56 protein-coding genes (2 of these 56 cut by a window edge) are annotated in these 55011 nt (G+C 62.8%); 27 read left to right on the forward strand and 29 right to left on the reverse strand.

Annotated features, from left to right (window positions below; translation table 11 throughout):
• Together uvrB and ACWGTO_RS22025 are read right to left on the reverse strand one after the other, a co-directional pair.
• Positions 1-173, reverse strand: partial view of an excinuclease ABC subunit UvrB gene (gene uvrB, locus ACWGTO_RS22020; RefSeq protein ID WP_454576909.1) — the 5' portion only. It extends 3001 nt beyond the left edge of the window; the window shows 173 of its 3174 coding nt (coding positions 1-173); its start codon is at positions 171-173; its stop codon lies off the left edge, out of view.
• 111 nt (positions 174-284) lie between these two features.
• Entirely contained in the window at positions 285-1550 is a 1266-nt protein-coding gene (locus tag ACWGTO_RS22025) for a hypothetical protein (protein WP_454576910.1), read from the reverse strand.
• 139 nt (positions 1551-1689) lie between these two features.
• On the opposite strand from ACWGTO_RS22025, the gene ACWGTO_RS22030 reads away from it, so the two are divergent.
• Together ACWGTO_RS22030 and ACWGTO_RS22035 are read left to right on the forward strand one after the other, a co-directional pair.
• Positions 1690-2736, forward strand: a complete 1047-nt coding sequence (locus ACWGTO_RS22030) for a CapA family protein (RefSeq protein ID WP_454576911.1) — start codon at positions 1690-1692, stop codon at positions 2734-2736.
• 53 nt (positions 2737-2789) lie between these two features.
• On the forward strand, positions 2790-3767 hold the full coding sequence (locus ACWGTO_RS22035; RefSeq protein WP_454576912.1) for a hypothetical protein: 978 nt from the start codon (positions 2790-2792) through the stop codon (positions 3765-3767).
• A 161-nt stretch (positions 3768-3928) separates the two neighbouring features.
• Here ACWGTO_RS22035 and ACWGTO_RS22040 read toward each other — a convergent pair whose 3' ends face one another.
• The gene (locus tag ACWGTO_RS22040; protein ID WP_454576913.1) at positions 3929-4453 is read right to left on the reverse strand and encodes a hypothetical protein; all 525 of its coding nucleotides are present in this window, start codon (positions 4451-4453) and stop codon (positions 3929-3931) included.
• Positions 4454-5199: 746 nt separating this feature from the next.
• Between ACWGTO_RS22040 and ACWGTO_RS22045 the strand changes: the two genes are divergently transcribed.
• Complete coding sequence (locus tag ACWGTO_RS22045; RefSeq protein ID WP_454576914.1) at positions 5200-6138, forward strand: diacylglycerol/lipid kinase family protein; 939 nt, start codon at positions 5200-5202, stop codon at positions 6136-6138.
• A 71-nt stretch (positions 6139-6209) separates the two neighbouring features.
• Here ACWGTO_RS22045 and ACWGTO_RS22050 read toward each other — a convergent pair whose 3' ends face one another.
• The 3 genes from ACWGTO_RS22050 to ACWGTO_RS22060 are packed head-to-tail and all read right to left on the reverse strand — an operon-like array spanning position 6210 to position 9951.
• Positions 6210-7127 carry an NAD(P)-dependent oxidoreductase gene (locus tag ACWGTO_RS22050; RefSeq protein WP_454576915.1) on the reverse strand — a complete coding sequence of 306 codons (918 nt, stop codon included), beginning with the start codon at positions 7125-7127 and terminating at the stop codon, positions 6210-6212.
• Complete coding sequence (locus tag ACWGTO_RS22055; RefSeq protein WP_454576916.1) at positions 7124-8338, reverse strand: mandelate racemase/muconate lactonizing enzyme family protein; 1215 nt, start codon at positions 8336-8338, stop codon at positions 7124-7126. Before ACWGTO_RS22055 ends, ACWGTO_RS22050 begins: the two co-directional genes overlap by 4 nt.
• Positions 8335-9951: a GMC family oxidoreductase gene (locus ACWGTO_RS22060; protein WP_454576917.1), complete on the reverse strand. Its 1617-nt coding sequence runs from the start codon at positions 9949-9951 to the stop codon at positions 8335-8337. The genes ACWGTO_RS22055 and ACWGTO_RS22060 overlap by 4 nt, the downstream gene beginning before the upstream one ends.
• 221 nt (positions 9952-10172) lie before the next feature.
• On the opposite strand from ACWGTO_RS22060, the gene ACWGTO_RS22065 reads away from it, so the two are divergent.
• Positions 10173-10568 carry an acyl-CoA thioesterase gene (locus ACWGTO_RS22065; RefSeq protein ID WP_023671995.1) on the forward strand — a complete coding sequence of 132 codons (396 nt, stop codon included), beginning with the start codon at positions 10173-10175 and terminating at the stop codon, positions 10566-10568.
• A gap of 475 nt (positions 10569-11043) precedes the next feature.
• Here ACWGTO_RS22065 and ACWGTO_RS22070 read toward each other — a convergent pair whose 3' ends face one another.
• Entirely contained in the window at positions 11044-11412 is a 369-nt protein-coding gene (locus ACWGTO_RS22070; RefSeq protein ID WP_454576918.1) for a winged helix-turn-helix transcriptional regulator, read from the reverse strand.
• An 89-nt stretch (positions 11413-11501) separates the two neighbouring features.
• On the opposite strand from ACWGTO_RS22070, the gene ACWGTO_RS22075 reads away from it, so the two are divergent.
• Positions 11502-12107, forward strand: coding sequence for an NADPH-dependent FMN reductase (locus ACWGTO_RS22075; protein ID WP_454576919.1), 606 nt, complete (start codon positions 11502-11504; stop codon positions 12105-12107).
• 89 nt (positions 12108-12196) lie between these two features.
• On the opposite strand, the gene ACWGTO_RS22080 is transcribed toward ACWGTO_RS22075, so the two are convergent.
• Together ACWGTO_RS22080 and ACWGTO_RS22085 are read right to left on the reverse strand one after the other, a co-directional pair.
• Positions 12197-13498, reverse strand: a complete 1302-nt coding sequence (locus tag ACWGTO_RS22080; protein ID WP_454576920.1) for a glucoamylase family protein — start codon at positions 13496-13498, stop codon at positions 12197-12199.
• A gap of 137 nt (positions 13499-13635) precedes the next feature.
• Complete coding sequence (locus ACWGTO_RS22085) at positions 13636-16743, reverse strand: autotransporter outer membrane beta-barrel domain-containing protein (RefSeq protein WP_454576921.1); 3108 nt, start codon at positions 16741-16743, stop codon at positions 13636-13638.
• 208 nt (positions 16744-16951) lie between these two features.
• Here ACWGTO_RS22085 and ACWGTO_RS22090 point away from each other — a divergent pair, with 208 nt between their 5' ends.
• Together ACWGTO_RS22090 and ACWGTO_RS22095 are read left to right on the forward strand one after the other, a co-directional pair.
• Entirely contained in the window at positions 16952-17188 is a 237-nt protein-coding gene (locus ACWGTO_RS22090; RefSeq protein WP_454576922.1) for a hypothetical protein, read from the forward strand.
• A gap of 479 nt (positions 17189-17667) precedes the next feature.
• Complete coding sequence (locus ACWGTO_RS22095) at positions 17668-18546, forward strand: DMT family transporter (protein ID WP_454577016.1); 879 nt, start codon at positions 17668-17670, stop codon at positions 18544-18546.
• Positions 18547-18559: 13 nt separating this feature from the next.
• On the opposite strand, the gene ACWGTO_RS22100 is transcribed toward ACWGTO_RS22095, so the two are convergent.
• The 5 genes from ACWGTO_RS22100 to ACWGTO_RS22120 form a co-directional block, all read right to left on the reverse strand.
• Complete coding sequence (locus ACWGTO_RS22100; RefSeq protein ID WP_454576923.1) at positions 18560-19870, reverse strand: hemolysin family protein; 1311 nt, start codon at positions 19868-19870, stop codon at positions 18560-18562.
• A gap of 137 nt (positions 19871-20007) precedes the next feature.
• On the reverse strand, positions 20008-20715 hold the full coding sequence (locus ACWGTO_RS22105; RefSeq protein ID WP_454576924.1) for an LssY C-terminal domain-containing protein: 708 nt from the start codon (positions 20713-20715) through the stop codon (positions 20008-20010).
• Between the two features lie 74 nt (positions 20716-20789).
• Entirely contained in the window at positions 20790-21593 is an 804-nt protein-coding gene (locus ACWGTO_RS22110) for an extensin-like domain-containing protein (RefSeq protein WP_454576925.1), read from the reverse strand.
• A gap of 105 nt (positions 21594-21698) precedes the next feature.
• Positions 21699-22823, reverse strand: coding sequence for an extensin family protein (locus ACWGTO_RS22115; RefSeq protein ID WP_454576926.1), 1125 nt, complete (start codon positions 22821-22823; stop codon positions 21699-21701).
• A gap of 127 nt (positions 22824-22950) precedes the next feature.
• Positions 22951-23376, reverse strand: coding sequence for a DUF3775 domain-containing protein (locus ACWGTO_RS22120; protein WP_454576927.1), 426 nt, complete (start codon positions 23374-23376; stop codon positions 22951-22953).
• 223 nt (positions 23377-23599) lie between these two features.
• Here ACWGTO_RS22120 and ACWGTO_RS22125 point away from each other — a divergent pair, with 223 nt between their 5' ends.
• Both ACWGTO_RS22125 and greA read left to right on the forward strand, forming a co-directional pair.
• Positions 23600-24136, forward strand: a complete 537-nt coding sequence (locus tag ACWGTO_RS22125; RefSeq protein ID WP_454576928.1) for a tetratricopeptide repeat protein — start codon at positions 23600-23602, stop codon at positions 24134-24136.
• Positions 24137-24423: 287 nt separating this feature from the next.
• A complete protein-coding gene (gene greA / locus ACWGTO_RS22130) occupies positions 24424-24897 on the forward strand; it encodes a transcription elongation factor GreA (RefSeq protein WP_181058741.1) in 474 nt (157 codons plus the stop codon).
• Between the two features lie 23 nt (positions 24898-24920).
• Here greA and waaC read toward each other — a convergent pair whose 3' ends face one another.
• The 3 genes from waaC to rfaD are packed head-to-tail and all read right to left on the reverse strand — an operon-like array spanning position 24921 to position 27822.
• Positions 24921-25895 carry a lipopolysaccharide heptosyltransferase I gene (gene waaC / locus ACWGTO_RS22135; RefSeq protein WP_454576929.1) on the reverse strand — a complete coding sequence of 325 codons (975 nt, stop codon included), beginning with the start codon at positions 25893-25895 and terminating at the stop codon, positions 24921-24923.
• Positions 25892-26899 (reverse strand): lipopolysaccharide heptosyltransferase II, encoded by a 1008-nt coding sequence (gene waaF, locus ACWGTO_RS22140; RefSeq protein ID WP_454576930.1) that lies wholly within the window; start codon positions 26897-26899, stop codon positions 25892-25894. The genes waaC and waaF overlap by 4 nt, the downstream gene beginning before the upstream one ends.
• Complete coding sequence (gene rfaD / locus ACWGTO_RS22145) at positions 26872-27822, reverse strand: ADP-glyceromanno-heptose 6-epimerase (protein ID WP_454576931.1); 951 nt, start codon at positions 27820-27822, stop codon at positions 26872-26874. The genes waaF and rfaD overlap by 28 nt, the downstream gene beginning before the upstream one ends.
• A 143-nt stretch (positions 27823-27965) precedes the next feature.
• Here rfaD and ACWGTO_RS22150 point away from each other — a divergent pair, with 143 nt between their 5' ends.
• From ACWGTO_RS22150 to ACWGTO_RS22165, 4 genes are all read left to right on the forward strand, one after another.
• A complete protein-coding gene (locus ACWGTO_RS22150) occupies positions 27966-28598 on the forward strand; it encodes a LysE family translocator (RefSeq protein ID WP_454576932.1) in 633 nt (210 codons plus the stop codon).
• Between the two features lie 125 nt (positions 28599-28723).
• Complete coding sequence (gene rfaE1 / locus ACWGTO_RS22155) at positions 28724-30214, forward strand: D-glycero-beta-D-manno-heptose-7-phosphate kinase (RefSeq protein WP_454576933.1); 1491 nt, start codon at positions 28724-28726, stop codon at positions 30212-30214.
• 8 nt (positions 30215-30222) lie between these two features.
• Complete coding sequence (locus ACWGTO_RS22160) at positions 30223-30795, forward strand: D-sedoheptulose-7-phosphate isomerase (protein WP_454576934.1); 573 nt, start codon at positions 30223-30225, stop codon at positions 30793-30795.
• A complete protein-coding gene (locus ACWGTO_RS22165) occupies positions 30788-31444 on the forward strand; it encodes a D-glycero-alpha-D-manno-heptose-1,7-bisphosphate 7-phosphatase (RefSeq protein WP_454576935.1) in 657 nt (218 codons plus the stop codon). The genes ACWGTO_RS22160 and ACWGTO_RS22165 overlap by 8 nt, the downstream gene beginning before the upstream one ends.
• Here ACWGTO_RS22165 and ACWGTO_RS22170 read toward each other — a convergent pair.
• Positions 31441-31911: an Lrp/AsnC family transcriptional regulator gene (locus tag ACWGTO_RS22170; RefSeq protein ID WP_454576936.1), complete on the reverse strand. Its 471-nt coding sequence runs from the start codon at positions 31909-31911 to the stop codon at positions 31441-31443. The two genes, ACWGTO_RS22165 and ACWGTO_RS22170, sit on opposite strands and share 4 nt — an antisense overlap.
• A gap of 256 nt (positions 31912-32167) precedes the next feature.
• Between ACWGTO_RS22170 and trxB the strand changes: the two genes are divergently transcribed.
• Complete coding sequence (trxB, locus tag ACWGTO_RS22175; RefSeq protein ID WP_454576937.1) at positions 32168-33142, forward strand: thioredoxin-disulfide reductase; 975 nt, start codon at positions 32168-32170, stop codon at positions 33140-33142.
• A gap of 80 nt (positions 33143-33222) precedes the next feature.
• Entirely contained in the window at positions 33223-34119 is an 897-nt protein-coding gene (locus tag ACWGTO_RS22180; RefSeq protein WP_142869168.1) for a LysR family transcriptional regulator, read from the forward strand.
• A 130-nt stretch (positions 34120-34249) separates the two neighbouring features.
• Here ACWGTO_RS22180 and ACWGTO_RS22185 read toward each other — a convergent pair whose 3' ends face one another.
• The 3 genes from ACWGTO_RS22185 to ACWGTO_RS22195 form a co-directional block, all read right to left on the reverse strand.
• On the reverse strand, positions 34250-34768 hold the full coding sequence (locus ACWGTO_RS22185) for a methyltransferase family protein (RefSeq protein WP_454576938.1): 519 nt from the start codon (positions 34766-34768) through the stop codon (positions 34250-34252).
• Positions 34769-35549: 781 nt separating this feature from the next.
• Positions 35550-37601, reverse strand: a complete 2052-nt coding sequence (locus ACWGTO_RS22190) for an elongation factor G (protein ID WP_454576939.1) — start codon at positions 37599-37601, stop codon at positions 35550-35552.
• Positions 37602-37845: 244 nt separating this feature from the next.
• Entirely contained in the window at positions 37846-38703 is an 858-nt protein-coding gene (locus tag ACWGTO_RS22195; protein WP_454576940.1) for an alpha/beta fold hydrolase, read from the reverse strand.
• A 148-nt stretch (positions 38704-38851) separates the two neighbouring features.
• On the opposite strand from ACWGTO_RS22195, the gene ACWGTO_RS22200 reads away from it, so the two are divergent.
• Together ACWGTO_RS22200 and ACWGTO_RS22205 are read left to right on the forward strand one after the other, a co-directional pair.
• Positions 38852-39403, forward strand: a complete 552-nt coding sequence (locus ACWGTO_RS22200; protein WP_454576941.1) for a methyltransferase family protein — start codon at positions 38852-38854, stop codon at positions 39401-39403.
• A 38-nt stretch (positions 39404-39441) separates the two neighbouring features.
• Positions 39442-39837 carry a (R)-mandelonitrile lyase gene (locus tag ACWGTO_RS22205; RefSeq protein WP_454576942.1) on the forward strand — a complete coding sequence of 132 codons (396 nt, stop codon included), beginning with the start codon at positions 39442-39444 and terminating at the stop codon, positions 39835-39837.
• Between the two features lie 123 nt (positions 39838-39960).
• Here ACWGTO_RS22205 and ACWGTO_RS22210 read toward each other — a convergent pair whose 3' ends face one another.
• Complete coding sequence (locus ACWGTO_RS22210) at positions 39961-41163, reverse strand: pyridoxal phosphate-dependent aminotransferase (RefSeq protein ID WP_454576943.1); 1203 nt, start codon at positions 41161-41163, stop codon at positions 39961-39963.
• Between the two features lie 101 nt (positions 41164-41264).
• Positions 41265-41411 carry a hypothetical protein gene (locus ACWGTO_RS22215; protein WP_454576944.1) on the reverse strand — a complete coding sequence of 49 codons (147 nt, stop codon included), beginning with the start codon at positions 41409-41411 and terminating at the stop codon, positions 41265-41267.
• A gap of 29 nt (positions 41412-41440) precedes the next feature.
• On the opposite strand from ACWGTO_RS22215, the gene ACWGTO_RS22220 reads away from it, so the two are divergent.
• Entirely contained in the window at positions 41441-42334 is an 894-nt protein-coding gene (locus ACWGTO_RS22220) for an EAL domain-containing protein (RefSeq protein ID WP_454576945.1), read from the forward strand.
• On the forward strand, positions 42331-43191 hold the full coding sequence (locus tag ACWGTO_RS22225; RefSeq protein WP_454576946.1) for an EAL domain-containing protein: 861 nt from the start codon (positions 42331-42333) through the stop codon (positions 43189-43191). Before ACWGTO_RS22220 ends, ACWGTO_RS22225 begins: the two co-directional genes overlap by 4 nt.
• A gap of 243 nt (positions 43192-43434) precedes the next feature.
• Here the strand turns inward: ACWGTO_RS22225 and ACWGTO_RS22230 are convergent, their stop codons facing one another.
• Positions 43435-43647: a cold-shock protein gene (locus ACWGTO_RS22230; RefSeq protein WP_015316174.1), complete on the reverse strand. Its 213-nt coding sequence runs from the start codon at positions 43645-43647 to the stop codon at positions 43435-43437.
• 298 nt (positions 43648-43945) lie between these two features.
• Between ACWGTO_RS22230 and ACWGTO_RS22235 the strand changes: the two genes are divergently transcribed.
• Entirely contained in the window at positions 43946-44272 is a 327-nt protein-coding gene (locus ACWGTO_RS22235) for a hypothetical protein (protein ID WP_454577017.1), read from the forward strand.
• A 117-nt stretch (positions 44273-44389) separates the two neighbouring features.
• Here ACWGTO_RS22235 and ACWGTO_RS22240 read toward each other — a convergent pair whose 3' ends face one another.
• The gene (locus ACWGTO_RS22240) at positions 44390-44959 is read right to left on the reverse strand and encodes a methylated-DNA--[protein]-cysteine S-methyltransferase (protein ID WP_454576947.1); all 570 of its coding nucleotides are present in this window, start codon (positions 44957-44959) and stop codon (positions 44390-44392) included.
• Positions 44960-45137: 178 nt separating this feature from the next.
• On the opposite strand from ACWGTO_RS22240, the gene ACWGTO_RS22245 reads away from it, so the two are divergent.
• A complete protein-coding gene (locus tag ACWGTO_RS22245; protein ID WP_454576948.1) occupies positions 45138-46073 on the forward strand; it encodes a transglycosylase SLT domain-containing protein in 936 nt (311 codons plus the stop codon).
• A 5-nt stretch (positions 46074-46078) separates the two neighbouring features.
• Entirely contained in the window at positions 46079-46567 is a 489-nt protein-coding gene (locus tag ACWGTO_RS22250; RefSeq protein WP_454576949.1) for a GNAT family N-acetyltransferase, read from the forward strand.
• Between the two features lie 200 nt (positions 46568-46767).
• Here ACWGTO_RS22250 and ACWGTO_RS22255 read toward each other — a convergent pair whose 3' ends face one another.
• Positions 46768-47112: a hypothetical protein gene (locus tag ACWGTO_RS22255; protein ID WP_454576950.1), complete on the reverse strand. Its 345-nt coding sequence runs from the start codon at positions 47110-47112 to the stop codon at positions 46768-46770.
• Between the two features lie 161 nt (positions 47113-47273).
• Here ACWGTO_RS22255 and ACWGTO_RS22260 point away from each other — a divergent pair, with 161 nt between their 5' ends.
• From ACWGTO_RS22260 to ACWGTO_RS22280, 5 genes are all read left to right on the forward strand, one after another.
• The gene (locus tag ACWGTO_RS22260; RefSeq protein ID WP_454576951.1) at positions 47274-48017 is read left to right on the forward strand and encodes a DUF899 family protein; all 744 of its coding nucleotides are present in this window, start codon (positions 47274-47276) and stop codon (positions 48015-48017) included.
• 198 nt (positions 48018-48215) lie between these two features.
• A complete protein-coding gene (locus ACWGTO_RS22265) occupies positions 48216-49169 on the forward strand; it encodes a YihY/virulence factor BrkB family protein (protein ID WP_454576952.1) in 954 nt (317 codons plus the stop codon).
• 126 nt (positions 49170-49295) lie between these two features.
• Complete coding sequence (locus ACWGTO_RS22270; RefSeq protein WP_454576953.1) at positions 49296-49841, forward strand: DUF4142 domain-containing protein; 546 nt, start codon at positions 49296-49298, stop codon at positions 49839-49841.
• A 144-nt stretch (positions 49842-49985) separates the two neighbouring features.
• Positions 49986-50450 (forward strand): cupin domain-containing protein, encoded by a 465-nt coding sequence (locus tag ACWGTO_RS22275; protein WP_454576954.1) that lies wholly within the window; start codon positions 49986-49988, stop codon positions 50448-50450.
• A 320-nt stretch (positions 50451-50770) separates the two neighbouring features.
• The gene (locus ACWGTO_RS22280) at positions 50771-51163 is read left to right on the forward strand and encodes a RidA family protein (RefSeq protein WP_454576955.1); all 393 of its coding nucleotides are present in this window, start codon (positions 50771-50773) and stop codon (positions 51161-51163) included.
• 188 nt (positions 51164-51351) lie between these two features.
• Here ACWGTO_RS22280 and ACWGTO_RS22285 read toward each other — a convergent pair whose 3' ends face one another.
• From ACWGTO_RS22285 to carB, 3 genes are all read right to left on the reverse strand, one after another.
• Complete coding sequence (locus ACWGTO_RS22285; protein ID WP_454576956.1) at positions 51352-51867, reverse strand: hypothetical protein; 516 nt, start codon at positions 51865-51867, stop codon at positions 51352-51354.
• On the reverse strand, positions 51854-53251 hold the full coding sequence (locus ACWGTO_RS22290; protein ID WP_454576957.1) for an HD domain-containing protein: 1398 nt from the start codon (positions 53249-53251) through the stop codon (positions 51854-51856). The genes ACWGTO_RS22285 and ACWGTO_RS22290 overlap by 14 nt, the downstream gene beginning before the upstream one ends.
• 232 nt (positions 53252-53483) lie before the next feature.
• On the reverse strand, positions 53484-55011 hold the 3' end of the coding sequence (gene carB, locus ACWGTO_RS22295; protein ID WP_454576958.1) for a carbamoyl-phosphate synthase large subunit. The gene runs 1976 nt beyond the window's last position; the window shows 1528 of its 3504 coding nt (coding positions 1977-3504); its start codon lies off the right edge, out of view — the gene reads right to left on this strand; it ends in the stop codon at positions 53484-53486.

Raw genomic sequence — 55011 nt, forward strand, 5'->3', positions numbered from 1 at the left:
GAGCCGGTGAGCGGCGTACCGGTGAAATCGGCCTGCGGCGCCTCGGCGAAGCCACCCTTGTGCAGGGGCTCCGAGGCATCGAGGAAATCGGTCAGCGGGCTGCGCCGCTTGGCCGGCGAAGCGCTGTTATCACCCACCGTCGAGGGCGTCTTTTTATCAGGGAGTTTGGCCATGCCCCAAATATGGGCAGAGTCCGCCAAAATGGAAAGGGTGCAGTGGCGAGGCGCGGAATGCGAACCGAGGCTCCTGACACAAGGCTGTCAGGAGCGCTGGCACGACTGTCCTCAGTTGAACCACAGCGCAAAGGTCAAAAACCCGGCGCCGCCGAACTGACGCTGGATCTGGTCGAAATCGCTGCTGGTCACGATCTCGCCTTCTTCGAGGTAGGGCGCGATGGCCGGGCCGGTGATGGACAGCACGAGGTCGAAGGGCTTTGGCTCTTCGAAGAAGCGCTTCATGTTGATGCCCTTGCCGGTGCTGGCCGTGATGCGGAAATGCGGCAGCAGCTTGCGGCCTTCCAGCAGGTCCTCGGCCATCGTCAAGGTGGCGAGCCAGGCCTCGACCTGCTCCTCACCGACTTCGAGGCCGGTAAGCGGGTTCTCGCCCTTCTGCTGCGGTCCTGGCAACCATTCGCGATCATTGTCGGTCTCTGCGCGGATCGCCTTCCAGTCCTCGCGCGACAGCTGGATCATTTCCAGGAGATGGCGGCGCGCGGCCTGCCGGCGTTCCGGCTCGACCACCGGCCAGTTGACGAGATGCACCATCGAGATGAAATCCGCGATGCGCCATTCCGACGAGAAGATGCTGCTGCCCATGTCGCCGGCCGGCGGCACCAGGACATCCTGCAACGGCAGTTTGGCGTGCGGGAACAGCATGTGGAACGAGCCGTCGAACATGGTCCTGAAATCGTGCGCCAGCCAGAAATCGGCCTGCGCCATCAGGAACTCGGCATAGCCCTGCAGCCAGTAACCGTCGGCACGGTCGAAGCGGAAGGCGAGCGCCGGCGCGGTATCGTCGGGTGCGATGCCGCCGCGCGACAGCGAGGCCATGATGGCAGCCATGCTTTCGTCCGGCGCGATGGCGCCGTCTTCGTTGAGATCGATGCCGACGTGGGTGAGGTCAATGACCATGCCGATATCGGCATCCGCCGGTACAGAGCGCAGCGTGGCGGCGGATTTCTCCAGCCGGTCGCGGAAGGCGACCAGGATGGCGCGGAACTGCTCGTAGGTCAGCGGTTCGGGACTGGGATTGTCGGGGACCGGAAGCCGCATCAGCGGCAGCATAAAGGATTGCGGGCTTTCGAAATCGTGACGGTGCAGGCCGCCGCCAAGGATTTCCAGCGCGGTGAAGAATTCGCCAGCGCCGGCGGCATAGGCCGCTGCCGGATCGCCTGATGCCGCGGCTTCGAGCGCGGTCAGCGCGGCATTGCGGTCGGACACGGTTTTCGCCTCGAATAGCGCGGTTGCCGCTTCGGGCACCGCGGCGCGGGCGGAAGATATCGGCAGCAACAGAAGAAGGGCGGACGCCAGCAGGCCTGCAAAACGTGTCATCTCATTCCTCCACTATGTCATTGCGCAGACATTACACGCATTTGGCGTCGTGTCTGCCGGCGGCAAGGACTGACGGTCGACACTTCCCGGGCAGACCGTCTACACAAGCCAACCGACTGAGCAAACGATTGGGCGTCGCGTGTCGAACTATCCACTTTCCTACAAACTGTCATGGCTGCCGCGCTTCCTGAAGCCGTCGCTCGGCGGCGATGTCAGGGACTTTGCGCCGATCGCGGCCACAACCATCATCGATCCGCCGCCCGGACGGAAGGTGAGGTTGGCTTTCGTCGGCGACATTTCGGCGGTGGCAAACAGCAGCGCGCCGGAGTGCGATCCTGATATCGCAAAGCTGCTGGCGTCGGCCGATCTGGTGATCGGCAATTGCGAGAGTCCGGTTGTGGAGAGGCCGAGCGCAGCGCTTGGCACGCGGCTTGGCACGCACCATGCGATGAGCGAGCGGTTTCTCGCGGAGGCGCTGGCCGCCGTCGGCATCGCGCGCGAAAGACTGGTGTTGTCGCTGGCCAACAATCATGTGCTCGACCAGGGTATCGCCGGTTTCGACGAGACCGTTGCGGCGCTGAAACGGCTCGGCATCCGCACCATCGGCACCGCGAAAAAAGGACCTGTCGAGCAGGTCAAGGCCGGGCCGCTGACGATCGGCTTTACCGCCTTCACGCTGTGGCGCAATGCCAACGCTGTATCGTTCAACGAGCGTGTGTCGATGCAAAGCGATCCGGCGGCATGGGCAAAGGTTGCGGCGGGCAAGAGCATCGATCTACGCTGTGCCATTCCGCACTGGGACTGGGAGTTCCGGCATTTTCCGCGCCCGCAAACACGGGCGCTGGCCAGGCTGCTCGCCGCGCATGGCGTCGGACTGATTGCCGGACACCATGCCCATGTCGTGCAGCCGGTGCAGTGGGTCGGCAAGACGCTTGTCGCCTATGGGCTCGGCGACTTCCTCGGCACCGCCTTGGCGCGTCAGCCGTGGCCTGGCCGCATCGGCGGCATTTTCGTCGTCGATGTCAGCGCCGACCTCGGCAAGCGCGGCACCATCGCCGGCTACCGGATGCATCCCTTCATGCGGCTGCGCGCCGGCGGGCATGAGCGGTTGGTCCCGATCGAGGCGCTCACCGGCCCGATGAAGGGCAAGGTCGAGGCCCGGCTGAAGGCGATTTTCGGAGACTGACGACTTTCCGCAAAAGCGGCTATCATGGATGCAATCAAGCTTGCGAGGGGGCGATGGAAACAGCGGATTTCATGCCTGATGAAACGGTCGTCGCCGGCATCAGGAAGAACATCGAAACCTATGAGGCGGGACGCGCTTCGGCCTACCGGCAGGTGCGCTGGCGGGTGCCGATGTTTCTGGGGCTGCTGCTGGTCTTCGTCGCGCTGGTGGCCTGGCTGTTCAACAAGGTCGCCGACGCCAATGAGCAGTGGTTCTCGACACCGCATGTGTTTCTCTATATCGGCGGCTTCTTCGCGGCGTTGCTGCTCTATTTCCTGGCGATGAGACCGGCAACGCGGCTGCAGCAATCGTTCCGCGACACGCTGCTGCCGATCATCTTCGGCTTTATCAAGGATGTTCGCTACCAGCAGGGCGTGACGCCGAATTCCTTCGACCGGCTGCCGCGCTCCGTGGTCGGCGCCTTCAACCGGCAGAGCTTCGACGACATCGTATCCGGCCGCTACGAGGAGTTTCCGTTCGAGCTTTACGAGGCGGAGTTGCGCCAGGGCACGGGCAAAGGCTCGTCGACGGTCTTCAAGGGCGTCATCGTCGCCTTCGAGACGATCACGCCGTTCCCCGGCACATTGGTGGCGACGCGGCGCAGCAATGCGGTCGTTGGTTTCTTCCGCGGCATCTTCGCCGGCAAGATGCAGGAACTGTCGAGTGGTGATCCCCTGCTCGACGGCGACTATGAATTTCGCACCGACAATGTCGCCGCCGCCAAGCCGCTGGTGGCTGGACGGCTGGCGCAGGCGTTGAAATGGCTGCATGAAACATGGGGTGATGATCCGGCGCGGGTGGCGCTCAACGGCAGCGACGGTTTCCTGCTTTTGCCGCAGCCGAAGAATTTTTTCGAGCTGCCCGCCATTTCCGTGCCGCTCGATTACACCAGGCATATCGCACCGATGATCGCCGATATGGGCTCGATCCTGGCGACGGCTGCGCTGGTGCGCAAGATCGGCGCGACGGATGGCGAGGTGGTGGCAAGCTAGGCTGCCATCCTCTGCGACTAGATCGGCGTTCTATCCGAAACGACATTCCATTTTTCGCCGGGATATTCGGCCTCACCCACTCCTCGGCGTCAGCAGTCGAAACCGTCTGGAGTTTTCAACGGCAGTGCGGCACTGTGGTATGGTCCGAACGGCGCGGCCGCTCACAATCCGCTGGGCACCAGGCCTGACAGCCAGTCCGCCGATCGCTTGGCCATGCCGACCGTTGCCGACGCGGCGCGGTCGAGGTCGGTCTTGACCAACGCATAGCCGTTTTGGGTACGGTAGAGAACGCCGGTTCCGCCATCGACCACTTGCTCATAGGCGACAGGTCGGGCTGCCGCTGCTTCCATGGCCGTCGTCGGCGAGCCGACGGGAACGCTCGGCCGACGGCTCAATTCCGGCGGCAACGGGTTTTCTTCAGATTGAACGTTCCGGCTGGCCGGCTTCAGTTCCGGACGAGATGCGGTCGCTGCCAATTGTGAAGAGGATGCCGAGCCCTTGGTGCGGCAGATGCCGGAGACCAGCGGATAGTTGAAGTTCTTCTGGTGCAGCATCTGGCTTTTCATCGCCGCTTCGCAGTCGGCGATGGTCGCCCACTTCGCCGGCGTCTCGCCGATATATTCGCAAAGCTTGGCGTCGCAGTCGCAGCCGACGATGGTCATGGCGACAAGGGCGGTCTTGATCACGGTCTTGTCCTTCGGATTGCCCCCCGGCAGCCACCCCCTCCATCGCGCGCGAACAAGGCGGGATTTTGGCCACGGTCGCGGAATGAGCCAGCGATGCGGTTTCGAGGGGTGTGGGGCGCCCAAAAGACAGTCGGCGCCGGGATTTCTCCCAGCGCCTCCCTGTCAGATCAGGACACGGTCGCGGCAGCAACTTCCGTAAAGTCGTCGCGCCATGCCGGCCTTGATTTTGACGGCCCTGCCAGTCACCACCCGAAGGCGATGCCCGTTCCAGGCCACGCCGTTCTCCACCCTTGCGAGCTTCGCTCAGCGTGCCATCGAAGGTTTTGCCGTCCTTCATGGCAGCATCGGTCCGCCGTCGGCGTTCGCACGCTTTCCGCGGCCCCGTAGGTCTCGGCATCCGTCCCTCGAACAGGCAAGCCTGCTCTCGTTTCGGGCCGTACGGGCCTCAGGAAATCCGCCTTTTCGCTTTGCCTTTCGGCGTGGCGATCGGTAGCCGCCTGAGATGAGTTGAACTTACGCCGGGTAAGGGTTTTGGGGAATGGGGGCGAGCCTGTGGATAACGGGATTATCGGGGATGGTTTGCCACGAACCCCGGAATCTTTGTGGCTGCTGCTGTAGACAGCCTTCCCCGCCTTTTTGACGCTCCAAATCGGCTGCGCCCCTTGCTCCGGCGGTCGGCACGGGTTTCAATGCCGGCAAAGGACTTTGCGGCCACCGCGTCCCGCCGTCCTTTTGGGGAGGCGTCGTTGAAAGTCGGGGTGGTGCTCAATCCGATTGCCGGTGGCGGCCGGCTGAAACGGCATTGGCCGGAGGTCGCCGCTTCGTTGAAAAGCCATTTCGGCGATTTCGAGCTGCGCGAGACGCAGGCCGAGGGTGATGCCGAAAGGCTGGCGCTCGACCTCGCGGCCAGCGGTTTCGATCTGGTGATCGCGGCCGGTGGCGACGGCACCGCCAGCGAGGTGGCCGACGGATTGCTGCAGGTATTCGATGAGAGTGGCCGAACATCCGAGCTCGGCTTGCTGCCTTGTGGCACCGGCATCGACTTCGCACGCGGGCTCGGCCTGCCGAAAGAGGTGGACGCGGCGCTGAAACGGATCGCCGAGGCGAAGGCGCGCAAGGTCGATGCGGGGCGCATCTGCTACATCGATGATCATGGCGCGCTGGCCAGCCGTCACTTCATCAACATCGCCAGCCTCGGCCTGTCTGGCGCCACCGACCGCGCGGTGAATGCCGACAAACGCAAGGGCAAGATGTCGGCCAAGGCGCTGTTTTTCTGGCGCACCGTGGTCGAGTTCATCCGCTACCGCTTCCAGGACGTTAGGATCACCGTCGATGATGGCGCGCCTGTCGAGGCGCGCATGGCGCTGGTGGCAGTCGCCAATGGCAAATTCTTCGGCGGGGGCATGATGATCGCGCCGGACGCCGAGCTCGCTGACGGCCAGTTCGACATCGTCATCCTGCGCGCGGCCGGCAAGCTGAAGCTGATCTGGGACATTCGCCTGCTCTATGGCGGACGGCATCGCAACCATCCGGCCATCACCATATTGCGTGGCAGGAAAGTGGTGGTCGAACCGCTCGGCGACGCCGAGAGAAATGGCGCGCTTGTCGATATAGATGGCGAGTCACCGGGGCGGATACCGGCCACCTTCGAGATTTTGCCGGGAGCGCTGACGCTCAGATATTGAATCAAGTGCCTCAGGGGCTGATTCTGAAGGCCGGACTAAACCTCTGAAGGCGTTGGCTAAATATTTGCCGGCTAGGTTTCAAGTTTGACCGGGAAGCCGGGGGCGCGCAGGTCGGTGCCGACGGCGTCCTCGAGCAATTTGACGATCTGGGTCGACCAGGCGCTGCCGCCATAGGCCGCTTTACCCTGCTCGAAAATCGCGTTGACGCGTGCGGCAAGATCGAGCGGCACGCCGGATTGTTCGGCCATGCGAAGCGCAAAGCCGAGATCCTTCAGCGCGAGGTCCATCGTGAAGCCGATGTCGTAGGAGCCGTTGAGGATAAGCTGGCTTTCGGTCTCGTGCACGAAGCTGTTGCCGGAGGAAGCGACGATGGCGTGGTAGGATTGGGCAAGGTCGAGCCCGCCCTGCTTGGCCAGCATCAGCGCCTCGCCGGCGGCGACGAGATGGATGAAGGCGAGCATGTTGGTGATGACCTTGATCACCGCCGCCGAACCGATCGGCCCCATCAGAAACGACTTCGCGCACATCGCCTCGATGGCCGGTCGGTGCCGTTCGTAGAGGTCGGCGTCGCCACCGACCAGCGCAGTGATTTTGCCGACCGCCGCCAGATGCACGCCACCAGTGACCGGGCACTCCAGCGTCTCGACGCCCTTGTCCGAGGCGAGGGCGGCAAGTCGCAGAATCTCGTCGCGGCCGTTGGTCGACATCTCGATCCAAGTGCCGCCTTTGGGCAGACCTTCGAGCAGCCCGCCCGGCCCGGCCAGCACGGCTTCGCTGACCTTGGGCGAGGGCAGGCAAGAGATGGCATTGCCGGCCTGCGCTGCCGCTTCTGCAGGGCTGGCTGCCGCCGTCGCGTCGAGCGCCACCAGGCGCTCGACGGCGGCGGGGTCGCGGTCGAAGACGGTGACGGCAAAGCCGTTGCGAAGCAGGCTGGCGGCAAGGTTGCCGCCGAGATGGCCAAGGCCGATGAAGGCGTAGCGCTCGCTCACGGCATCAGCGGCGTCTGCATCATCTGAAGATGCAAATCCTTGCCGGTGTAAGGGTGTGCATCGCAGACCGCTTCGTTGAGCTCGACGCCGAGGCCCGGCTCTTTCGAGGGGATGACATTGCCGTCTTGCCACTCGATCTTCTTCTTCAACAGCGTGGCGTGGAAGCCATCCCACTGTTTCAGCGATTCCAGGATCAGGAAGTTGGGCAGCGTCACCGCCAGCTGGATGTTGGCCGCACCCACGATCGGTCCGCAATAGCAGTGCGGCGCCACCTGGATGTGGTAGGCCTCGGCCATCGCCGCGATCTTCTTGGTTTCCAGAATGCCGCCGGAGCGGCCAAGGTCCGGCTGCAGGATGGTCGCGGCGCGGTTCTCGATGACGCGGGCGAATTCGAACTTGGTCGTCAGCCGCTCGCCGGTGGCGATCGGGATGGAGGTGCCGCGGGCGACCTGCGCCATTACTTCGGGCATGTCAGGCGGCACCGGCTCCTCGAACCACAAGGGATCATAGGGCTCGATGGCGCGCGCCATGCGCAGCGCGCCGGACGCGGTGAACTGGCCGTGCGTGCCGAACAATATGTCGGCGCGGGTGCCGACCGCTTCGCGGATCGCCTTGATCATGCGGGTGGAGACATCGATGTCGATGAGGCGCGGCTGGTGGCCGTCAAAGGCGGTGTAGGGACCGGCCGGGTCGAGCTTGACGGCGTTGAACCCCTGCTCGACATATTCGAGCGCGCAAGCCGCCGCCATTTCGGGGTCGTTGTAGACGTTCCTGCCGTCCGGCGCGTCTTCCGAATGGACGCTGCCGGTGTGCGGATAGAGATAGGTGTAGGAGCGCAGCGTCTCGTGCACCTGGCCGCCGAGCAATTTGTAGACCGGCTTGTCGGCTTCCTTGCCGACAATGTCCCAGCAGGCCATTTCGAGTGCGGAAAAACAGCCCATGCCGGTAACGTCAGGGCGCTGGGTGAAACCGGACGAATAGGCGCGGCGGAAGAAGTTCTCGATGTCGTGCGGATCGTGGCCGATGAGGTAGCGCTCGGCCATGTCCTCGACGAGTTTGGCCGTGATGTGCGCCGAGAAGGTGGCGTTGTAGGCCTCGCCATAACCGACGACGCCACCATCGGTGGTGAGCTTGACGAAGATGAAATACTTGCCGCCGATGCCGGGCGGCGGATTGCCGACAACCCAGGTCTTGACGTCGGTGATCTTCATTTTTGGTCCTCCAGAACCAGTTCGGCGCCCTTCCATCCGGTCAGAACAGAGGCGGCGTTGGTGTTGCCGGTAATGTTGGCGGGAAAGATCGAGGCGTCGATGACGCGCAGGCCTTCTAGACCATGGACTATCAGGCGAGGGTCGACCACCGCCTGCCCGGCATCGGGACCCATGCGGCAGGTCGAGACCGGGTGGTAGACGGTGCCCGAGCGTTTCCTGAAATCCGCGATCAGGTCAGCGTCGGAGCTGATCGACGGCCCGGGCAAAACCTCTTCGGCGATGATTTCGGTCATGGCGGGCATCGAGGCGATCTTGCGCACGAATTTCACCGCCGCCAGCATCTCGTCGACATCGGCATTGGTGGAATAGGCATTGGCGACAATCCTGGGATAGTCGCGCGGACTGCTTGAGCGGATCATGATCTCGCCGCGGCTCGACGGGCGGCAGTTGGACAGGCCGATGGAAAAGCCCGGCCACGGATCCGGTGTCAGGATCGGCCGCTCGCCGCTCTTCGGAATGACGGTCGAGAAGGCTTGGAAATAAAGCTGCATGTTGGGCCGTGAGAACGTCGGGTCGGTGCGGAAGAAGCCGCCGCCATGGTTCATCGACAGCGACAGCGGGCCGGAACGGGTGAGGATGTATTGCATACCGACCAAGAGCTTGCCCCACCACGGCCGCAGGATCTGGTTGAGCGTCGGCACCTCGCCCTTGAACGTGTAGTTGATGCCGACATGGTCCTGCAGATGCGCACCGACATTTTCGTTGGCGTGAACGACCGGGATGCCGAGGCCTGCAAGCAGCGCCGAAGGGCCGACGCCGGAAAGTTGCAGCAGCTGCGGTGAGTTGATGGAGCCGGCGGACAGGATGACCTCGCGGCCGCACCGCGCCGTCTTGGTCTCACCGTTCTGCAGATACTCGATGCCGACGGCTCGCTTGCCCTCGAACAGAATTTTGCTCGCCAGCGCGTTGGTCTCGACGCGGACATTCGCGCGTTTCATCGCCGGACGCAGGAAGGCGCGCGCGGCCGACATGCGGCGACCACCCTTGGTCGAGATCTGGTAGATGCCGACGCCTTCCTGGACAGCGCCGTTGAAGTCCGGGTTGAGCGGCAGGCCTGCCTGCTGGCCGGCGGCGAGGTATCGCCTGGTCAGCGGATGGACGGTGTTTGTGCAATCGCTGATGTGCAACGGCCCGCCGGTGCCCCGCCATGCGTCGGCGCCGGCCTCATTGTCCTCGAGCGCCTTGAAGGAGGGCAACAGATCGTCATAACCCCAGCCGGGATTGCCGGCATCGCGCCAATCATCAAAGTCCTCGCGCGCGCCGCGAATCCAGACCATCGCGTTGATCGAGCTCGAGCCGCCAAGCAGCTTGCCGCGCGGCCAGTGGTCGACATTGCCGGCCAGGCCGGGATCCGGCTCGGGCTTGTAGTTCCAGTTGACCGCCGGGTCGAAGAAAGTCTTGCCGTAGCCGAGCGGCATTTGCACGTAAAAGCGGCGGTCGGTGCCGCCGGCTTCCAGCACCAGAACGGAAAAGCGGCCCGACGCCGACAGTTTGTCGGCGAGAACCGAGCCGGCCGAGCCGGAGCCGACGACGATGAAGTCATAAGTCTGCATGAACGTGGACGGCTCCGGAAAACTGGCCGCAGCCTAGACGCGGCAGGCTCGCCGCGTCGCCGCGCCTTCCGGCATGCGTTGTGAAAAATGCGACCGGGAGACGCCTGGCTCGGAAAAGCCATCACGGAACCGACATTGCGCCGCCGGCCGACACGTCGCGTTGACCTGTCGGCGCCGTGACGCTACGGGATCGAGGGCAATCGTTTCAGGGGATTTGGCGCATGGTGCACTACGCGGACGGCCGGCCGATCGGCGATCTGACCTTGCGCACGCTTGCCATGCCGGCGGATGCCAATGCGGCCGGCGATATCTTTGGCGGCTGGGTGATGGCGCAGATGGACCTGGCCTGCGGCATCCGCGCCGCCGAGCGCGCCAAGGGCCGCGTGGTGACGGCGGCGGTCAAGGAGATGTCCTTCGCCAAGGCGATGAAGATCGGCGACACGCTGTGCATCTACACCCACGTCGAGCGCGTCGGCCGCACCTCGATGACGCTCAAGGTGGAAGCCTGGGCGCAGCGCTATCTCTCCGACCTGATGGAGAAGGTCACGCACGCCGATTTCGTCATGGTGGCGCTGGATAGCGACGGCAAGCCGAAGCCGATTCCGACGGAAAGCTGACGTTCGATTCTGCCAACCCTGGGACCTTTGTAACATCCCCCGCGCGGGCGATGCGCTGCGCGACATCCAATGGTTGCCTTGGTCTCCGATTCTGCGGATGGCGGAGGGAAGACAATGCGTCAACATATGCTGAACGGCTGGCTCGTGGCGGCCCTTGTCGCAGTGATCTGTCTGCTTGGCACGACCGCCTATACCGAGATCAGGAACGAGCTTCCAAGCATCGCCTGCATGCATGACCGGACCGTCGGCGACCAGCGGACTGCCCGGCGGGCTGCAAACGTCCAGACGTGTAGCGCTGTGTGTTGCAGCACCCTCGCACCAAAGGCCTGAGGGCCCCTCAGCGCAAGACGCTTGTCAGCCTCAAACGATGATGCGCCGCGAACCAAACGCTGCCGTTGGTCGTGACGGCGTGCAAGGCGACTCGGTTGAACCCGAACCGTGTCTTCAAGAGCAAAACCCTTGCGCAGCAAGGCTTTCACCCGTTCAAACCGTCGAATTTCGCGCGTGCTTCCTGAACTCTGCTGGTGTTCTTGCGCGCCCAGAGACCGAGCGCGCCGACCGGCACCAGCAGCTCGTGGCCGAGCTCTGTCAGCTCATAATCGACGCGCGGCGGGATCGTCGGGAACACGGTTCGGGTGACGAAGCCATCGCGCTCCAGACCGCGCAAAGTGGTGGTCAGCATCTTCTGCGAAATGCCGCCGACAGCAGCGCGCAATTCATTGAAACGCAACGGCCCGGCGCCGAGCTTGCCGACGACCAGGACAGTCCATTTGTCGCCGATGCGCTGCAGGATTTCCGAGACGGCGCGACAGTCTTCGGTGTTGTGCGGGTGCCTCAGTAACAAAACGGTGCCTCCTTGCGCAGTGGTTTGACAGTATCTCATATAGCGCCGGTATCCAAACGATACCAGCTTTTACATATATGGAGAGCCCCATGTCCAAGCCCAAAATCGCCATCGTCGTCGGGTCGACCCGTGCCGCCCGCTTCGCCGACGTGCCCGCCCAGTGGATCGCCAAGATCGCCAAGGCGCATGCCGACATCGATGTCGAGATCGTAGACCTGCGCGACTGGCCGCTGCCCTTCTTCGACGAGGTCGCTTCGTCCGCCTGGGCGCCGTCGCAGAACGAAGTGGCGCAGCGCTGGCAGAAGAAGGTCGCCGAATTCGACGGCTTCATCTTCACCGCTGCCGAATACAATCACGGCCCGACGGCCGTGCTGAAGAACGCCATCGATTACGCCGCCAATGAATGGAACAAGAAGCCGGCCGGCTTCGTCGGCTACGGTAGCGTCGGCGGCTCGCGTGCTGTCGAACATCTGCGCCTTGCCGCCGTCGAGCTGCAGATGGCGCCGGTCAAGTCGGCCGTCCACATCGCCTGGGCCGATTTCCTGGCGGTGCGTCAGGGCGAGAAGAAGCTCGAGGAGATCGAGCATCTGAACCAGGCGGCTACTGCCCTGGTCAATGACGTTGCCTGGTGGGCCCGTGTGCTCAAGGCAGCGCGCCAGGCCGACGCGATTGCCGGCGAAGCCCAGGCAGCCTGAGTGTCTGGATCATCCTCCCAAGGATAACATCTCCCAGAAGGGCGGCGCTTGCGCCGCCTTTTTTCATTTGCAGGAAGCAGTGGCCGCCTTCACAGCCAGCCGCCGGAAAACCCGGCCCGGCGCAGTCCGGTGGCGATGGCAGGCACCCGGCGCATCAGATGCCAGAGGAAGTCCGACCGGTAATTCTCGATCATCAGGGCAATCGGCCCCTGATTGATGCCGACATGGTCTGGCGACACCCAGCCGCAGGCGCGGCCGTCGGCGGCGGCGATCGTCGGGTTGAAGCTTGCGGCGAAGCCGTAAGGATTGCCTACAAGCAAGTCCATCTCGTGAAAATGGCGCAGCGCCGGCAGCACGATCTCCGGCGCAAAGGGGAGGGAGGCGATCGCGGCCCAAGGCGACAGCGTGCCGTCGTCAGGACCGAAAGGCGCGCCGCGGGCGAGATAGCCGAAGAAGCGGCGGCCATCGAGCCTCATTTCACGCTTTGGCGGGCCGGGGCCGTCGCTGGCGGTGAGACCCCAGCAGTTCTCGCCATAGCCGCTCAATCCCTTCGGATTGCGAATGGCATAGTCACGCTGCAGGTAGGTCGCCTGGCGGCTGTTGTGGAAATAATCGCTGTCGTGGTCGCGCATGAAGGCATCGCGGATGCCGCGAAAATCGATCCAGATATGCGAGAACTGGTGGATGAAAAGCGGGCCGGCATAGACCAGCTCGCGGCCGTAGATTGTCTTCCACTTGTAGGTGGACAGCCATGCCGCATAGCTCTCGGGCGGCAGCGAGTGGGTCGGTGATCCCAATCCAAGCACGAACAGGATCAGCGCCTCATCAAATCCTTCCCAGCGATAGCGCAGGAAGCCCTTTTCGGGCCGCCAGCCATGAGTGACGGTGGCGCCGCCATTTTGTGCCCAGCGCCAGTCGGCGCGGCGGTAGAGCGCATCGGCCAGCCGGCGGATTTCCAGTTCGGATTCATCGTCTTCGCCGAAATAGACGCCGGCGGCCAGAACGCCGGCCAGCAGAAGTGCGGTATCGACCGTGGACAGCTCGCAATTCCAGACGCGGCGGCCGGTCTCCATGTCGAGGAAATGATAGTAAAAACCCTTGTAACCGGTGGCATCAGGCTCCGGTCCATGCGGGGCGTTCCAGAAGAAGCGGAGCGTGGCGAGCGTCCGCTCAATTGCGGCGGCGCGCGTCATGAAACCGCGCTCGACACCGACGGGATAGGACGACAGAGCGAGACCGACGGCGGCTATGCTGGCAGGCGACGCCGACGTGTTGCGGTCGGCGACCAGGCCGTTGGCAGGGTTGGCCTCGTTGAGAAAATACTCGAAGGACAGGCGCTGGATGTCTTGGAGCAACTCGTCATTCAGCGCGTGTTCGTTCGATGCATCCATGACTACCGATATAGAGGCTTTGGCGGCATTTCCCACATTTGCGTCGGATCAATCATAGGTGAGAAAGGCTGACAACGAAACCGACTGCCAGCACCATCTCACTGCAACTGCCGTTCACGATGCTGGCTGTTGCCTGCCTACCACTTCATCTTGAAACCCAACGAGCCGCCGACGGCGTAGCTGTCGCCGGAATCTTCCAGGCTCGAGCGCGCCAGCGCCTCGCCATGGACGGCGTAACGGTCATCGGCCCAGCTCAGCGAGCCACCGAGGCCGAGTCCGCCCCATAGCGGCTGCGCCTTGCTGACCAGCCTGGTGGAGGAGGCTACATCGGACACACCGACATCGGTGCCGTCGAGGAAGTCGTAATAGAGGTTGGCGATGCCATAGACGTGCGAGCGGCTCGACTGACCGGCCTTGTTCTTCCACTCGTTCTCATAGTCGGCCGACAGGCCGAGGCGGCCGGTCAGGCTGTCGCTGCTGCCGTTGGAAACGACGGCGCCGAAGGGATCGGTGAAGGTGTCGAAATCGACCGAGGCATAGCTGAGCTGCGCCTGCGGGGTCAGCGACCATCTGCCTTGAAGAGCGATCTTCTGTCCGGCCTCGATGCCGAGGCCATAGCCGAAGCCGTTGTTGCCGTCGGCGAGGCGTCTGCTCAGCGTCGCGGACTCGAGGTCGCTGTCGAACCAGGTGAGTTGCGCCTGCGTGTCGACATAAAAACCGTTCTTGCCATACCAGGTCAGCGTGCCGCCGACGCCATAGCCGGTCGTGTCGATCGAGCCGACGCCGAACCCCGAGGCGACATCCGACTTCACCGCGCCGTAGTGAACGGTGACGCCGCCGACCACGACGCCAGCTGCCGTTTCGGAGAGCAGGACATCGAGACCCGCCTGCAGCTTCCAGAGGTCGGCATCATAGTCGGTGCCGGTCGTACTCGTGCCGGGATCGAATTGGCTGTGCGCCGCTTCGATGCGGCCCCAGATCGGGTTGCCTGCCTCGGCGCCCGCCGATTGCGGCGCCCATGAGCGGTTGCCGACCCGCTGCTGCAGCGTGCCCGGCCGGTTGAAGCTCTGCAGCACGCCGGCGTAAGCCTCGTAGATCGGAACGGTGGGCGCGTAGAGCGGCGATGTCGGGTCGTCGATCAGCGCGGAGCGCAGATACCAGTCGCCATCGTCCGGCGTCGAGACGCCGTTCTGATAGAGACGGTAGGCATAGGCGCCGGCCACCACGGCCTGGTCGCCCTCGAAGACGTAGTCGCCCTGCAGGTTGAAAGTGCCGGCCGACGCGCCGCCGACATCGATGATCTTGATGCTGTTGACGGTCTGCCCGCCCAACCCGCCAATGCCGATCACCTTGACGTTGGCGGTGCCCGACGTGTCGCCGGTGATGACCAGCTTGTCGGTTGGGGAGGCATCACCGTCGAGTATGGCTTCGATCTCGACCGTGCCGCCGGCGCCGACGAAATTGCCCTGCACCGTCAGCAGGCCGATCGAATTGCCGGGCGCGATCACGCCGCCGGCCTGCAGCGTGGTGTTGCCCACGGTTCCGTTGCCGCCAAGCGCGCCGCCGCTGAGAATGGTGACGGCCGAATTGGCGAGCGAGCCGTTGACCGAGAGCTTGCCGGCCTCGATCGTGGCCGCGCCGCTCAGCGTGTTGATGCCGGTGAGGTTGAGATTGCCGGCACCCCTCTTGGTGAGTGTGCCGGTGCCGTCGATGATGGCGGCAAAGCTGGCATTGGCCGGCTGGTCGAAGACGAGCGCGGCGTCGTTCAGGATGTTGCCGGTGCCGAAGCTCGTTGCCTGGCCGATCAGCGTGCCGGCCGAGACCGTCGTGCCGCCGGCATAGGTGTTGTCGGCGGTCAGGATCGTGGTGCCGGACCCCAACTGGGTCACCGCACCGCTACCGGAGATGGTGCCGGCAAAGGTATAGGTATTCGTGCGGTAGAAGGCGAGGGTGCCATTGTTGGTGACGCCGCCTGTTATCGAGCCAGATGTGCCGCGATTGCCGAGTTGCAAGGTGCCGGCCGAGATCGTCGTGCCGCCGCTGTAGGTGTTGTCGCCGGTCAGGGCCGTGGTGCTGGAACCCTGTTGGACCACGCCGCCGCTGCCCGAGATGACGCCGGCAAGAATCAAGCCGTTGGAGCGGTCCAAGGCGAGGGTGCCGTTATTGGTGACGTTGCCTGTTATCGAACCCGACATACCGCCATTGCCGAGCTTCAGCGTGCCGGCGGAGATCGTCGTGCCGCCGGCGTAGCTGTTGTCGGCCGTCAGGATCGTTGTGCCTGAACCTTGCTGGACCACCGCGCCGCTGCCGGAAATCGTGCCGGCGAAAGTCGCCTCGTTGGAGCGATCGAAGGCTAGGCTGCCGTTGTTGGTCACGTTGCCTGTTATCGAGCCTGACGTCCCGCCATTGCCGAGCTGCAATGTGCCAGCCGAGATCGTGGTGCCGCCGGCATAGGTGCTGTCGCCGGTGAGCACTGTCGTACCGGTGCCGATCTGGTTTGCCACACCGCTGCCGGAGATGATGCCGGCAAAGGTGTAGGTATCGGAGCGGTCGAAGGCGAGGGTTCCGTTGTCGGTCACGTCACCGATGATCGATCCAGTCGTGCCGCCATTGCCGAGCTGCAGCGTGCCGGCGGAGATGGTCGTGCCGCCGTCATAGGTGTTGTCGCCGGTCAGCACCGTCGTGCCGGTGCCGATCTGGTTCACCGCGCCGATGCCGGAGATGGCGCCGGCATAAATGTAGGTGTCGGAGCGGTCGAAGGCCAAAGTGGCGTTGTTGGCGACGTTGCCGAGGATGCTCCCCGATGTGCCGCCATTGCCGATCTGCAACGTGCCCTGGCTGATCGTCCAGCTTTCGGTGGCGGTGTTGTCCGCGGTCAGCGCCCAAGTGCCGCTGCCGGTCTTCTCGAGGATATCGAAGTTCCGGTATTGCCCGGCAGCACCGATCGAACCATCCAGGATCGAGAAGCCCGTTCCGGTGAGCCGAAGGCTATCCGTGGCCGCCGTCGCGTTCGCCACCACATTGCCAAAGATTTGCGAGCCGTCCTGCAGCTCCAGGTGGATTACGCCCGTCGTCGGCGCGACACTCCACCCGATTGCGTCGGCGCCGGCGCCGGCCCGGATTATGCCGCTGTTGACGATATCGATCACGGCGCTGGCGGCGCCCACAATCGCGCTTCCACCGGCGCCGCCCCCTTCGATGGTGCCGGTGTTGATGATCTGGCCGGCGCCGCTTCGCACCAGCATGCCGACGCCTCCGATACCGCCTGCGGTTGGCCCGCCGCGGATGGTTCCGTGATTGGTCAAGGTAGTGGCGGCGCCAGGGCCCCCGAAATCGACGCCAGCACCTCCATTTCCTGTAGCGGCTGTTGCGCCCTGGACGAGGCCCATATTCGTAACCGATGCCCCGTTCCGGATTTGCAGCCCCGCCCCTGAACTCCCGCCGCTGGTGCCCATGAACGTGCCCACCAGTGTCCTGACGGCGCCGGTACTTGCGATCTGGACGCCGCTGCCCGCCGCGCCCGAAAGCGTGAAACCTTGCGTGTCGATCGTGATGGACTTGGTCGGCACCGGCAGTGAAGTGTTAGCCGTGGCAAAGCTGGCGGTCATCACAATCGTCGAGCTGGAATCGCCGTCTCCATTCGCCGCAGTGATGGCGGCGCGCAACTGGCTGTCAGTGCTGACCATATAGGTCGCGGCAGAGGCGGCGCCTGGAAGCACGCAGGCGATCGCCACGCCGCTCACACCCGCAAGGAGCGTCCTACCCCGAATGCGCCCAGACGCAACCGTGCCACAGCTTGCTCTCATTGAATGATGCCCTGACTGAATGCCGAATGCCTGCGGTGGCTCGCGCCGAACCAAACCGTCAATAGGTTAACTCCAGGTTTGATTCGTGTCTTGCAGTTGAACTGTTCGTTACTGAATATTTTCTGCCGTTACTTCCATGCAACATTAGATTCTCGAAATATAAGCAGTATAAATATAAGCTTTGAATCAAGTATCGCTGGTGGGTCGCCGTGCGAACATGGATCGATCCGCGAAGGCCGCACTGGCCCGCACGGGCCGGGGCTGCCATCTGGCCCTGCCGTTTGGGCCTGATATATCCGACTGGAATCCGTCACATGAGCGATATCAGTGAAGTCACCCAGCACGACAAACGCCGTTTCGCCGATGATCCCGGTGCTGGTCTGCGCGCTTGCCATTTTCCTGTTGTCGGCGATGGACGCGGCGATGAAGAGCCTGGTTATCGCCGTCGGCGTCTACAACACGGTGCTGTGGCGAAGCATGCTTGCGACCGTGGTTGCGGGCACGGCCTGGGCGGCGGGGCCGCGCACGCTTCCCACGCCTTCCGTGCTCAAGCTGCATGCGCTGCGTGCCATCGTGGTCGGTATCGTCCTGCTGTCGTTCTTCTGGGGGCTTGCCAGGCTGCCGCTTGCGGAGGCGATCGGGCTTAGTTTCGTAGCACCCTTGTTTGCGCTGCTGCTGGCCGCGCTGCTCCTGGGTGAAAAGATACAGCGCCAGGCGATCTGGGCGTCGCTGGCCGGCATTGCCGGCGTCGCCATCATCATGGCCGGACCATTCGGGCAAGGGAACTATACCGGGGATGCCCTGCTCGGTACGGTGGCGGTGCTAGTGGCGACGGTGTTCTACGCCTGCAATCTGATCCTCTCGCGACAGCAGGCGCAGGTGGCCAAGCCGGTCGAGATCGTGCTGTTTCAGAACCTGTGCGTTGCCGCTGTCCTTCTCCCCGCCGCGCCCTGGCTGGCGGTTTCCCTGCCGGGCAATCTCTGGCTTCCACTGGCCGCTGTGACGGCCCTGTCGCTCTCCGGCCAGTTCTTGATGAGCTGGTCCTATGCGCGGGCAGAAGCGCAATATCTGATTCCGACGGAATACTCGGCCTTCATCTGGGCGATCGTGTTTGGCTGGTTGTTCTTCGACGAGGCGGCGACCTGGACCACGCTGGCGGGTGCGGCCCTGATCGTCGCCAGTTGCCTGATCGCCTCGCGCTCAAATCCCAGACTTGCCGAACCGATCGAAGCCGCGGTGTGAAGGGGCGCTGTTGTCAGCGCACCACTTCGCGATGACCGCTGGGCAGGCGGGTGGCGATCAGCTTGTCGATGCGGCGGCCGTCGAGGTCGACGACCTCGAAGCGCCAGCCTTGCGCATCGACGCATTCACCCGTCGCCGGCAGATGGTGCATATGCGACAGGACATAGCCGGCGACGGTTTCGTAGTCGCGGTTTTCCGGTAGGTCGATGCCGAGAACTTCCGCCATCTCGTCGGCCTGCATGTAGCCGGCGAGCAGCCATGAGCCGTCCTCGCGCTTTACCGCGTTTTCCTCCTCGCCGGCGTCGAGGTCGGCACGGAACACGCCGGTGATGGCCTCCAGAATGTCGGCAGGGGTGACGATGCCTTCGAAATGGCCGTATTCATCATGCACCAGCGCCATCGGCACGTCGGATTCCTTCAGCTTCTGCAGCACGTCCAGCGCATCGGCCTGATCGTGGACGATGGGGGCGGCGCGCACATGTTTGCGCGGGTCGAGCGCCCGGCCGCCGAGGATGGCAGCCAGCACGTCGCGCGTCTGGACGACGCCGATCATGGCGTCGACGCTGCCATCGCCGGCCGGCAGGCGCGAATGCTGGGTTTCCATCAACAGCTTGCGGATGGTGGCGTCGTCGGATTGCAAATTGATCCAGTCGACCTCGGTGCGCGGCGACATCACCGCGCGCACGGCGCGGTCGCCGAGCCGCATGACGCCGGCGATCATGCGCCGTTCGTCGGATTCGATGGTGCCATGATGCTCGGCCTCGGCGACCAGCATCTTGATCTCCTCGTCGGTAACCTTATCCCCGCTCTCGCCGCGCTGGCCAAGCAGCCACAATATGGCGCGGCCGGAAATGTCGAGCAGGAAGACCAGCGGCGCCGAGACGGTGGCGAGGACGGTCATCGCAGGCGCCGCCCTCACGGCGACCCGCTCGGGATCGCGCAGCGCGATCTGCTTGGGCACCAGTTCGCCGACGATCAGCGAGAAATAGGTGATGATCGCGACGACGATGCCGACGCCGAGCGGATCGGCGATGGTCTCGCGCATGCCGTTGGCGGCCAGGAACTGTGCCAGCCGCTCGCCCAGCGTGGCGCCGGAAAAGGCGCCGGACAGGACGCCGACCAGCGTGATGCCGATCTGCACCGAGGACAGGAATTTGCCGGGATTGGAGCCAAGCGCCAGCGCGCGCCCAGCGCCCTTTATGTTGCGGTCGATCATCGCCTTGAGGCGGGCTGGCCGTGACGAAACGATGGCAAGCTCCGACATTGCCAGAAGGCCGTTCACGCAGATGAGGACGGCTACGGTCGCGATTTCAACGTATAGCATGAGGGGTCAATAGCATTGCCGCGGGCTGCTGGAAAATAGTCCGCGATGATTTTTGGAAAATGACAGTGGCAACTCGCAACGGTACGGCTCAAAAGCATCGGACAGCTTGCCGCCATTTTCAAATGTTTTTTCCGGCCTTACGGCAGTTGCCGCAGGACGCCAACGATGGCCCTGCCGTCGGTGAAATAGGGATCGCCGCCGCCATTGCGTCCGGCTTTGGTGGCGCCGATGCCAGGGATATCGCTCACCGAGATCACCATGCCGGCCGCAGTCAGGTCGTGGATCACGAGATCGCGCTCGGCGTCGATGTCGGGACCGATATGGTGAGTGATGGCGCCGGTGTCGTGGCTGAGACCAACGCCGCGATCGAAGCTCGCCGAGCCCAGCCAGAGCGGGCGGCCGTCGTCGCCGGTCGCATCGGTGCGCCAGAAGCGGACATGATGACGCCGGTCGGCGCTGCCGCCGACCGGCTTTTCAAAGGCGAGGTCCTGGGCGCGGCCTTCGAACAGCAGCCGGCTGACCGGGGCGTCGGGATAGGGATGATCGAACAGCACGCTTTCACCGATTTCGATCGCGGTTTTCAGCGTCACGCCATCGGCCGTGTCCCAGCCGGCCAAGGCGAAGGCATGCACAAGCTCCTTTTCGCTGCCGACAAGGCCGACATTGATCGGGTCGCCCGGAATGCCTTGCGGCGTATGCGTCACCATTTCGAAGGCCTGCTTGCGATAGCCGCGGTCGCGAAACGTCCAGAATTCCGGCGCGGCGACATAGGCAAGCGCCAGCCAGGCAGCCACGATAGCCGCCAGCCAGATCGTTGCGCGTCTTCGAAGGCTTTTTCGACCCACCTGCCGCCGCCTGCTTGTGAGGCGTCACCTTATGCGGTGCAACCGGGTTTTGGCAAAGAGAGAGCCGGCTACCGTCAGCGGCAGGCGCGGTAGCCGCTCTTGCGGTTCTTGATGTCGAAATGGAAATGGTTGCGGTGGTCGTAATTGTAGCCGGGACCGAGCACCGTGGTGAAATACTGGCAGCCGTCGGCGCGCACATTGTTGAGGAAGCCGCGGGTGCGGAAGGCGAACAGGCCCGGCTTGCGCACGTCGATGTCGTCGCCATTGTTGAGCGCGATGCTCATGACGTCGAGCGCGTTGCCCTTGCCGTGCTCGGACAGGACACCTTCACCGGCGATGTTGCGGCAGGAATAGCTCGAGCCCTGGTGGATGGTTTTCACGCCCGAGAAATAGCGCCAGCGGGCCGAGGGAACCAGTTCGTTCCTGGTCCAGGCGGCAAAGCTGGCCGCCATGTTGCAGGTCAGCGTCGCCGCCGGTTTCATCTCGATGCCGGCGATGGAAGAGACCTTGACCGGCCAGTCGATGCCGCACTGTCCTTCATGGATCGGCTGGACATCAGTGTAGGCGACGCGAAGGCTCTTCAACTCGCTACGGCAGTCGATTTCGCTGGCCGGCATCTGCTCAGGCTCCGACATCGGCTCGTCCATGCGCGGATAGGCGGCGGTCATGTAGGGGTTGGACGGGACGAGCTTCTGCATTCCCTCATATTGCGGGACGGCCGAAGTCTGCGAGCCGACGTCAACGGCCGGCTGCAAATTCAGCACGCTGCCGGTGTTGCAGGCCGAAACGGCGGCCAGCGCAAGGCCGGAGGCCGCCATCGCCGCGCGTTTCGACTGGCGCAAGGGGGCGAGAAAAACGGCGCGAAATCTGCCGGCCATTGACGGAATCCCGTTGACGGATATCCGGCATTTTAACGATCAAGGGTAAAGGAAAACTCAGCGCATGCGTTCACGCCTGCGGCCGAAATGCGGCAGCCTGCCAGCCTACTGGCAGAAGGTGCCGCCGTGCCGGCGCGGTTCGAGATCGAGGTGGAGATGCAGGGCGTGGTCGGCGTCGGCGCCGGGTCCAAGCACGGTCTTGAACGGTCCGCAGGCCGCCTTGCGCACGGCGTTGAGGAATTTGCCGTCCTTCTCGGGCGGCGTTGGACCAACTTCGATCTTCCTGCCGTCCGACAAGGTGAAGCTGGCGATGTCGAGGGCGTTGCCGAAGGCGTGTTCCGACAGTTTGCGCGTGCCGTGGCGCGGGCGGCAGACAAAGGCCGATGCCTGGTTGATTGATTTCAGGTTGGCGCCGAATTCGTCCTTTGCCGCCGGCTGGATGACATTGGCGGCAAAGCGGGCAGCCGCCTCGGCCATTGGGCAGTTGAGTTCGGTCGGGGGCCCGATGGCGATGGATTTGCCGAGTGATTTCAGCATGATCGGATAAGGGATCGAGCAGCCGATGTCGGGATTGCTTTCAGCCTGGCGTCCTTCGAATTCGACGCCCAGAGCCCTCAATCGTTCGCGGCAGGCAACTTCCTCCGCCGGCATTTTCGCGTCGGGCAGATCGGCCGAGCGGGGGTCGGGGAGCATCTTCTTGTCGTCGGCATCCGCCGGTTTTTCGGGCGGCTGCGGGGCGATGACCGGCGGCTCTGCCTCCGGCTTTGTGGCGTCGGGCCGTTCGGTCGGAACCGGCACCACTGCCGGTGGCTCAGGCTCGCTTTCCGTATCGTTTGACTGCTCTGGCGCTGACGGCTTCGGGGCTGACGGTCCGGGCCGCGCCTGTTTTTTAAATCGGGATTTTTCCTGATTGAACCGGTCGTCGTTGGCAGCGGTCTTCGGATCTTCGGTCTTCTGCTCTTCGGTCTTTGCGGCGTCGGTTTTCTGCTCCTCCGCTGGGCGCGTCTCGGGCACCGGAACATCGCCAGCTAAGGGCTGTGGCGCCGGCGTTTTCGGTTCTGCCTGGTTCGGCACGATATGCCGCTTGCCGCGCGGTTTCAGGCGGTGCTTGCTGCGCGGCTTTGGCGGCCGGTCGGCCCGTTGTGTCAGCGGCTGATCTACCCGCGGGGTCAGCGGCGTGTGATGCCGGCGATGCCTGGCGTCGGCAGGCGTCGTGAGCAAGCCCGCCACCACTATAGCCAGCGCCAACCCGCACATTCTGGAAAAGACAAGCGCCGCCATCGGTCCTAAACGGCGCGGGCCTGCGGAGGTTGCCCGGAAAAGCGCCAGCGCCCGATCACGATCGGTTACCCCGGCGTTACGCGCCGATAGCCTCCAGCCCTTCCTCCAGCCAATCGGCCAAGAGCGGCATGCCGAGCAGATATTTTGCCGTGCGCTTGTTGGCGCGCTCGCGCGCGGCGGCAAGCGCATCGGACCATTCCGCCGCGTCATAGTCGCCGCGGCCGACCCAGGCCAGCGCGATGAGTTCGGCCGCTTCGTCGACATTGAGGTCGTTGATCAGTTCGCGCAGCTCTTCCTCGCTGAGGTTTTCCGAGCTTTCCTCGGCAAGCCCGTCATGGTGGTGATTGTCGCGCGTGTCGCCGTCGAACTCGACCTCATGCTCGGCGCCGTCGGTATAGTCCTCATTGACGGCCGCGCTCAGACCCTTTGCCTTGAGAATGAACAGCCGCACGGTGTCCGGGCCGATCGATAGCTCCCATTCCCGTTCACGGCGCTGTTGCACTCTCGCGCACTCCGTTGGTCATTTCGTGGATGGATGATAGCGGATTTGCAGCGCGCGTCACGTCACCTTCGGCCGGCTGGCTTCATGGCTGGCGAAATTTTGACTCGCGCGGCTGTCTTTTGAAGCGGTTTTGGCAAATAGTTTTGCTGGCGGCGGCTTTTCCGGGATGAAATGATGTCGGCCTGGCGTTAGCGTTTCATCATTATCCCTCAAGGAGGCTTCGATGCGCAGACGATTGCTGATTCAAGTTCTAGCTGTTGCCGCCCTGCCGCTGTTTGCGGCGCCCGCATTCACCGCGGGTGAAGGCGGCGGAGGCGGCGACGGCGGGAGCACGAAATGCAAGAAGGGCGAGGTCTGGGACAAGAAGCTCAAGAAGTGCGTCGCGCCGAAGTACGGCATGCTCGACGACGACAACATCTACGAGGCCGGCCACGATCTGGCGATGGCCGGGCGCTATGATGAGGCGATCGCCGTGCTCAGCCTTGCCGAGAACAAGCAGGATCCTCGCATCCTCAACTATCTCGGCTATTCGCACCGTCATTCCGGCCGCATCACGGTCGGCCTCGGCTATTACGAGGAAGCGCTGCGCATCAATCCCGATTACACGCTGGTGCGCGAATATCTCGGTGAGGCGCATCTGCAGATCGGCGACCTGGCCGGCGCCCAGGAGCAGTTAGCCGAAATCGAGAAGCGCACAGGCAAAGGCTCGCGCGAATACGGCATGCTGGCCGAACAGATCTACCATTTCATGAGAAGTTGACCCCACCCCAACGGCTTCTCTGGGCCGGCTGCGAGCATTCGCAGTCGGCTTTTTGCTGTCGCGGCCGCAGCTCAGCGCACATGCCGTGGCGGCAACTGCACAATCGGCTCAAGATTTTTCAAAAGCCCGTTTTTTCAGCGTGAAAAGCGCGCGGAGATCGCTATATTAGGGGAAATTGCGGTGAAACGGTTCCGTTAGCCCGAGGCTGCCGGACCCGTTTTCTTTTTGTACCCATCGACAAGGCTTTCCCCGAAACGCGGGGGTGGCGGCAGGAAAGGTCAGGCAACATGAACAAGGTCCCGATGACAGGCGAGGGCTTCGCGTCATTGAAGGAAGAACTGCGTTGGCGCCAGCAGGAAGAGCGGCCGCGCATCATCGAGGCGATCTCCGAAGCGCGCTCGCATGGCGACCTGTCCGAAAATGCCGAATATCATGCCGCCAAAGAGTCGCAGAGCCTCAATGAGGGCCGCGTCAACGAGCTCGAAGATTATATCGCGCGCGCCGAGGTGATCGACGTCACCAAGCTCAGCGGCGACAAGGTCAAGTTCGGCGCCACGGTGGTGCTGGTCGACGAGGACACCGAGGAGAAGAAGACCTACCAGATCGTCGGCGACCAGGAAGCGGACGTGAAGTCGGGCCGTATCTCGATCTCGTCGCCGATCGCGCGCGCGCTCATCGGCAAGGAAGTCGGCGACGCCATCGAGGTCAATGCGCCGGGTGGTGCACGGGGCTACGAGATCGTCCAGGTGCAGTTCATCTAGAACGTCGGATAGTTCTGAAAGTTCTAAGCCGGCGCTTGTGATTTGAGCGCCAGCTGCTTTTCAGCTTCCGCCACCACCTCAACCGGCGTCAGGCGCTGCCCTGACGCGGCCAGCAGCGTTGAGGCATACGCTCCGCGCGGGCCGGTCAAACCGGGTTCCGTCGCCAGGAAAATCGCGATCGTCGGCAGGCCGAAGGCGCTGGCAAGGTGGGTCAGGCCGGTGTCGGCGCCGACGACCACGGTCGAGCGGCCAAGGATGGCGGCGATCTCAGCCAGCGGCGATTTTGGCACCACGATGGTTGACGGCACGGCTCTGGCGATCGCCTCGGCCACGGCCTTCTCGCGCTCGTTCGACCAGGTGGTGACCGGCGTGAACTGCCGTTCAGCCAGCAGCCGGGCGGTTTCGATCCAGTCTTCGGTCGGCCATTTCTTGTCCTCGCGACTTGTGCCGTGCAGCAGGAAGGCGGTTTTGCCATCGATGCCGGCCAGTTCGCCCGGAGGCGGCACAATCCCCGATGCCAGCGTCGATAGATCGGGCTTGTAGCCGAGCGCCAGCCCGAACAGCCGGCGCGTGCGTTCGATAGCGTGCAGGTCGCGCGGCACGGCGTATTTGCGCTGGTAGAACAACGTTGCCGAGGGTTCTCGCGCGCTTGCGCGGTCGAAACCGGCAACCGGCGCGCCGGCCTGGATGGCGACAAAGGCCGACTTCAACAACCCCTGCGCATCGATGACCAGGTCGTACTGGCCCGCCTGCAGTTTCCGGCGCAAGCCGGCCATCTCGCGCCATGTACCGCTGTCGAAAAGGTGCTTGCGCCAGCGCCGGATCGCCACCTTGTGGATGGTTCGGATCCCCGGATGCAGCGCGACGATGCCGGCGAAGGCCTCTTCGACGCACCAGTCGAAGGAGATATCGGGGCGCTTGCGGCGCGCATCCTCGAGCGCCGGAAACGTGTGGATGACGTCGCCCATCGACGATGTCTTGACGATCAGCACCTTCATGCGACGGCCGGCATTTCCAGCAAGCGGTCGACCGCCGCAGTTACGCGTTCGACATCGAGTGTTTTCAGGCAGTTGAGATGGCCGAGCGGGCAAACCTTCTGGTGGCAAGGCGAGCAGGACAAATGCAGCCAGATCAGCTCGCGCTGCTCGGCAAGCGGCGGCGTGTTTTCCGGCGAGGTCGAACCGTAGACGGCAACGATCGGCGTGCCGACGGCAGCCGCGACATGCATCAGGCCACTGTCGTTGGACACCGCCAGTCGTGCAGCCGCGATCAGGTCGATGGCGTCTTCCAGCCGCGTTTTCCCTGCGAGATCGACGACACCGGGAGCGAGCGCTGAAATCTCGGCGGTGACGTCGCGATCGTTCTTGGAGCCGAACAGCGCGACCTTGAATCCCTTTGCCATCATCTCGCGGGCGAGACCGGCATAGCTTTCGCTCGGCCAGCGCTTGGCCGGGCCGAATTCGGCGCCGGGCATCAGGGCCACGAATTTTCTCGGCTGCAGGTCGAAGCGGGCGAGAAGCTCTTTCTGGTTGGCGGCATCGACAGTGAGCCGCGGCGGCCGGAACTGTCCGCCTTGGGCGAGGGCGAAATAGGCTTGCGCGGTGCGCCGCTTCACAGCATCGGGCAGCGGCACGATGTCGGTCAGCAGGCCATAGCGCATTTCACGCAAATTGCCGAAACGGCGGGGAATGCGGGCAAAGAACGGGATCAGGGCCGACTTCCAGCTTCCCGGCAGGACGTATGCCATGTCGTAGCGGCCGCGCAGCAGGCGGCCAAAGCGGCGGCGGATGGTGAATTCGAGCGCGCCGGCTTTCAGTGGAAAATCGATCTGCTGGCGGATCTCGGGCATGCGCTTGACCAGCGGGGCGGCCCAGGCCGGGGCCAGCACGTCGATGGCGGCGTTGGGATGGAGTTCCTTCAGCGCCGAGAACAGGCACTGCGCCATGACCATATCGCCCACCCAGCGTGGGCCGATCACGAGGATCGTTGGGCTTTCAGCCATTCGACATAGTCTCTGACGCCGGTTTCCACGCTGCGGAATTGCCCGTTATAGCCGGCTGCGCGCAAGCGGGACATATCAGCCTGGGTAAAACTCTGGTAGCTGCCCTTGAGATGGTCGGGAAACTCAATGAACTCGATCTCGCCCTTGCCAAGCGTATCGATGACGGTCTCGGCGATGGCGCGAAACGGCTGGGCGCGGCCGGTGCCGCAGTTGAAGATGCCGCTCGAGCCGCGCTTCCACAGCCACAGATTGACGTCGGCGACGTCTCCGACATGGATGAAATCGCGGCTCTGTTCGCCCGGCCCGAAACCGTCATAGGCGCCGAACAGCTTGGGGTTCTCACCGCGCCGGACCTGATTGAACAGGTGGAAAGCGACCGAGGCCATGGCGCCCTTATGCGCCTCGCGCGGTCCGTAGACGTTGAAATAGCGCAGGCCGGCGACCTGCGAATGATCGGTGTCGAATACGGTGCGGCGGACATAGTCGTCGAACAGTTTCTTCGAATAGGCATAGACGTTGAGCGGCCGCTCCAGCGCCGGATCCTCGCGAAACTCCGAACCGCCGCCATAGACGGACGCCGAGGAGGCGTAGAGGAAGGGGACGCGCAGCACCTGGCAGGCATGCAGCAGCCGCTTCGAATAGGCGTAGTTCACCTCCATCATGAACTTGCCGTTCCATTCGGTGGTGGTCGAACAGGCGCCCTGATGGAAGACGGCCTCGATGCGGCCGAGGTCGCCGGCTTCCAGGCGCGACAGGAGTTCGTCCTTGTCGAGATAGTCCGCGATCTGCAAGTCGGCCAGATTGGCGATCTTGTGGCCGTCGGTGAGGTCGTCGACGACAAGGATGTCGTCATGGCCTTCGGCGTTGAGTGCGGCGACGATGTTGGAGCCGATCATGCCGGCGCCGCCCGTGACGATGATCATGAAGGCCTCTGGTTGCTTGCGATTCCGGTCCTTATAAGGGAGGCCAGCCGGGCTGTCGATGAAGCAGACAGTTGCGCCGCAGTCGCGCTGCAAAGCTTCCGCTTCACTCGATCCACGCCGCCCTGACATATTGAGGTGCAAAAATGCCGCCGACCGAACTGCTCATTGCGTTTTTCGCCACCACGGCGATCTTCGCCTACATCCCAGGCCCGGCCATGCTCTATGCGGCCGCGCAGACGATGGCGCGTGGGCGCTGGTCGGGGCTGACGGCTGCGCTTGGCATCCATCTCGGCGGTTATGTCCACGTCTTTGCGGCTGCGGGTGGCCTGTCGGTGCTGTTTCATGCCGTTCCGCCGCTCTATATGGCGGTCAAGCTCATCGGCGCGCTCTATCTGATCTGGCTCGGCGTCGCCCTGTTCCGCAAACGCGGGGAGGGGGATGCGGCATTGCCCGTTGTCGAGCGCAAATCGGCGCGCCGCGCGTTTTTCGAGAGCATCACGGTCGAAGTGCTCAATCCGAAGACGGCGATCTTCTTCATGGCGTTCCTGCCGCAGTTCATCGATGCCTCGGCTGGCTTCCCGGTCTGGCTGCAGTTCGTCGTTTTGGGCACCATCGTCAATCTGATGTTTTCTTCCGCCGACATCGTCTGCGTGTTGCTGGCCGGGCTGGTGATCGGCCGGCTCAAGCGCTCCAGCCGGGCGCAGCGCCTGATGCAGCGGGCAGGCGGGGCGGTGCTGGTTGGACTGGGCGTGCATGTCGCCCTGCAGAAGAGCTGACGGGCTGCGCTGACGTTGCGCTGCGTGGATTTGCGGTATATCGGCTTCGCCATGAACGATCCGGCCCGTAAATTGACAATTTTCAGCGTGATTGAGATCGGCCTTTCCCTCGCATTGCCAGTGACATGATCAAGCACAATCCGCCTTCTCCTGAGCCCCTGCACCGCGCCATTGCCCGCTTTGGCGATGTCGCCGTGCTGGTGGTCGGCGACTTCATCCTCGACCGTTTCGTCAACGGCGTCATCGAGCGGATCTCGCCAGAGGCGCCGATCCCGGTGCTGCACGGGCGCGGCGAGACATCGACGATGGGCGGCGCCGGCAATGTCGTCGCCAACATCGTCTCGCTGGGTGCCAATGCCATCCCGGTCTCGGTGATCGGTACCGATGTGGCCGGTGACAATCTGGTGCGCATGCTTGGCGAGCTCGGCGCCGACACGGCAGGCATGGCGCAGGAGCGCGGCCGCATGACGTCGTCGAAGAGCCGCTTCAGCGCGCTCAACCAGCAGGTGCTGCGCTTCGACGAGGAAGAGATCAAGCCGCTCGACGACAAGGAGCGGGCAGGCTTGGTCCGGCATTTTCGCGGCGCACTCTCTCGCGCCGATATCGTCATCCTGTCCGATTACGGCAAAGGCATCCTGCTCGATGGCGTCGCCGCCGAACTGATCGCCATCTGCCGCGAGGCGGGAAAACCGGTGCTGGTCGACCCCAAAGGACGCGACTATGCGCGCTATGCGGGGGCAACCGCCATCACCCCCAACCGCAAGGAGCTTGGCGAAGCCGTGGGTCATCCGGTTTTCGCCGATGACGAGATTGTCGAGGCAGCACGCGAATTGATTGCGGCGCATGGCTTCGACTTCGTCGTCGCCACCCGCAGCGAAAAGGGCATGAGCGTCGTCGGCCACGATGAGGCGCGCCACATTGCCACCCAGGCGCGCGAAGTGTTCGATGTGTCGGGCGCCGGCGACACCGTCATCGCGAGTTTCGCGCTGGCTCTGGCCGCGGGTGCTGATCGCGTCATGGCCGCCTCCATAGCCAATGCCGCCGGCGGCGTGGTGGTGGGCAAACGCGGCACGGCGCGGCTTACCGTCGAGGAACTCACCGGCGCGCTGTTCCGCTCGCACGGCCCGACCGCCCACAAGGATGCCATCCTCGATGCAGCATCGGCAGCACGCATGGTGGCGGCGTGGAAGGATGAGGGCCTCAGCGTCGGCTTCACCAATGGCTGTTTCGATATCCTGCATGCCGGCCATGTCAGCCTGCTGCACGCGGCGCGCAGCCAGTGCGACCGGCTGGTGCTCGGCCTCAACAGCGATGCCTCGGTGCGCAGGCTGAAAGGACCGGGCCGTCCGGTCAACGACCAGCATGACCGCGCCTGCGTGCTCGCTGCCCTGGCGTCGGTCGATGCCGTGGTCGTCTTCGAAGAGGACACGCCGCTGGCGCTGATCGAGGCGCTGCTGCCCGACATTCTGGTCAAGGGCGCCGACTACACCGTCGAAACCGTTGTCGGCGCCGATGTGGTGCAAAAGGCTGGTGGACGTGTCGTGCTGGTCGATCTCGTTGCCGGCAAGAGCACCACCGGCACGATCGGCAAACTGCGCGCCGGGACCACAAACTGAGGGATTTCATGTCCGGACTGAACGATTACCTGGTCCGCTCGGCGGCTGCCATCAACGCCATGGTAGAGCGCGATCTGACCGGCGAGATGGAGCGGGCGGCAGTCGCTATCGTCACCGCCCTTTCCTCTGGAAAGGCATTGCTGATCTGCGGCAATGGCGGTTCGGCAAGCGACGCCATCCACATTGCCGGCGAACTGGTCGGCCGCTTTCTCAAGGAGCGCAAGGCTTACAATGTCATCGCGTTGCCGGCCAATGCCGCCGTGCTGACCGCCTGGGGCAATGATTACGGTTTCGACACGGTGTTTTCGCGCCAGGTCGAGGCGCACGGCGCGCCCGGTGGCGTGCTGCTCGCCATTTCGACCAGCGGCAATTCGCCGAGCATCCTTGCCGCCGCCGAGCAGGCGCGGATGATGGGCATGACGGTGGTCAGCCTGACCGGTGACAGCGGCGGCAAGCTCAAGCCGCTCACCGACATCCTGCTCAACGTGCCCTCGACCTCGACGCCAATCATCCAGCAGGGGCATCTGTGCCTCTACCATTATCTCTGCGAGGTGGTGGAAGCGCGTCTCAGCGATGGCTGACAGCGGCGCCTCCGGTCCTTACCCGCTGGCTGAGCCCGGCCTGTGGGTCGAGCGAGTTGGTCGGCGGCTGTTTGTCGTCGACACTCCGGCGCTGTTTCTCGACCGCGACGGCACCATCAACGTGGACACCGGCTATCCCGACGATCCCGCCGACATCGTCTTACGGCCGGAAATGCTGCCGGTAATCCGAACCGCCAATACCGTCGGCCTTCCTGCGGTCATAGTGTCCAACCAGTCGGGCATAGCGCGCGGCTACTTTGGCTGGCCTGAATTCGCCGCCGTGAATGCCCGGCTGCTGGCACTTCTCGAAGCCGAGCAATGCCGTATCGATATGGTCCTTGCCTGTGCCTATCATTCGAGTGGCACGGGTGAACTGGCGATAGGCGATCATCCGATGCGGAAGCCCAATCCCGGCATGCTTTTGCGTGCTCGTGATTTGTTGGGTGTGGACATTGGTCGATCGATCATCGTTGGCGACAAGGCCGACGATATGGAAGCCGGTAGAAGGGCCGGGCTGGTGGAAGGTTGGCTGGTCGGCGGCAGGCTCAACAAAAGGGCGCCCGACGGTAGTTTCACGACGCGCAAGCTGATGACGGGCAATGATTACCGCAGACTGTGCGACGTAGTCGCAGGGTTGGGCGTGGCTTAGAACGCCACCAGCCCTTCGTCCTTGACGCGGCGGATGGTGAGTGCGGTGCGCACCGTGTCGACGTTGGGCGCCGAGGCCAGCTGTTCGATGACGAAGGTCTGGAATGTGCCGAGGTCGCTCGCCACGCAATGCAGCAGGAAGTCGGATTCGCCCGACACCATCCACGCGTCGCGCACGATCGGCCAACCGCGGGTGCGCTCGGCGAATGCTTTGAGCTCGGCATCGGCCTGGTGATGCAGGCCGATCAGGCAGAAGGCGACGACATCCATGCCGAGCGCCGGCGCGTTGAGCAGAGCGCGATAGCCTCTGATGATGCCGGTTTCCTCCAGCCGCCGGACGCGGCGCAGGCAGGGCGGCGCCGAAATGCCGACCCGGCTCGACAGTTCGACATTGGTCATGCGCCCGTCGGCCTGCAACTCGCGCAGGATCTTCCAGTCGATGGCGTCGAGGTTGGCTTTGAGCGGCATGGCTGTCTCAGCTTAAGCGCAAGAATCTTTCGCGATCTCGTCATTAAACGACTTTTGTGTCGATGCCAGCCCTCGGTCGGCGATTCTAAGGCGGCAACGAAAGCGGCGACCCACACGAATAAGCCTGTGGGCCGAAGCTTTCCGGGGACGACGGCCTGTTCGTCTTGCTGGCGTGATCCGCAACCCTTACATTACCGGCACCGTTTCACGTCTTTTTCCAAGGCACACTCGATTGTCTGCCCCGTAGAGGCTTTACATGACCACCAAGCACGCGCCTGTCCTCATCATCGGTTCCGGCCCGGCCGGCTATACGGCTGCGGTTTACGCCGCGCGCGCCATGCTGAAGCCGATGCTCGTCGCCGGCCTGCAGCAGGGCGGCCAGCTGATGATCACCACCGATGTCGAAAACTATCCCGGCTTCGCCGATCCGATCCAGGGTCCGTGGCTGATGGAGCAGATGCTGAAGCAGGCCGAGCATGTCGGTACCGACATCATCAACGACATCATCACGGAGGTCGATCTCAATGTGCGGCCGTTCCGCGCCAAGGGCGATTCCGGCACCACCTACACGGCGGACGCGCTGATCATCGCGACCGGCGCCCAGGCGAAATGGTTGGGCATTCCGACCGAACAGACCTTCATGGGCTTTGGTGTGTCGGCCTGCGCCACCTGCGACGGCTTCTTCTATCGCGGCAAGGAGGTCGCGGTGATTGGCGGCGGCAATTCGGCGGTGGAGGAGGCGCTCTACCTCTCCAATCTGGCAAAGAGCGTGACGGTCATCCATCGGCGCAACGATTTCCGCGCCGAGCGCATCCTCCGTGAGCGGCTGCTGAAGAAGGACAATGTCCGCGTCATCTGGGACACGATCGTAGACGAGATCACAGGCCGGCCCGGCAAGACGCCGCTGCCGCCTTCGGTCGAAGGGCTGAAGCTCAAAAATGCAGTGACCGGCGAGATCAGCCATCTCAAGGTCGACGGCGTGTTCGTGGCGATAGGCCATGCGCCGGCGGTCGAGTTGTTTGCCGGCAAGCTGAAGCAGAAGCCGAACGGCTATCTATGGACGGCGCCGAATTCGACCCGCACCGATGTGCCCGGTGTGTTCGCCGCCGGCGATGTGACCGACGACATCTACCGCCAGGCGGTGACCGCCGCCGGGCTCGGCTGCATGGCCGCGCTCGAGGCGGAAAAGTACCTGGCCGGCATCGAGGTGCACCGCGAAGCGGCGGAATAAAATCTATCAAGACGGCAGAGCAAGCCGTTCAAAAGCCTGATTTTTCATTCAGACGCCAAAAACAGAACGAGGGGAACTCAATGGCGTTGGACTGGGACAAGCTTCGCGTGTTTCACGCTGCGGCGGAGGCTGGGTCGTTCACCCATGCCGCCGAGACATTGCATCTGTCGCAATCGGCGATTTCACGCCAGGTCAGTGCGCTCGAACATGATGTCGGCGTGCCGCTGTTCAACCGCCATGCCCGCGGCCTGGTGCTGACCGAGCAGGGCGAGATGCTGTTCCGCACTGCGCATGACGTGCTGATGAAGCTTGAGACCATCAAGTCGCGGCTGACCGAGGCCAAGGACCGGCCGTCCGGCGTGCTCAGGGTGACGACCACTGTCGGGCTTGGCGCCGGCTGGCTGACGGAGCGGGTGCAGGAGTTCATCGAGCTCTATCCGGAAATCAGCCTGCAGTTGATCCTCGCCAATGAGGAACTCGACCTTACGATGCGCCAGGCCGATTGCGCGATCCGGTTGCGCCAGCCGCAGCAGCCCGATCTGATCCAGCGCCGCCTGTTCACCGTGCATTTCCACCTCTATGCCTCGCCGGCCTATGTCGGCAAACACGGCAAGCCGACCTCGGTCGCCGATCTGAAGAACCATCGCATCGTCACCTTCGGCGTGCCGGTGCCGTCACATCTGTCGGAGCTGAACTGGCTCGAGACAATCGGCGATTTCGAGGGCGGGCAAAGGGTGCCGACGCTGCAGATCAACGACATCCTGTCGATCAAGCGCGCCGTGCAGGGCGGCGCCGGCATCGCCATGCTGCCCGATTATGTGATCTCCAAGGACTCCGATCTGGTGCAGCTGCTGCCGGAGACCGAGGTGCCGTCCTTCGACACCTATTTCGCCTATCCCGACGCGATGAAGAACCAGGCCAAGCTGCACGTGTTCCGCGATTTCATCATCGCGAAAGCACGCAGCTGGTCGTTCTAGGGGCACGTCGATATTCAGGTGAGGCCGGCCTGCGAATGATGGCTTCCTGCGCTTCCGGTGCTCACGTACTTGAGTATGCTCCGCTCCGGTTCTCGGATGCCACCATTCTCGGCTCATTCTGACCTGAATCTCAACATGCCCTGGCGCTCAATTGTCCCCGCCACGGCGTCAGCCGCGGCAGCCAGCCGGGGACGTTGCGGCGGTAGGTCTCGTATTCGGCGCCGTAGCGGCTGGCGAGCGTCGGCTCTTCGTAGAACTTGACGAAGGAGCTCATGACGACCGCGCCGATAGCGGCATAGGCAACGACGGGCCAGCTCGAAAACATTAGCGCCTGGCCGACGATGATCGACAGCACGGCGACATACATCGGGTTGCGAACATGGCGGTAGGCGCCGCCGATCACCAGCTTTTCCGTGGGCGCGACAGGTGCCGGCGTGCCAAGCCCTTCGAGCGCGAAGCGGGCGAAGGAATGGATGAGCAGGGCGATGGCCGCGACGATCAGGATTCCGCCAACAGGGACGAAGCCGGGTACCGTCGACAGCGGCAGACGGTAGTGGTCCGCCAGCAGCCAGGGCACCACACCGGCGACGACGCAAGGCGCTGCGATGAAGAAGACCGCGCTGCCGGCGATCGCCTGCGGTGTCCGCATTTCAGGTCTCCTTGCCGACGGCCGGGCGTTCTGATTCTGGCCGGTGCCGCAAAAATAAACGCGCTCTGCCTGATTCCGTGTCACTTGGCATTTTCGCATTTCGGCGCGAAAATCAGGGCCATGATGGTTTTGTGACGGCCATAGGCCGGTCGCACAGGCCATTTGAAGTCTTTTTCTGGTCCTATCGGCCTCTGAAATGGGTTAGACCACAGCCTGCGCCTTTTTGCATGCGTGTGTTGCAAAATAGATGCTTGTTTCTTGGGCATGATCAGCACATATATAGATCATCTCCTGGGCGCGTTCTCCTCCCATTAGCGCCCTCGAGTGTTCCCCTCTGGAGGTTAGCCTTAACAGGCACTTCCAATCAAACTCAGCCGGATCTTCGTTGATCCGGCTTTTTTGTTTTAAGGGCCTGCCTCAGCAGGCGAAAAAACCGATCAGAATTGCCGCGTAACAGTGACATGTAACCTCGGGTAACCTGTCGCAGGCGCGATTCATCGTTTAAGTAGATCATAGGACGCGGTGTGGTTCGTCCGGGAGATGGGGGCATCACTCGGAAGATCCGGGCTCAGGCGGCTACCGCGTCCGAACCTATTCTTCTGCCAGTGCCGTATGGCGCGGCGGATACATGCGGCGGACCTGCCGTTTTCCTCCCAAGAAGACGGTCCGCACAAAAAACGGCGTCGGGATCATCCGGACGCCGTTTTTTGTGCGGATCAGATGCGGCCTTCAGAGCAGTTCACCGTTTCACTGAAACGCTGAACCGCTCTAGCTCATTGTTCTACGCGGCCTTGCCGTTGGCGTTCATCGCCTCGTCGGCCAACCGTCCGGTAAGCTCCGCCATATGATCGAAGGCACAGCGATAGCTGGCGACGCCGGCGGTTGCCGAGCGCAGTTCGATGATCAGATCGCCGATCTCGGCCTGCGGCATGGTCGCCTCGACGACATCCCATCCCGGCCAGTCGGGCCGCGCGTCGTAGCCGAGGATCTGGCCGCGCCTTTGCGGGATCAGCGCAATGATCTTCGACGTGGCTTCGGACGGGGTGACAATCTCGACCTTCATTACCGGCTCGAGCAGCACAGGCGAACAGGCCGCCATGCCTTCCTTCATCGCCAGCTTGGCCGCCATCTGGAAGGCCATGTCGGAGGAATCGACGGCATGGTAGGAGCCGTCGGAGAGGTTGACGGCGACATCGACGACAGGGAAGCCGAGCGGGCCGGATTTGAGATAATCGCGCACGCCGGTCTCGACCGACTGGATATAGGTCTTGGGCACGACGCCGCCGGTGATGGTGTCCGAGAACTGGAAGCCGGAACCACGCGGCAGCGGCTTTATCTCGATCACCACATCGCCGAACTGGCCATGGCCGCCGGACTGCTTCTTGTGACGGCCGCGCTGCTGCACCGTCTTGCGGATGGTCTCGCGGTAGGGGACGGCAGGGGCATGGCCTTCGACCGGGATCTGGTTCTTGCCTTCCAGCCGCTCGCGCACGACCCGCAGATGCATCTCGCCGTGGCCTGACAGCACGGTCTCTGCCGAGTCCTGGTTGTGGCGCAGGCTGAGCGAGGGATCTTCCTCGGCCAGACGCTGGATGGCCGCCGACATCTTGACCTCGTCCTTGCGCTCCTTCGGCCGCAGGGCGAAAGCAAAGACGGGTTGCGGCGCCGCCAGCGTGACCAGCGGCTTGATGCCCCCCTTGGTGGAGCTCAACGTCTGGCCGGTCTTGACCTCGTCCAGCTTGCCCAGGGCCACCGTGTCGCCGGCCTTGGCCGACGTGAGCTTGGACTGGTCCTTGCCGAGCATCTTGTAGATGCCGGAGACCTTCGCCGTCTCGCCGTTCGACAAATAAAGCTCAGCGGCATCGGCGATCTGGCCGGAGAGCACGCGCGACACCGACAGCTTGCCGCCATGCGCGGTGTGGATGGTCTTCATCACCTGGACGACGGTCTGATTGCCTTCGGGGACACCGAGCCGTTGTCGGGTGGCCTCGACATCCGGTGCGTCATGGCGGATCGCCTTCAACAGGCGCAGCACGCCATTGCCCTTTTCAGCGGTGCCGATCAGCACCGGGGTTATGGCGCCGGCGCGCAGGTCGGCGGAGAGATCGTCGAACACCGCGTCTTTCGGCGGCTCGATCTCCTCCAGCAGCTGCTCCATCAACTGATCGTCATGATCGGCAAGGGTCTCAAGCATGGAGAAGCGGGCTTCCAGTTCGCGCGCCTTTTCGTCGCCCGGTATTTCGGCGACCTGGCTTTCGGCATATTCGCGGTAGATGTAGGCGCGCTCCAGCGCCAGGTCGATCGAACCGATGACCACGTTGTCCTTGCGCAGCGGAATCTGGCGCAGCAGCAGTGGCGCCGCGCTCGTCGGCTGCAGCATCTTCAGCGTGTCGCGCACACCGGCGATCGCCTTGTCGACCTTGTTGAGGAACAGGATGCGCGGCACGCCGAGATCGTCGAGCTTGCGCATGATGAGCTGCAAGGCGGGGATCTTCTTCTCATCGGCCTCGGCGACGACCACGGCGATGTCGCAGGCGGCCAGCACCGGTTCGGCCTCGAAGGAAAATTCGATCGATCCGGGACAGTCGACGAAGGTGAGTTGCTCGCCCATGAATTCGGTGGTGGCAAAGGTAGCCTCGACGCTCATGGCGTGCGCCCGAGCCTCGGGCGAATGATCGGAAACGGTGCTTCCCGATGAAACGGGATTTTGGCGGGGTATGGCGCCTGTACGGGCGAGGATGGCTTCGAGAAGTGTCGTCTTACCGCTTGCAAAGGGACCGACTATGGCAATGCATTTCGGTCCCGTGCGTCGTCCTCCGGCGCGAGTACTCATGGCTGACCTCCACTCAGGCGTTTGCCCTTGGGTTGCGATCAGCAAAAGTGGAAACGGTTTTGCGCCGATCGCACCCTGTCGTGAGCGGCGGCCGGCCTGTTCGACCGTCGCGGGCGGGTTATTTTCGTTTAGCCTCCTGCCCAAACCCATCGTCCCACGGGTTAGCCGGCAGGGCAAGGAAAATAGAAATGCGCGGTAGTCAGGCGGACCAGCGAGAGCCGGGATCAGAACCGTCGGGAGATTTTCAGCGGGCTTGGGTGCGGCTAGCCGGCCTGGCCGCGCTCTGCTTCACCACTGTCTCGGCAAAGCGCGACAGCAGCGGGTTGAACAGCTCCGGCTGTTCCCAGAAAGGTGCATGGCCGGCGTCCGGGATGACATGGCACTGCTCCCATAGCGAGGCGTAGGCCACCGTCTCGAAGTAGCTCAGCCGCACCAGCGGGTCATGCTCGCCATTGATCACCGCGACGGGAAATGAGGCGTGTTCGACCACCTGTTTCTGGTCGGCGCCCTTGCCGGCAAACATGCTGCGCGCCACGCCTGCGCGAAGCCTGCCGTCGGTGCGCCTTATGGCTTCGCGGAAAGACGGACTTGCGGTGTCGCCGAAGCAAAGCGCCTCAAAGCGCTCGATGTCGCGTTCCGAGTAGACCTTCTTGGAGGTGAGCAGCATGTCCCAGTTTGCGTGAAAGCCGCGCAGCATGCCGAGCGGTCCTCTCGACACCGGCGGTGCTCCGGTCAGCACCAGGCCGCCGACAGCATGATGGAAGCTGGCAAGCTCGATCGCCACATGGCCGCCGAGCGACCAGCCGAAGATGATGGCACGGTCAATGCCCAGCAAATCGAGAAGGCGGGCCGTCGTCTGCGCGAGACCGGTAACCGTATAAGCGGTTGCCGGGTCGCGGGCATCGGAGGACTCGCCATGGCCGGGAAGGTCGAAGGCGATAAGCCGGTGGGCATCGGCGAGCGGACTGTCGAACTGACGGGCAAACACGGCGCGCGAACTGCCTGAGCCATGGATCATGACGATGGGCATGCCGGATCCCGACGACTGGCTGAGGCGCAAATCGGCCTGCGGCGTGCGGATGGTGCGGTCAGTGACGCTCATGCTGGATTAGACCTTCAGATTTGCCTGAAGGCCAACATCGCATGGGGGGATCTATATGTTCTTTAAACATGTGGTTAAGAAAGGATTGCTAGAAATCGACCGCCGGCTTGACTGCCGGGTCCAGGGCAACCACCGCGGAATCTCGACAATGGAACCAGTCCTCGATCTTCTTGTCTCGATCTGCAGCATCGCGACGCTTGGCCAGTACGTCTGGTCGATGCGGGCGCATTTCCATTTGCCGGCCATGTCCACAGGGGCGATGGTGATATCGGCGGCTGTGATCGCCACGGCGCTGTTCTTTCTGGCCATACTGTGGATCCAATCGCAGCCGGTTTCGGCAAAGCTCACCGGGCTCGCCGTCGAACTGGCAAGCTCTGCCCTGTTCTGGTGGGCGATTGCCACGTCGCGCAAGGCGCGGCTGCGCTTCGCCTTCGCGCCCAACGATCCGCACAGCCTGCTGACCGACGGCCCCTACGGCTATGTCCGCCACCCGTTCTATACGTCCTACATCATCTTCTGGATCGGATGGGGGATCGCGACCTGGTCGATCTGGGCGGTGGTGCCGGTCGCCGGAATTGTCATCATCTATGTGTTTGCGGCGCTCGGCGAAGAGAAGAAGTTTTCGCGCACGCCGCTGGCCGGCGACTATCAGGCCTATCGCGGTCGCGCAGGTCTGTTCTGGCCGCGGCTGGGGTGGTAGGCAGCAGGGGCAAGGTTTGCCGGATTGAGGATCGCCAGATGAAGATCATTGCCTGCGGCAGCGTGCCGACCATCATCGCCCCCGACAAATATTTCACCGGCCGCGTGTTGCAGACGCCGATCATCGAGAAGGAAGCGCCGGCGCGGCTGCGCGCCACGCTGGTCAGCTTCGAGCCCGGCGCGCGCACCCACTGGCACACGCATCCGCTCGGCCAGACACTCTATGTCACTGCCGGCGCCGGACTTGCGCAGACATGGGGCGGGCCGATCCAGGAGATCAGGGCCGGCGACACCATCTCGTTCGAGCCCGGTGAGAAGCACTGGCACGGTGCAGGTCCGAAAACGACGATGACCCATGTCGCCATGCAGGAGGCGCTGGACGGCGTCCATGCCGACTGGATGGAAGCGGTAACCCCTGAACAATATGGCGGCTGAACGCATGGCCGGCGAAACCGGCATGCACGAACTCTTCGCCGACGCCCATGCCCGAGCAGGAGGCATGAGGCGCCAACAGAAAACCCGGCGGCGACGCCGGGTTTTCTGTGAGCACGGACAGGATCAGGTCAGCGATGCGGTGAAGCGCTGGATGCGCGTGCAGGCTTCCTCCAGCAGCGTCTCCGACGTCGCGTAGGAGATGCGGAAGTTGGGGCCGAGGCCGAAGGCCGAGCCGAACACCACCGCGACACCCTCGGCCTCAAGCAGTTCCGAGCAAAAAGCCTCGTCGGTGTCGATGACCTTGCCGGCCTTGGTCTTCTTGCCGATCAGCTGGGCGCAGGACGGATAGACATAGAAAGCGCCTTCCGGCGAGGGGCAGGTGATGCCGCGCGCCTGGTTGAGCATCGACACGACGAGGTCGCGCCTCCCTTGAAAGATCGCCTTGTTCCTGGCGACGAAATCCTGCGGGCCATTGAGCGCCTCGACGGAAGCCCATTGCGCGATGGTGCAGGCGCCGGACGTCTGCTGGCCCTGGATCATGTCCATCGCCTTGATCAACTGCACGGGACCCGCCGCATAGCCGATGCGCCAGCCGGTCATGGCATAGGCTTTCGACACGCCGTTCATGGTCAGCGTGCGCTCGTAAAGCGTCGGCTCGACCTCGACGATGGTCTTGAAGACGAAGTCGCCATAGGTCAGGTGCTCGTACATGTCGTCGGTCAGCGTCCAGACATGCGGGTGCTTCAAGAGCACATCGGCCAGCGCGCGCAGTTCCGCTTCCGTATAGGCGGCGCCCGACGGGTTCGACGGCGAGTTCATCAGCAGCCATTTGGTCTTCGGCGTGATCGCCTTCTCCAGCACTGCGGGAGTCAATTTGAAACCATTCTCGATCGAGGTGTCGGCAAACACCGAGGTGCCGCCGCAGATCGCCACCATTTCGGGATAGCTGACCCAGTAGGGGCGAGGGATGATGACCTCGTCGCCGGGGTTCAACGTCGCCATGAAAGCGTTGAACAGGATCTGCTTGCCGCCAGTGCCGACAATGGTCTGCTCGGGCTTGTAGTCGAGATTGTTCTCGCGCTTGAATTTTTTGGCGATCGCCTCGCGCAGCGGCACGATGCCCGAAACCGGCGGGTATTTGGTCTCGCCACGGCGGATCGCCTCGATCGCCGCATTCTTGATGTTGTCGGGCGTATCGAAATCCGGTTCGCCGGCGCCGAGGCCGATAATGTCACGGCCGGCATTTTTCAGCTCGCGGGCTTTCTGCGTCACCGCGATGGTAGCGGAAGGCTTCACGCGGGAAAGAGCGTCGGCAAGAAAGGCCATGACCAGATGTCTCCAGAGGGGTCGACGCAGCGGGAACAGCTGCGGCGCTTCTCATGTCGCATCAACCCGCCAAGTGCAAGCATTGTCGGATGAGCCAGGGGTCAAGGACCTGTGAAGATCGGCTTTTGGAACACTGCGTATTCCGGGCTTCGTCCGCGCTTGGGACCTTGCAATCCATGCGGCGTATCCGCGGCAAGAATAAATTCATCAACGGCCGCTAAAACCTTTGACGGCAGGATCGCCAGCAATTTCGCCTGTCTCGCGGAGCGAGGGACCCTTGTCGCGCAGCATCGGGCTTGCCCACATCATCCATAACGATGACGGCACCTCGTCAGGTGTCTGGGGTATCTATACGCTGCAAAGCGCCTTCCAGCCGATCTTCGCCTTCAAAGAGGGGAAATTGTCGATGGTGGCGTTCGAGGGGCTGATCCGGCCGTTCCGCGACGGCGAGCCGCAATCGCCGATGAATTTCTTCTCGACCTGTCCGGCTGGCGAGCGCCTGCATATCGAGGCGCTGACGCGCACGCTGCATTTGCTCAACGCCGGCGCCTGCCTGCCGCAAGAGGCCTCGATCTTCATCAATTTCGACCCGTCGGTGTTCACCGAGCGCTCCATCGTCGACAACGCGCTGCGCGACATGCGGCTGGTGCTGTACGAGGCCGGGATCGATCCGCGCCGCATCGTGTGCGAGGTGACCGAGCAGAAGTCGGCGTCGCAGGAAACGCTTTACAGCTTCGTCGAGGCGCTGCGGGCCAATGGCTTCCGCATTGCCGTCGACGACTATGGCGCCGATGAATCCGACATCCACCGCATCAAGGAACTCAAGCCGGATATCGTCAAATTCGATGCGCACTGGATCACGCAGCTGATGGAGTCCGGCGCCGGCTTTGCCTTGTTGACCACCATGGTGACGAACTTCGAACAGCAAGGCATCCGCACCGTTTTCGAGGGTATCGAGGAGGGTTGGCAGCTTGAACTGGCCGAGAAATCGGGCGCCTCGATGGTGCAGGGTTTCGTGCTGGCAAAGCCGGAACTGGCGCCGACCAGTTTTCGCGTTTTCGGCAAGGATGCGCAGCTACCTGTTGCGGCGACCGAGCCAGTCAAGGCACCTGCCGGCAAAACCGCTTCAGCGCGGCCGGGCAGGGTGTTCGGGCGCAGGACCGGGCCATGACCGGGCAGCGCGAGCGGCGGCGCGATGTCGGCGATGCGATCTTCGCCGACGAGGTCGGCATCGAATACGGCGTCTATGGCGCGTTTCGGCTGAAGACCGCCTACCAGCCGATCTTTGCGCCACGCGGCGGCGCACTCGCCGCGGTCGCGGTAGAGGCGCTGATCGAACCGCACCGCGCGGCCATGCCGGTTGCGCCGGCCGTGTTCTTCGACAGCGTCGCGGCGGGCGACCGCCTGTTTGTCGAGACGATGTGCCGGATGCTGCATCTGAGGAACTTCCGCAACATCGGCGTCGACGGGCTCGACCTGTTCTTCAACTACAACCCGATGATCAACGACCATCTCGGGCGGGCGCTGGCCGAGATCCGGCTGATGACCCGGCATCTCGGCGATCTCGACTTGCAAGCCGGCATGCTGGTCTGCGAAATCACCGAGCAGGCCGCCGACGATCATGTGCTGGCTCCGCTGGTGCGCGAGATGCGGCGCGACGGCGTTCGCATCGCCATCGACGATTTCGGTACTGGCCATTCGACCGCGGAGCGGATGAACCTGCTCCAACCGGATATCGTCAAGATCGACGGCGGCTGGTTCGCTGAATTCTGCCGCCACACTGCCGCCGAGCGCTTCTTCCGGCCGCTCGTCTCGTCGCTGCACGATCGCGGCGCCAAGGTGCTGGTCGAAGGCATCGAGCAACCCGTGCACCTGCGCGTCGCGCTGGATGGCGGTGCCGACCTGCTGCAGGGGTTTCATCTCGGCCGACCAGCGCTCGCCGGTACGCTCTTCAACCAGCAGCCGCTGTCGATCGAAGCGCTGCTGGGCGCTGACAACAAGGTTGTGCCGTTGCATCTGCGGCGCTGATGTTCGTCCTTCTCCCCGTTCAACGGGGAGAAGGAGGCTGAACCCAGACAAACAAAAAGGCGGGATAAATCCCGCCTTCCCATTTTCGGTAGCCTGATCGGAGTTTTTAAGTCCGGGCTGGCAGCTATCTGCTGATCCAGCTTGTCGGGTCTTTCCACTCCAACGCGCTTCTCGCGCGACTGTCAGTACATCCGTGACTTGCCGCGCGCCCCGAACTCTCGTCCGGCGCGCGCTATCGCAAAATCAGGCTGCCTTGCTCAGAGAACCAGCGGACGACTTGCCTGTGCGGCGGTCCTGCTCGATCTCGAAGTTGATCTTCTGGCCTTCGACCAGGGTCGACAGTCCAGCGCGCTCGACAGCGGAGATGTGGACGAAAACGTCCGCGCCGCCCGAATCAGGCTGAATGAAGCCGAAGCCCTTGGTGGCGTTGAACCACTTGACCGTACCAGTTGCCATATGAATAGTCCTCGCATTTGCTTTGGTTTGACCGAACCAAGGTTCAGCCGGTGTGTATCGAGATTTTGGAGATAGACGTCAGCAAACGCGAAGATCGCGAGGCCCGGATCGATCGGCCGAAATATCAATGGACCTGATATAGGCAGGTTTTGCACCAAAAACAAGACGGCTCGAAAAAAGGCGCGACCATGGCGCCGCCCAAAGGCCGCCCCAATCGCATGAAAGCGTTGAGCAATCGGGAAGATCGGAGCGCCCCACGGCGTTAGTCCGGTTTTGGGAGGCAAGCATGAAAACCGTCGTGAAAACCATTCTGCTGGCTGTCTGCATGACGCTGGTGGCCGCCGAAGCGCAGGCGATTTCGCGCTACGATCCCACCCGTATGAGCTGCGACAGGGTGCAGGGCACGATCGCCCGCCAGGGCGCTGTGATCCTGCGCTACCAGTCGAAACGTGTGCCGGGGCTGCCACTCTTCGACCGCTATGTGCAGAGCCAGCAGTTCTGCAACATCGGCGAGGTCAGGAAACGCGCCTACGTGCCGAGCGCCGACGCGGATTCCTGCCCGGTCTATTTGTGCAAGCGGATCGAGAACGATCATTTCCACCGGCGCTTCCTGCGCCGGCATTAAAGCGCGTCGCGCTTTAGACCTTTGTTTTGATGCACGTCTGTTTTGATGCATGTCGTTCTCCCAAAACCGCCGCACACTTTTGGACGACATGCATCAGATCGCGTCGGGTTCTGAATCTCAGAACCCGAACGAGACCTGCGCCGGCGGCGGCGGGCCGACGCGCACGCCTTCCATGGCCAGCATCTTTTCCTTGGTGGCCGAGCCGCCGGGCGCGGAGAAGCCGCCGATCTTGCCGCCCGCGGCCAGGATGCGGTGGCACGGGATGACCAGTGGTACCGGGTTGGCGCCAAGCGCGGCGCCTGTTTCGCGCGGCAGGCCGGGCTGGCCGGCGCGCTTTGCCAGTTCGCCATAGGTGGTTGTTTCGCCATAGCCGAGCTTTCGCGCCGCGTCGTAGATGGCGAGGCGGAAGTCGTCGACGCCGTCCAAATCGACCGGCACACCGGAGAAATCGACGTCCTCGCCTGAGGCATAGGCCTTGATCGAGGCGATCAGCTCGACGACCCATTGCGGCTGGTCGGTATTGCCTGAAACTCCGGCATGCCGCATCAGCCGGCGCTCTACCGCCTCACGGCTCTTTTCGGGCAGGCAGAGCCGGATCAGGCCCCTTTCGCTCCAGGCGATGCCCATGAAGCCGATCACTGTTTCTAACACTGCGTGACCGGCTGTGATCGAAGATGTCGTTTCCATGATGCACTCCTTTCCGCAAAGTGGCGAAAACCGGCATACCGACCGGTACATATGCAGAACAATATGGCATCTGGACCTCCCTCTCGCCACCCGAAAACCACCAGATGGCCCCGATTGCTCACCAGGAATCGCTGGTGTAAGGACTTCTTAACAACCCGACACACCGGACCCGCGCGGCTTGCCAGCAAAATTAAACCTTATTGCGATCTGCGTGATCGTCGGTGCCGCTGCACTCAGCGGCTGCCAATCGACTTCGCAGATGAAGGCTACGCCTGCGCTGACGGAAACCGCGACCGCCGTGGGCAGCGATGCCGGCTTCACCGTGCCGCTGCCCGACGCGGTTTCGGTGCTGCCGCAATCCTCGGGCATAGCGCCCGTCCAGGCAGCCGAAGTGACACCTGCTACACCAGCGCTCGATGCCGCCGCGCAGCCTGCTGCCGCGACCGCGGCCTTTGCCGGCGCGACGCCCGCGGCGTCGGCCATGCCTGCGGTGATGGCCGCCAGCGCCTGGCAGGCGCCTGCGCCCGCCAAGGCGGGACAGTCCGTCACGGCTGAGACATATACGACCGCCGGTCTTGTCATGCCGGCAACCGCCAAGGGCGGCGAGAAAACCTTGCCCGGCGTGCAGCAGGTGGCCTATGTCGGGCCGCAGAATCCGGCTGCCCTGGTGCAGTTCCCTGCCGCCCCGCTCAGCCCCGCGCCAGCAGAAGAGCGTGCAACCGGCATGCGCGGTGACATCGACCAGCTGATCCAGAAATACGCCGCCCTCTACGAGGTGCCGGTCGATCTGGTGCGCCATGTCGTCAACCGCGAAAGCACCTACAACCCCAAGGCCTACAATAACGGCCATTGGGGGCTGATGCAGATCAAGCACGCGACGGCGCGCGGCATGGGCTATGACGGCCCGGCCAAGGGCCTGTTCGATGCCGAGACCAATCTGAAATACGCGGTCAAATATCTGCGCGGCGCCTGGCTGTGTGCCGACGGCAACGCCAGGAAGGCCGATTGGCTCTACCAGTCCGGCTACTATTTCGATGCCAAGCGCAAAGGCCTGCTCGAGGCGACCGGCCTCGGTGTCGACCGCAAGCGGCGCCGGCTGCAGCCCGACGCCTGAGCGCAATGCCTGAACCGCGCCCGCCGGCTCCAAACGACATCCGGCTGCGCAAGATCCTCGACGAGACAATCGTTGCACCGCATTGGCCGGACGGCTTTGCCATGCGCTGCTTCGAACATGGCGACGCGCAGCCCCTGCATGCGCTTTTGGCCGAGGTGTTCGACGACGGCACCGACGGACCGTTCGACGAATGGTGGCCGCGTATCTCAGGCGATGCCGAATTCGACCCGGCGCTGTGTTTCCTGGTCATCGACGCCAAGGGACGGCTGGCGGCGGCGGCGCTGTGCTGGACGAGGGCCTTCGTCAAGGACCTCGCCGTTCACCCCGAGGCGCGCGGCAAAGGCATTGGCGAGGCGCTGATGTGGCAGGCTTTCAATGCCTTTCGCGATCGAGGCGCGCCTCATGTCGACCTCAAGACCAACACGGTCGAGAACGCCGCCGCGCTCAGGCTCTATGAGCGGCTGGGCATGATCCAGGTCCCTTGGGAAGGCTGAAGCGGCTGTTGAAATCCTTCGATTTGTGAACTGCTTCACATTGGCCGCTGCAACCGGATGCTACCTACCATCCATGCCTTTCGACCGATGGCGGATCGACGACTGGCTGATGTGGAGAGGCTGCACCGGCATGTGTTCAGCCACTCCTTGGCGGGTCCCAGGCGGGGGTTTGGGGCCCGCCAGTCGTTTCCGACTGGCCTTCAGATATCGGGAGCGTTGCCGATCGTCCTTTTGAGATCGAGCGCCCAGGCGCGGCCCTCGTCGCCGCCCCACAATAGCCAGGCGATATAGCCGGCCGACGGATTGTCTTCATTGCCGTAATTCCTGCCGCGCTTGTCGACTTCGTGGCGGGCGAAATAGCTGACCATGCGGCGGATGGTGGAGGGCGCCAGCTTTTCGCGGTTCTTGAGTTCCGTGGCGCGGGCAACGCCGATCTCGGTGCCGCCGCGGCCGAATTCTCTACGCAGCCGCAGCCCCTTGGCGGCGTTGTCGGCCACCACTTGCGGGCAACGCAGGTCGATCTCTTCTGTGCTTTGCTCGCCCATGTGTGCTCCCCTGATCCCCAGAGATTTAGCTGACGGGAAGAATACGGCAAAGGCGGGCTCATTTCCCGGATCAAAAATGTCGGAGCTGGTCGGGCTGGCTCGTCCTTGGGTCGTAAAGCAATCCGAGCCGGGACGCCGGCGCAACGGCCAAGGAGACGATCATGATCAGCTTCCCCAACGAATCCGCGAAGTATCGCACTGCCCGCGAAAAACTCCTGCAGAAGGAAATCGAGTTGCGCCGCGCCATGGAGGCCGTGGCGGTTGCCCGCCGCGCTTTGCCGCCAGGTGGGCTGGTGCCGCAGGATTATGTCTTCGACGGGCTGGACGCGGAGGGCAGGCCGGCGCGGATAAAACTGTCGGAACTGTTTGCGCCGGGCAAGGATTCGCTGATCCTCTACCAGATGATGTTTCCGCGCCACCCGCAGGAGACGCGCGACGTGGCAACCAGCGGCGGCACGGCAAAGCTCGCGCGGCCCGACCAGCCGTGCCCGTCCTGCACCGCGCTGCTCGACCAGTTCGACGGCGCGGTCGGCCACCTGGAAGCGGCCGGCTTCAACTTCGCCGTCGTGGCCAAGACGGCACTCGAAAATCTGGTCACGCTCGGCCGGGATCGCGGCTGGCGCAACATGCTGCTGGTGTCGGCGGCCAGCAACAGCTTCAAGCGTGACTATAATGCCGAGACGGCCGACGGCGCGCAGATTCCGCTGCTTTCGGTGTTTCACAAGGATGGTGACGGCATCAGGCATTTCTGGTCGTCGGAGCTGGACTTCGCGCCGACCGACCCGGGACAGGACCCGCGCTCCATCGGCACCTGCGAGATCCTGTGGAACCTGATGGATTTCACCCCGGAAGGCCGGCCGAACTGGCACGAGCAGCTGCAGTATGGCGAGGCGTGCTGTCATTGAGGGTGGCGCGCTCTTGCTGGCCCTTCGCACGACTTCAGTGTCCTTGATCTGCGCTTCGCGTCGCTGGTGAAGCTCTCGCTCAAGTCGGCCGGAACATCGGAACATCCGCTGCATTGATAGGAGACGGTTTGCGACCCCATTCACGGATTCGAAGTGCGACCCACACTTAACAATGTATGGGACTTGGTGCGAGAAAGCGTGGTTGGCTTTGTCAACGACAATGCCCTTAGTCATGGCGCGGCGATGGCCTTTTACGCCGCCACGTCGCTGGCCCCGGTTCTGATCATTGTCGTCGCGATAGTTGGCATCGCATTTGGTCATGACGCAGCACAGGTGGCTTTGTCTGCTCAGATATCGGGGCTGATGGGCGCAGAAAGCGCGGCGCTCCTTCAGACAGCGCTCGAAGGGGCATCCAGCAAATCATCGGGGACCCTGGCGGCCATTATCGGCGTGGCGACTTTGCTCGTCACCGCCTCCGCGGTGTTTGGCGAGATGCAGCAGGCTCTGAACGCAATATGGAAGGTTGAAGCGAAGGGGAGTTCGCTGTCGCGTCTCTTGCGCGCGCGTGCGGCAAGTCTCGGCCTAGTCGCCGCCCTCGGCTTTATGTTGCTGGTATCTTTGGTGGCGAGCGCGGCGATCTCTGCTCTGGGCAACATGATCAGCGCTCATTTGCCGTTCGGCGAATTTGTTCTGAGCGCGATCAACACCCTGATTTCCTTTTCCCTGATCTCCGTGATGTTTGCCGCGATCTACAAGGTCCTGCCGGACCGTGCCCTGGAATGGCGGGATGTCGGGATCGGTGCTGTCGTGACCGCCGCTCTGTTCACATTGGGGAAGTCGCTTATCGGTTGGTATATCGGCACAAGTGCGATCGCATCATCGTATGGTGCGGCCGGAGGGCTGCTCGTCATACTGCTCTGGGTCTATTATTCATCAGAAATCTTTCTGCTCGGTGCAGAGTTGACCCGCGCCTATTCCGTTCGACATGGAAGCAGGTCCGACCTAGACGAGTTGGTTCAAGATGCTCCCGCTTCAGAAAACCTTGTTTCAATGCGTCGAAAGCCCAGCTCTTCGGGCGCCGTTGCGTTGTTGGCGGTGGCGTGCGTGAGCGCAACGATGACAGTCTTTCTGCTGGGGCCTCGTCGCCCGTAGGGAGAGATCACGCTGCAGTCGTAAGCCTGCTTCCCTTTCTTCCCGCGCGAGGAGAAGGGACGCGGCTGGCAACCTCACCGCATCTGCTGCGTTGGGTCTGCGAGGACACTTTCATGGAGCGTTTCGATGAAACCGCATCTCGCCATTGCCATGCTGGCCCTTCTGGCCGGAACGCCTTCAGCCTTTGCCCAGCAGGCGGTCGGCACCTTGCCGGCGCTGTCGGAGAACAAGGTCGACACCGCCACCTTCACCAAAACACTTGTAAGCGCCAACCGCTTCGAGATCGAAAGCAGCAAGATGGCCGAGAAGAAGGGCGTCGCGGCCGATGTGGCCGATTTCGCCGCGCTGATGGTGAAGGACCACACAAAGGCCGGCCAGGATTTCGAGGCGGCGCTGGAAAGGAGCCAGACCACGGCATCCATCAAGCCCGAAGGCCCGCCGCTGCTGCCGAAAGACCAGGCAATGCTCGACCAGCTCAAGGCGCTGGATGGCGAGGCCTTCCAGGCCAAGTACATCACCTTGCAGACCGAGGCGCACAAGCAGGCCGTGGCGATGTTTTCCACCTACGCCCGGTCCGGCGACGACCCGGCTCTGAAGGAGTTCGCCAAGAAGACGCTGGAGGTGCTGAACATGCACGAGATGCATCTCAGGGATGTGGCTGCGGTGCATTAGGGATTCGACAGTCAGGACAGAGGGGGGCGCCGTAGGGTGCCAAGTCCGATATCGCTCGCCCCTGGCAAACCCCACACCCAAACCTGGCCCTGTGCCTCCACCGGCCATGAACTACAATGCCGGCATCACCCTCGGGAGCACCCCATGCCCAAGATCGACATAGCATCCGTGCCCGTCCGCAAAGGCTCCGGCTACCCCGCGCCCTTCGACGCCCCTTGCGCTGACCGAATGCGCCGCCGCCTCGGGGATGCCGGCGGGCTTACCGATTTCGGCGTCAACCTGATGACCTTGCCTCCCGGCGGCTGGTCGAGCCAGCGCCATTGGCACAGCCATGAAGACGAGCTTGTCTATGTGCTGGAAGGCGAACTGTTGCTGGTCGAGGATGGCGGCGAGACGCTGCTCAAAGCTGGCGACTGCGCGACCTTCGCCAAGAACAGCGGCAACGGCCACCACATGGTCAACCGCTCGTCGGTGACGGCGCGCTATCTCGAAGTCGGCTCGCGCAATCCCGACGATGTCATCACCTGCTCCGACATCGACATGATGAGCCCGAGTTCGGACGGGCGGTTCTTGCACAAGGACGGCACGCCTTATCCGGGGCAGGGGTAGGGCAATCGCGCACGCCGGCGCCAGCCCCCGCTCCGTCCCGGCTTCGCCGGGCCACCTCTCCCCCGCTTCACGGGGGCGAGGAACCCAAGCTTCTCAAGGTCCGCGGCGTAGGCAAGTTGGGCATTTCCTCGCCCCCATGAAATGGGGGAGAGGTGGCCGCGAAGCGGACGGAGAGGGGGCTGGCGCCGCCACATGCATTGCCCATAGTGCAGAGGGTGGGCGGCTTTCCGGCGCTCACTGAGAGATCCGGACGACAATGCCGGGCGCTGGCGTTCAGCCTGGAGCGAGATAAGCTCGCCGCAAACCCACGGAGGATCGCCATGACCAAGGAAATCGTCGAAGTGCCGGTGTTGTCGGCGGCGGTGCGTGCGCTGGGCGTGCCGCTGTCTCTGGTGACCAAGGGCGCCGGGCTGGTCTTCGTCTCCGGCACGCCGCCGCTCGATCTCACGACCGGCCGACGGGTCAAAGGCGACATCGAGGTCCAGACCGAGGCGTCGCTGAAAGCGCTGAAACATTGCCTGGAAGCAGCCGGCACCTCGCTGGAAAACGTGGTGATGGTGCGCATCTACGCTGCCAATGCCGGCTTCTACAGCGCCATCAACCGGGTCTATGCCCGGTATTTCCCTGAAAACCCGCCGTCGCGAACCTTCGTGCCGGTGGCGTCATGGCCGATGGAGTTTGATATCGAGATTGAGTGTGTGGCGGTGGGGTGAGGTTTTCTCGACCGATGCTCAAGCACGCTGCGAAACGCCGCGGGAGGCGGGCAACCTTCGCTATGGCAGCAATGATCACTGCAGATCGATCGGTTTCAGTGCAGCGGTGCCGCAACTTGATATCCCAAATTCGTATGGTTCTTGGGACTTAGTATCCACGCCAACGGGTCTGTAAGTGCCTATCTGAGTTACGCAATATTCGGCCAGGGAGTCGGAGCTTCGATTTGCCTGAACTGGTGGTACAATTCTCTTGCAGCCAGCAGATGGTTCGGATTTGCTTTTTCTGGCTTACGTCGCTCTGTCTCTTCCCATGGGTCAGCGATTCCTTCCTTTGATAGAAAGAGAGCTGTAGCTGCCAACTCCAGTGCTATCGCATCCGCGTGAGCTGCTAGTCTAGCCAGGCTGACACGTGCCTGCGGAACGCCTACTGGAACATCTTGGTTAACTTGAAAAATTGAATAACTACCGCCCCAGCCAGCCGTCTGCTCGGTCTCGTTGATCATCCCAAGTAATTTTGCTTCTCTAGCCGCTGAAGCTAAATCATCACTAAAAGGCCCATAGTGCTTGTAGGAAAACCTAAACGCGTCGTCTAACCCGGATGCTGTCAAGACATAAGCAATCTTTTGCAGGCGCGTGCGGCCGACCACTCGACCTCCAGCGTCTCGAACGATCTCCTGTGCTCGTTGAGCTTCAGCGCGCGACATTCTGTATCTCCTCGTTCACGATTTTGATGACGATATCTTTCGCATCGACATCGTCTTCATCCATGTAAACTCTATATAGCTTGAATGTCTTTAATGCTGCGACAGCACTTGAGCGCTCTGCCAAGTCCACAAGCTCCCCGCCGGAAGTTCGAATATTAATTCTATCCAAGGGGCCTTTCGATTGACCTACTGGCTTATATGGCGATCGCTTCTCATCATCGAACAATAACCTTGGCCGAAGCTGGCTATTTACCTTCGACCATTCGGTCAATTTCTCATTTATCGCGGCGCAGCATTTATCGATCTTTTCAATGACTTCGTCTCCGCCACCGCCTTTAGGGTCAATGGAATGAGTGACCTCGTTCCGCACGTCACAGCATTTGTAAAGCTGTCGGTCTCGGAGGCGCCTTGAGAACTCAGATACGAGTTCATCAGTTGCCTCCGACAGCAGCGACAGAGCGCCCCAAACCACAGAATCATCCAAGTTGAGCGCAGCTGGAATGCTCTCAGGATGTCGGGCAAATTCAACAATTGGATGATTCTTGGGGAGGCCGGTTAACTTAACGTTTCCGCTTCGTACAAGGTCTACAACTCTCACAAGAAGCTCTGTAAAAATCTTCTCCGCGCCGCGTGTCGTTTTATGAAAATAAACAGTGGGATATAGTTGAAATAGACCAAGTATAAATTGCTCTGCCGCGTAGATGGCTTTAGGCCCCAAAACGAACGTCTCTATTTCGCCAAGCTTTGTGTCATCAACACCAAACGGGACAGAGCCGATTTCCAAATTTGCCAGGAGCCATGGAAAATCAATCGCAGAATGCTGTGTGCCCGTCATAAGGCGATCACGGCGCATATAATCTAAACGATCTGCGTCAAACTGGCTCGAAACGACAGCATGATGCACCGTCTTGACGCCATCCTTCTTTAAGATGTTTGCCACATCATCAGCAAATCCGCTTCCAAGTTCGTTTAATTTTTCAGAAACCTCACTATCGCGAACAAGTAGGTCGCTCATATTTTCGTGATCTGACAGCTTTAAATTCAGTCGCTTCCCAACTTTTTCGAAAGCATGACTGAAAGGGCCATGTCCAAGGTCATGAACCAAGGCGGCAGCCAGTGCCCTTTGCTGTTTAGATTCCTGCTCTAGCTTCGAAGACTTGATGATCTCCATCAGTTGTCGTGCGGTATGGAAAACTCCAAGACTATGAGCAAACCTGGAGTGGCAGGCGCCCGGATAGACCAAGTCAGAGAACCCAAGTTGCTTAACCCTGCGAAGGCGCTGGAATGGCCTAGTTTGGATGACACTCCATAGCGTTCTTTCCAATTCTGAATTCGAGAACGGCACTAAATCGTGCAGAGGATCTCGAACCCGTTGATAGGACATTTAGACACGTTCCGTTGAAGTGTTCTTACTTTGTTCTCATAATTCTGTCAACCTTACATGTGACCGATTCGGTTAAGAAAGCACGTTTGAAGGGCTGGCATGTCGCGGAAATGTTGTGAATTGGCGTCGCAAGGGTGAAATTACCAAAACCTAAGTGCACGCCTTTGGTGCGCGAGCCGCCTGCACTGGAGCCATGGTTCAGGCGGGCTACAAGCCGTTAGGTACTAACTCCTCACGCAAAATACTCCTGCAGCGGCCTCACCTCGAGGCTCCCCGCCTTCAGCGCGGCAATCGCCTCGGCCACGGCAGCCGCACCCGACAGCGTCGTGTAGTACGGCACCTTCTGCATCAGCGTTGCCCTGCGCAGCGATTTCGAATCCGACACCGCCTTCTGGCCGTCCGTGGTGTTGAAGACGATCTGGACCTGGCGGTTGCGGATGGCGTCTTCGATGTGGGGGCGGCCTTCCAGCACCTTGTTGATCTTCTCGGCAACCACGCCGTTTTCGGCGAGGAAGCGCTGCGTGCCTGAGGTCGCCAGCACTTTGAAGCCCTGGCCGGCGAGGCGCTTGACTGCCGGCAATATGCCTTTCTTGTCTTCGTCGCGCACCGAGACGAACAGGGTGCCGGAACGGGGCAGGTCGACGCCGGCGCCCAGCTGGCTCTTGGCGAAGGCGAGCGCGAAATCGCGGTCGAGGCCCATGACCTCGCCGGTCGAGCGCATTTCCGGGCCGAGTAGAATGTCGACGCCGGGGAAGCGGGCGAAGGGGAAGACGGCTTCCTTGACCGCGATGTGGCCGGGGTTGCGCGGGTCGGGCATGGCGCCATAATGGGCGAAGGCGTCTTCCAGCTTTTCGCCGGCCATCATGCGGGCGGCGATTTTCGCGATCGGACGCCCGATGGTCTTGGCGACGAAGGGCACGGTGCGCGACGCACGCGGGTTGACCTCCAGCACATAGACCGTGCCGTCCTTGATCGCATACTGCACGTTCATCAGGCCGCCGACATTGAGCGCGCGGGCAAGTGCGGCCGTCTGGCGCTCCAGCTCGTCGACGAGGTCGGACGGAAGTGCGTGCACCGGTAGCGAGCAGGCCGAGTCGCCCGAATGGATGCCGGCTTCCTCGATGTGTTCGAGAATGCCTGAGACGAAGGTCGCCGTGCCGTCGCAGAGGCAGTCGACATCGACCTCGATGGCGCCGGAGAGATAGGTGTCGAACAGCAGCGGGTTCTTGCCGAGCAGCGTGTTGATCTGGCCGGTCTTGTCGTTGGGGTATTTCTGCTTGATGTCCTCCGGCACCAGGCCGGGCACGGTGTCGAGCAGATAGGTCTGCAGCATGCCTTCGTCATGGATGATCTGCATGGCGCGGCCGCCGAGCACATAGGACGGGCGCACGACCAGCGGGAAGCCGAGCTCACCGGCGACGAGGCGTGCCTGCTCGACGGAGTAGGCGATGCCGTTCTTCGGCTGGGTCAGGTTCAGCTTGTGCAAGAGCTTCTGGAAGCGGTCGCGGTCTTCGGCGAGATCGATCATGTCGGGTGACGTCCCCAGGATCGGGATGCCGGCCTTCTCCAGCGCATCTGCGAGCTTCAGCGGCGTCTGGCCGCCGAACTGGACGATGACGCCGACCAGTTCTCCGCTCGCCTGCTCGGCGCGCAGGATCTCCAGCACGTCTTCCGCCGTCAGCGGCTCGAAATAGAGCCGATCGGAGGTGTCGTAGTCGGTCGAAACCGTCTCCGGGTTGCAGTTGATCATGATCGCTTCA

This window comes from Mesorhizobium sp. PL10, from assembly GCF_053714315.1.

Excerpts from the sequence above, each read along its gene's own strand:
- ACWGTO_RS22025 (WP_454576910.1), bottom strand. The coding sequence starts at position 1,550 with ATGACACGTTTTGCAGGCCTGCTGGCGTCCGCCCTTCTTCTGTTGCTG.
- ACWGTO_RS22035 (WP_454576912.1), top strand. The coding sequence starts at position 2,790 with ATGGAAACAGCGGATTTCATGCCTGATGAAACGGTCGTCGCCGGCATC.
- ACWGTO_RS22055 (WP_454576916.1), bottom strand. The coding sequence starts at position 8,338 with ATGAAGATCACCGACGTCAAGACCTGGGTTGTCGGCAATCCGCCGCCC.
- ACWGTO_RS22060 (WP_454576917.1), bottom strand. The coding sequence starts at position 9,951 with ATGCAGACTTATGACTTCATCGTCGTCGGCTCCGGCTCGGCCGGCTCG.
- ACWGTO_RS22065 (WP_023671995.1), top strand. The coding sequence starts at position 10,173 with ATGGTGCACTACGCGGACGGCCGGCCGATCGGCGATCTGACCTTGCGC.
- ACWGTO_RS22075 (WP_454576919.1), top strand. The coding sequence starts at position 11,502 with ATGTCCAAGCCCAAAATCGCCATCGTCGTCGGGTCGACCCGTGCCGCC.
- ACWGTO_RS22080 (WP_454576920.1), bottom strand. The coding sequence starts at position 13,498 with ATGGATGCATCGAACGAACACGCGCTGAATGACGAGTTGCTCCAAGAC.
- ACWGTO_RS22085 (WP_454576921.1), bottom strand. The coding sequence starts at position 16,743 with ATGCTGGTGCGAAGCGGCGCCGGCCAGATCATCAACACCGGCACCATC.
- ACWGTO_RS22090 (WP_454576922.1), top strand. The coding sequence starts at position 16,952 with ATGAACGTGCCCACCAGTGTCCTGACGGCGCCGGTACTTGCGATCTGG.
- ACWGTO_RS22095 (WP_454577016.1), top strand. The coding sequence starts at position 17,668 with ATGATCCCGGTGCTGGTCTGCGCGCTTGCCATTTTCCTGTTGTCGGCG.
- ACWGTO_RS22100 (WP_454576923.1), bottom strand. The coding sequence starts at position 19,870 with ATGCTATACGTTGAAATCGCGACCGTAGCCGTCCTCATCTGCGTGAAC.
- ACWGTO_RS22110 (WP_454576925.1), bottom strand. The coding sequence starts at position 21,593 with ATGGCCGGCAGATTTCGCGCCGTTTTTCTCGCCCCCTTGCGCCAGTCG.
- ACWGTO_RS22125 (WP_454576928.1), top strand. The coding sequence starts at position 23,600 with ATGCGCAGACGATTGCTGATTCAAGTTCTAGCTGTTGCCGCCCTGCCG.
- greA (WP_181058741.1), top strand. The coding sequence starts at position 24,424 with ATGAACAAGGTCCCGATGACAGGCGAGGGCTTCGCGTCATTGAAGGAA.
- waaC (WP_454576929.1), bottom strand. The coding sequence starts at position 25,895 with ATGAAGGTGCTGATCGTCAAGACATCGTCGATGGGCGACGTCATCCAC.
- waaF (WP_454576930.1), bottom strand. The coding sequence starts at position 26,899 with ATGGCTGAAAGCCCAACGATCCTCGTGATCGGCCCACGCTGGGTGGGC.
- rfaD (WP_454576931.1), bottom strand. The coding sequence starts at position 27,822 with ATGATCATCGTCACGGGCGGCGCCGGCATGATCGGCTCCAACATCGTC.
- ACWGTO_RS22150 (WP_454576932.1), top strand. The coding sequence starts at position 27,966 with ATGCCGCCGACCGAACTGCTCATTGCGTTTTTCGCCACCACGGCGATC.
- rfaE1 (WP_454576933.1), top strand. The coding sequence starts at position 28,724 with ATGATCAAGCACAATCCGCCTTCTCCTGAGCCCCTGCACCGCGCCATT.
- ACWGTO_RS22160 (WP_454576934.1), top strand. The coding sequence starts at position 30,223 with ATGTCCGGACTGAACGATTACCTGGTCCGCTCGGCGGCTGCCATCAAC.
- ACWGTO_RS22165 (WP_454576935.1), top strand. The coding sequence starts at position 30,788 with ATGGCTGACAGCGGCGCCTCCGGTCCTTACCCGCTGGCTGAGCCCGGC.
- ACWGTO_RS22170 (WP_454576936.1), bottom strand. The coding sequence starts at position 31,911 with ATGCCGCTCAAAGCCAACCTCGACGCCATCGACTGGAAGATCCTGCGC.
- trxB (WP_454576937.1), top strand. The coding sequence starts at position 32,168 with ATGACCACCAAGCACGCGCCTGTCCTCATCATCGGTTCCGGCCCGGCC.
- ACWGTO_RS22180 (WP_142869168.1), top strand. The coding sequence starts at position 33,223 with ATGGCGTTGGACTGGGACAAGCTTCGCGTGTTTCACGCTGCGGCGGAG.
- ACWGTO_RS22185 (WP_454576938.1), bottom strand. The coding sequence starts at position 34,768 with ATGCGGACACCGCAGGCGATCGCCGGCAGCGCGGTCTTCTTCATCGCA.
- ACWGTO_RS22190 (WP_454576939.1), bottom strand. The coding sequence starts at position 37,601 with ATGAGTACTCGCGCCGGAGGACGACGCACGGGACCGAAATGCATTGCC.
- ACWGTO_RS22195 (WP_454576940.1), bottom strand. The coding sequence starts at position 38,703 with ATGAGCGTCACTGACCGCACCATCCGCACGCCGCAGGCCGATTTGCGC.
- ACWGTO_RS22200 (WP_454576941.1), top strand. The coding sequence starts at position 38,852 with ATGGAACCAGTCCTCGATCTTCTTGTCTCGATCTGCAGCATCGCGACG.
- ACWGTO_RS22205 (WP_454576942.1), top strand. The coding sequence starts at position 39,442 with ATGAAGATCATTGCCTGCGGCAGCGTGCCGACCATCATCGCCCCCGAC.
- ACWGTO_RS22210 (WP_454576943.1), bottom strand. The coding sequence starts at position 41,163 with ATGGCCTTTCTTGCCGACGCTCTTTCCCGCGTGAAGCCTTCCGCTACC.
- ACWGTO_RS22225 (WP_454576946.1), top strand. The coding sequence starts at position 42,331 with ATGACCGGGCAGCGCGAGCGGCGGCGCGATGTCGGCGATGCGATCTTC.
- ACWGTO_RS22230 (WP_015316174.1), bottom strand. The coding sequence starts at position 43,647 with ATGGCAACTGGTACGGTCAAGTGGTTCAACGCCACCAAGGGCTTCGGC.
- ACWGTO_RS22240 (WP_454576947.1), bottom strand. The coding sequence starts at position 44,959 with ATGGAAACGACATCTTCGATCACAGCCGGTCACGCAGTGTTAGAAACA.
- ACWGTO_RS22250 (WP_454576949.1), top strand. The coding sequence starts at position 46,079 with ATGCCTGAACCGCGCCCGCCGGCTCCAAACGACATCCGGCTGCGCAAG.
- ACWGTO_RS22255 (WP_454576950.1), bottom strand. The coding sequence starts at position 47,112 with ATGGGCGAGCAAAGCACAGAAGAGATCGACCTGCGTTGCCCGCAAGTG.
- ACWGTO_RS22260 (WP_454576951.1), top strand. The coding sequence starts at position 47,274 with ATGATCAGCTTCCCCAACGAATCCGCGAAGTATCGCACTGCCCGCGAA.
- ACWGTO_RS22270 (WP_454576953.1), top strand. The coding sequence starts at position 49,296 with ATGAAACCGCATCTCGCCATTGCCATGCTGGCCCTTCTGGCCGGAACG.
- ACWGTO_RS22275 (WP_454576954.1), top strand. The coding sequence starts at position 49,986 with ATGCCCAAGATCGACATAGCATCCGTGCCCGTCCGCAAAGGCTCCGGC.
- ACWGTO_RS22280 (WP_454576955.1), top strand. The coding sequence starts at position 50,771 with ATGACCAAGGAAATCGTCGAAGTGCCGGTGTTGTCGGCGGCGGTGCGT.
- ACWGTO_RS22285 (WP_454576956.1), bottom strand. The coding sequence starts at position 51,867 with ATGTCGCGCGCTGAAGCTCAACGAGCACAGGAGATCGTTCGAGACGCT.
- ACWGTO_RS22290 (WP_454576957.1), bottom strand. The coding sequence starts at position 53,251 with ATGTCCTATCAACGGGTTCGAGATCCTCTGCACGATTTAGTGCCGTTC.